Genomic DNA, 57,671 nt, shown 5'->3' on the forward strand with positions numbered 1-57,671 from the left:
AGAAGGCTGGTTACGGAAACTGCGGCATGACAAGAAGCTGGTTATCGTGGCGGCTGCCCAGGCCCAGAAAGCGGCAAGCTACATCCTCAACGAGGCCCCTTGAGATGTCCTCGTTAGAGTAGGCGGGCCGGTCCGCAATCAAGCCCCGGCTGACCCGGTTGCGAACTGTAGAAAGCACCGGAACATTCACGGTAGTTGCCATTGTTTAGTCGTGCACGGTCACGAGTTGCTTCAGGTAAAGATCGAATAGGGGATCGACTACGTGGTAACGGCCATCTTCATCGCTTTTTTCTATGTAATCGAGGGCAATCAAGTTCTTCAGGGCGGGCTGGGTGCTGCCCGGCGAAGACAGATTGTGGCGCTTCAAATACGTTGTCGATAGAGGACTTGTAACAGGTTCTGCAGAGAGGGCATGGAGAACCTGCTTCCACACAGGATACAATCCCTCCAGTTTCGCCTGATAGAAGGGCTTCTCCTCCTGAAGAACATTCCGGAGGGCCTTTTCGTAATCGCTGCTTTTTACGGTACCGCCGCTCAGCTCGTAGATGGAATAGGGTATCCTCTGCAGATAATAAGGATAGCCCCGCACCCTGTCGTATATGCGTCCTGCGATCTGTGGTGAGCATGTCTTGTTTCCTGCCCTGAACTGATCGATAATGAAGGCAACGGCTTCCTTCCTGGGAAGCGGACCGAGAGCATAATTAATAGCACTCTTGTAGAAGGGCCGCTTCTCGTCATTGAAGATATCGAGGAGAATCCTCCGCCTGCTGCCCACAAAGAAATAGCTCACGTTCCTTTGCGTCTGAATCTGTGAGCGCAGCATGCCCTCTATTTGTTTTGATTCACGCAGCTCGGTTATCTCCTGAAACTCGTCAAGAACGATGTGGAACCCCGGGCCATGCTCTTTGACAAATCTGCCGAAGAGCGAGAAGGTCTCTTCAAGGAGCTTAAGGCCGTTTAGCTGAGTTGTGGGCTCCGCGGTGATGGTAATGCCCATCTCCGGGTCTGGCTTGATAACGGGCCTCCATATGCTGATAAACTTCATGGCTTTCTTGAAGAGGGTCTCGTTATGGTGACAGTAAGAGTAAGAATAGGTGGCGAACCTGGTGGCGACATCTTCCAGAGAATCGATACCGAAAAAATCCACATAGACGGTGATCATTCCGTTCTCGTGCAACGCTTCCTGAACGCGCTTGACCAGGGAGGTCTTGCCAAAGCGGCGGGGGGAATAAAGAACGACATTGGCGAAGTTGCGCGCATGAGAGGAAAGCTCCTTCATCTCATTCTTCCTATCGCAGAATGGCCCGTCAATTGGTATCTCTTTCAACGAAAAAGGGTTTCTGATGTAGTTCATATAGACTCTATAGTATAGAGTCCTTCTCGTAGAGTCAAGTCTTTTTTCTGCAACAGCCATAGGATGGGCTTTCCTATCCCATCGGACCATTTTCCCCCTTCCTCAAAAGAAGCGTAACCATCAAACGGTTCTCTCCCGGTCCGCCCACCCTTTAGCGGCTGTCCGCATGCCGCCGCAGACGATAGACGTAGCCACCTTTCCCGAGGACCGAACCCTGTGACAATTAAGTATACAGAAGAGATTTCCAGGGTTTCTGCTTGGACGGTCATGCCTTCTCTGCGACAGCTTTACCTTTTTTATGTTTCGGCAGATCCACATCCAATTTCTTCAGCTGTCCTTCGAGGAATTGCAGCATTTCCTCTTTTCTCGGCAGTTCGAGCTGATACTTAGAAACGAACAATTGATTATCCGCATGCCGGCCAATGCGTATTCAACAAGAGCGTGATCCCTCTTCGTACAGAGAAGGATACCGACCGGCGGATTGTCACCTCCACTCATCATGTTCTTCCTGTACCAGCTCACATAGGTATTAAGCTGACCGATGCTCTCATGAGTAAATGCTTCCATTTTGAGTTCCACCAGGACATGGCATTTCAGGATGCGGTGATAGAAGACAAGATCAACAAAGCCGTGTGTGCCTCCAATCAAGATACGCTGCTGCCGCGCCTCAAAACAGAATCCATGGCCAAGCTCCAGCAGGAAGTCCTGAAGCTTATCGAGCAGGGTGTCCTCTAGATGAGATTCGCCCATTATCTCCTTTGGTTTGAGATCGAGGAACTCGAAGATATAGGGATCTCGAATCGTGAGGCGCGGTTCGGCTGGCTAGACAGTGTATAGCTTTTTTCGGGATAGGTCGGTTAGAACGGACGCACCTTCTTGAGGTGCGGAAGACTAACCGAAGAAGAAGCAAAAAAATTATAACGTGTCTTGTGTTCCCCTGCCAATGATGGCGACGTACTGGCGGAAAGCGTACTTTCTGTACCTCTTCTTTCCGGTGATCTCAGTCAAGATCCCTGCTGCTTCAAACTTTTTCACGAGTTCGCTGGCAGTCTCTTTCGAAACCCTCAGCCCCTCAATGATATCGTTTACGCTGATCACTGGCTTTGCAAACAGGAGATCAACGAGTTTAACCCCGTATATGCTGGCTATGGCTCGCGAGTACAATTCCTCATGCAGCTTCTCTTTAAGACCCATTATCTCGCGCGCAGTAGCTGCAGCCTCAGCAGATGTCACGTACACCCCTTTTAGGAAAAATTTAATCCACTCTTCCCAAGCCCCTTCCGTTCGGATTTTTTCCAGGAGATCGTAGTAGTCCGACCTATATTTCTTCAGGTAACAGCTTATATACAAAAGGGTCTTGGAAAGAATCTCCTTCCAGACCAGGTAAAAGGTGATGAGCAGTCGGCCTATCCTGCCGCTGCCATCAAGGAACGGGTGTATCGTTTCGAATTGGGCGTGGATGAGCGATATCTTCACGAGAGGAGGTATTGTGTCTTTGGCATAGAAAAACTTTTCGAGATCGCCCATGCTCTCAGTGACTAGGCTGGGAGGCGGCGGAATAAACGCGGCTTCATTAAGGGTTGCTCCCGACAGCCCTATCCAGTTTTGAGAGCGTCTGAATTCACCCGGAGCCCGATGCGATCCGCGGGTCCCTTCGATCAATAGCTTATGAACGTCTTTTATGAGTCTTAAAGACATGGGAAACTCTTTGAGCCTTTCGATGCCATAGTTCATGGCGTTGATGTAGTTGATGACTTCCAGAACTCCTACCATGTCTCCTTTCGGTGCAAGATCGGCCTCGAACTCCAGAACGCCTTCGAGAGAGGCCTGGGTACCCTCTATCTGCGAGCTGAGAAGGGCTTCTTTTTTCACATACATCCCGATGAACAGATCAGGATTCGGGAGAACTGTGGCGATGCCGTCTAGCCTAGCAAGTGCCCGATCGGCCTGAGACAGCAAGGTTTGAAGCTCATCATCATAGCGGAGAGGAGGCTCTGGCGGCAGAGGATTTGGGATAAATGCTTTGTAGCCCGCCGCTTGAGTGATGAATTTTCCTGCTCGGTTCTTCACAAGTCAACTCTGCCTGACTTATACCTGAAAATTCCAGCTAAGTCAAGATAAGTTGACTTAGAAATTAGATTACAGGCGTAAGTCAACCGAAGCGAGCGTTGGCCGAAGTGTGCCGCGTCCCTTGGTTGTAGGACAAAACCGAAATTTACAGTGTGGCAAATTTGTGTCAGAAAGCAGCAAAAAGGGCCGGAACAGATAGAAAATACCGTAAAGGATAGAAGGCTTATTTTAACTTCAACAACAATAACTTAGGTGTAAATCCAAGCGAGAGCTCCCGTTTCTTAAAAACCTACTTTTCAAATCCTAAGTCCAGTGCGTCTGCCAATTCCGCCACTCTCGCGTGCCTTTATTTTATGCGGTTCTACAGAGGGTGTCAATTCCTGCGAGGGGTACGGACGCTTCGCGCCGAAACGCGAAGAATCTGCTTCGCAGGGATCGCACCCTGACATCGTCGCACTGAATGCCGGAAGGTCCCCGAGAGTCGGTCTTGTCCGGGAGCGCACGCAAGTCATTGACAAAGAGACGGCCGGCCGTCATAGTATTGAGCAGCTTCTGTAACATTCAACACAATGGACTGTCGGGGTCTTCCGTGACGAGAAAGCTCTCGCCCGCTCTGTTGCTCTTCATCCTTACGGGCATCAACCTCTTCAACTATTTGGATCGTTATGTGCTCAGCGCGGTCAGAAGCCCTATGGCCGATGACTTTGGCCTGAGCTATGGTGAGTCGGGCCGCCTCTTCACTGCGTTCATGCTCGGCTATTTTCTCACCTCACCCGTTTTTGGTTACCTGGGCGACCGCGCTTCACGCAAGGTCCTCATCTGCATCGGCATTTTTGTTTGGAGCGTCGGCACCGTGCTCACCGGCTTTGCGCAAAGTTTCGCGCTGCTGCTCTGTTTCAGGGCGATGGTGGGCGTGGGTGAAGCGAGTTACGCGACTCTCAGCCCCAGCCTCATCGCGGACAGCTTTGGTCCGGAAAAGCGAAACAATGCGCTCACCCTATTCTACACCGCCATACCGGTGGGGTCCGCTCTTGGCTACATCCTGGGCGGTGAGATAGCGTCCCACTGGGGCTGGCGCCAGGCCTTCTACTGGGCCGGGGCACCAGGCCTTCTACTCGCGCTTGTGCTCCTGCCGTTTCGTGAGGCCAAGCGGGGCGAGTCGGAAGGCCGCGAAGTGGCAAAGCCGCGCACGGAAGACCTGGTTCGCCTTTTCATTACCGCGGACTACAATATTGTTGTCTGGGGCTACGTCGCGTACACCTTTGCCCTCGGAGCGTTTGCGTTTTGGGGACCCACCTTCTTTGAGCGCGTGCACAGGCTCCCAACTGCGCAGGCTGATAATTTCTTCGGCGGGATGATCGTCGTGGCCGGCGTGGCGGGAAGTCTCATCGGCGGTTTTCTCGCCACAGCATGGAAGAGAAGCAACCGGGCGGGATATGCCTTGCTGCTCTGCACTTCGGTCTTTGCGGCAGTCCCGTTATCCTTCCTCGCGCTGGTCGTGCAGACGACACCTGCGGCCATGACGCTTTTGTCGTGTGCCATCTTTCTTTTGTTCTTCTGCACCGGTCCGGTCAACACGCTCATCCTGGAGACCGTCCCTGCCAACGTACGCTCGAGCGCGATGGCAGTCTCCATCTTCATGATCCATCTGTTCGGCGATATGTATTCGCCTGAAGCGGTGGGCAGGTTGGCAGACCACCTGGGTAACGACTTGCGAAAAGCGATCCTGATTCTCCCTGCGGCCCTCCTCATCGCAGCTCTTCTGTGGATGTTGCTGGCTCTGAGAATCACAAAGGCCGGCCGTACCGTGTAGAAGATTCCTCGAAGGGAATGGCGATCCACGGACTGCGCATTGTACCCATCCTTCTCCTGGTTCAAGCAGCGCAGACAATGCGGCGGTCGGCTTGATGGAAGAGCGGTTTTTCGCTTGACTCAACATATTCTCTTACTTTAACCTGTAGCTTCATAGCAAGGGGGGGGAGCTTCTTTTGACACTCTTGTCGCAAGCCCTGCAGTACGCCATTTCTGGCCTGACCGGCGGAAGTATTTATGCGATTATCGGTGTTTGCTGGAGCCTCGTCTACCTGGTAACCACAGTTCTCAATTTCACCACCGGCGAATTCGTCATGCTCGGCGGCATGCTCACCTGGGGCTTGCACAAGGCAGGCGTCGGCCTTGCCTTTGCCGCGTTCATTGCCACTACCTGCACGATCGTAATTGCCATCATACTTGAGCGTGTGGTGATCAGGCCCGTAAGATTTCCGACAGAGATGACGTACATGATGCTCACTATCGCCTCCGGCTCAGTCATCAAAGGCGTGATCCTTCTTGTGTGGGGGTCGGAGACGCGAAGCATAGAGCCGTTTTTCGGTGCAACAGTCGTCCATTTTTTTGGTGCCACTATAACGCCTCAGGTGATTGCCATCTTCTGTCTCCTTATTGTGGTGAACGCGAGTCTCGCCCTCTTTCTCAGCCGCACGCTTTTCGGAAAGGCGCTGAGGGCGTCCGCCGTCAACATGATCGGCGCTCGCCTCATGGGCATCGACATCAGCATGGTGCGCCTCTTCTGCTTCGGTCTTGCCGGCTTCCTCGGGGCTTTAACCGGCATTTTCATCGCCCCGGTCACATTCACGGGTTATGAAATAGGGATGCTCACCGGATTGAAGGGGCTTGTGGCTGCGATCGTTGGCGGGTGGACTATGACAGGAACAGTAATTGCCGGGCTGGCGTTGGGACTGGTGGAAGGGCTGTGCGCCGGCTTCATTTCCGCCGGGCTGAAGGATGTGTTCGCTCTCCTGATCATGATCATCTTCCTTATCTGCGAGACGATAAGCATTGCACCGCGCCGGAGGAAAAAAACATCGTGAAACGAGCGGCCATTCCGTGGATCGCCATCGCATTGATTATCGCCGGCCTGCCCCTTGTCACATCAAGCAACTACCTGGTCGGCACCATGTGCTTCGTTGCCATTTACGGGACGCTGGCCGTGGGCATGGGCATACTGCTTGAGCTTGCCGGAATTTTTTCTCTGGCACACCCCACGTTTTTTGGCCTGGGAGCCTATTCAGGGGCTGTGATAGCAGTCAAACACGTTGCGCCGCCGTGGGCTGGCACCATCATCGGGACTGTACTGGTAACCGCGGTTTCTTACCTCATCGGCGCCCCGCTGCTGCGCCTGAAAGGCTTTTACCTGGCATGCGCGACATTCGGCCTGCTCGTCATCGTTGAAATCTCACTGGGACAGTTTGGGAGCCTCACCGGTGGCCATGAGGGTCTCGTCGGCATTCCTCCGCTTTCGATCGCCGGCTACGTGTTTGAAAGCGACGTTCAATTCTACTATCTCTCGTGGGCATTCTGTCTCGGGCAGCTCTGGTTCCTCTCCAATGTCATGAACGGCCGCGTGGGAAGAGCCATACGCTCCTTCCACGACAGCGAAACAGCGAGCAGGAGCATGGGCGTCAATATATCCCGGTACAAGCTTCAGATTTTCATGCTGACCTCTGCCATCGCAGCCATAGCGGGAAGCATTTACTGCTTTTATCTTCGCTTCACGCAACCCGGCATTTTCGGCTTTCCCCTTCTCGTTGATCTGATGACCATGCTGATCATAGGAGGTGGAAAGACCATCTGGGGTCCTCTTCTCGGCAGCTTCGTCATTACATGGCTCCGTGAACTGATCCACGGGTATCTCGGTAATATTCTGCCGAGAATGACGGGAGAGGTCGATGCTGTCTTCTTCGGATTTCTCATCATCATAATACTCATCTTCATGCCCGGAGGCCTTACCGGTTGGATATTCAAGCTGGAGAGTTGGCTCAGGGAAAGGTTTTTCAAAAGCGCACATGCCTCAGGCCAGCCAACAGGAGGGATATGACCAACCCCCCAATTCTTGAAGTCAACCTGCTCACCAGGCATTTCGGCGGCATCCGCGCGCTGAACGACGTCTCGCTTACGCTGGAGCAGGGAAGCATAACGTCGATGATAGGCCCGAACGGCGCGGGAAAAACCACCTTCGTCAATGTAGTCACCGGCGTCCATCCTCCCAATAATGGTTCTGCGAAATTCGCGGGACACGACACCACGGGTATGGCGCCTCATCAGATCGCTGCCCTTGGCATAGGCCGAACATTCCAGCTGGAAGAGCTCTTTGTTGGCATGAGTGCGCTGGAGAATGCAATGGTCGGGTGCCATACCAAGAGCCGCTGTGGTATATTCGCAACAGGGTTCAGGCTTCCCTTCGCCAGAGATGAGGAGAGAAAGATCAGGGATGAGGCGGTGGACAATCTCAGTCTGGTAGGCCTCGCCGGCAAAGCATCCTACCCGGTGACAAAATTGCCGCTGGGCGAGCGAAAGCTTGTCGGCATAGCCCGTGCGCTCGGCATGAAACCGCGGCTTCTGCTGCTGGACGAGCCGGCCGGAGGATTGGCTGCCCATGAGGTCGAGCGGCTTACGACGTTGATCTATGCTCTGGTCGAACGGGACATCACCATATTCATCATCGAACATAATATGCCGTTCGTCATGTCTCTGTCTGAACGGGTCATCGTACTCAATGAGGGGTACAAAATCGCAGACGGCGCTCCCGCAGATATAAGAGGTAACGAGCAGGTGATCAAAGCGTATCTCGGTGAAGAGGATTCACACTGATGGAACTATCGACGCCAGAATGCCGGGTTCCGGAACGAAGAGATCCTGCGGACCTTCAGTTGAAGATCGGTGGGCTCTGCACTGCCTACGGCGAGGCACAGGTTCTGAGGGACGTCGATCTGTCTGTGTACGCGAACGAGGTGGTGGCGATACTCGGAAGCAACGGCGCCGGAAAAACCACGCTCCTGCGTGCTCTCACGGGGCTCGTGCAGCCTACGCGGGGCGGTATTGTGTTCAGGGGAGATGCTATGGAAGGCTTGCCGCCGCATGCGATCATCAGGAAGGGCGTTGCCAGTGTTCCCGAAGGGCGGCAACTCTTTGGCACCATGACTGTGTGGGACAATCTTCTCCTTGGCTCATACTCTGTGAGAGGCGAGGTGCGGAGAGAGACCGTAGAATCCAGACTGGATATGATCTTTCTCCTTTTTCCTATCCTCAAAGAACGTCTCACGCAGAGGGCGGATACAATGTCGGGAGGTCAGCAGCAGATGCTGGCTATCGGGCGTGCGCTCATGGCAAATCCGAAACTTCTCGCCCTTGATGAGCCGTCGCTCGGCCTTTCGCCCAAGCTTGTCGGTGAGATGATGCAGGTGCTGAAGCGGATCTGCAGCGAATGGGGCCTCTCTCTTCTTCTGGTTGAGCAGAACGCCCGGGCTGCGCTCAAGATAGCGGATCATGTGTACGTGCTGGAGCGCGGAGAGGTGGTGCTCCACGGAACCTGCGGCGAAGTAGTGGAAAGTGAGCAGATACGCCGGGCCTATCTGGGAGGGTAGGAGCAAGACCGCTGCGCTCGGACGAGGCGAAGTCCCCAAAGGGGGGAAGACCGCCCTTCGGGCTTGGAAGATGGAAGAGAAGGACATAAGCTCTAAACAAAAACAAAGGAATAAGGGGGAAGCATGAGATGTGCACTCTGGATTGTTTTGTTTGTTGTGTTGACAGGAGCAATGCTGGTGGCCGCTCAGTGCGGCGCAGCGGAATTGGCGCCTTATCCGATAGGCGTCAATCTTGAGTTGACCGGCAGAGTATCGAGCCTCGGCATTCCGGTAAAGAGAGGCTTCGAGATTGCTTCCGACGCCGTCAACGCTGCCGGGGGCGTCAATGGACGCAAACTGAAGGCGGTCTATTATGATAATGAGAGCGATCCTGCAAAGGCCGTCATTCTCACGAAGAGGCTGATAGACGTTGACAACGTGATTGCGTGTACGGGTTATGCGCTTTCAGGTAATGCCATGGCAGCGGTTCAGACTGTTGAGAGCGGCAACACAATTATGATCGCCGGCACAGCCACTGACAAGCTCTGGATACCGACAAAGAAGTGGGTCTTCAATATTGTGCCACGCCAGAGGGAAGCATCGATCCCTGTGCTCCTTGATACGCTCCTGCAGAGGGGCTCGAAAAAGATTGCCTACATTTACATTGACACGACGTATGGACAGACAGGCAGGGAAACCTTCGACGTCGTGGCCAAAGAAATGAAAGTGTCCCCTGCCATCATCGAGAAGTACGCGGCAGGAAGCACTGATGTGGGTCCTCAGATTACCCATATCAAAGCATCAGGTGCGGATGGTATCCTGATGTCCGGGAATGTCGCCGATAGCGTCATGGTAATCAAGAATGCGCGAGATCAGGGATTCACCGGCCCCATCGTGTGCGATTATGCCATCGTCGGTCCTGAATTCATCGAACTCGGGGGCAAGTACGTTGAGGGCATTGTCACCACATCGCTCAAAGCGCTTATTGCACCGGAGCTTCCGGCGAATGACCCTCAGAAAAAGATTGCCATGGATCTTTACTCGAAGTACACCCAACAGTACGGAACCTTCAGCCTCTATTCAGGCCATTCCTGGGACATGGTGTACCTGATCGCGGAGGCTCTGAAGAAGGTCGATCCGAATCTCGATCCGTCAAAAAAATCAGATGTGCCGAAGATACGGGAACAGCTCCGGGACAATCTTGAGAAGGTCAAAGGGTTTGTCGGTCAGAACGGTACATTCAATTTTGCGGCTGATAATCACAACGGTCTCGGGCCCAAGTGCTACGTCCCGGTCGCGGTGCAGAACGGCAAATGGACACTCTATAAAACAAAATGAAAGGCATCGGTCGACAGCACCATCAAACGGAATTACAAAGGGGAGGTAACGATGAAAAAGAGTAATGCAGGAATGTGTGTGATTATCTCTATTCTCATGTGCAGTTTTGTTATCATCGCTGCCGGCGTGAGTCATGCACAGAAAGCAGCGGTCTACCCGGTGGGCGCGGTCTTTGACCTGACCGGCATAATCTCCAGCATTGGAGGTCCTGAAAAGCGGGGGCTCGAAATAGCAGTGGAAGCGGTCAACGCAGCAGGAGGCGTAAACGGCAGGCAGCTCAAAATGACAGTGTACGATTCGGAAAGTAACGCAACCAAGGGTGTGACCGAGACCAAGCGCTTGATGGACGTGGACAAAGTTATCGCCGGTCTCGGCTATTCTTCCACGGGCGTGAGCATGGCAGCCATACAAACCGTGGAATCAGGTAAGATGGTGATGCTCAGTGCAGGAGCTTCAGAGAAGATCTGGATTCCTACCAATAAATGGGTTTACAACGTTGTACCGCGCCAGAGAGAGGCGTCAATCCCCACACTCCTTGACGTATTGCAAAAACGGGGAGCGAAGAAGATCGCCTACATCCACATCGACAATACCTTCGGCCAGACAGGCAGGGAAGTCTTCGACTGGGCGGTTAAAGAGATGAAAATCACACCTGCCATTGTCGAGAAATATGCAGTGAGCAGTACCGATGTCGGCCCGCAGATCACCCATATCAAAGCTGCCGGTGCTGATGGCCTGCTCATCACCGGGCAGATGGCAGACACGGTTATGGTCATCAAGAATGCCCGCGACATGGGCTTCACCGGGCCCATCGTTGCAGACTATTCCATCGTCGGACCGGAGTTCATTGACCTGGCAGGAAAATACGGTGAGGGGATCGTAACAACATCGATCAAGACCCTTGTAGCGCCTGATCTTCCTGATAATGATCCTCAGAAAAAGGTAACGATGGATCTCTACACCAGGTACACCAAGCAGTACGGCGCCTTCAGCCTCTACGCGGGTCACGGGTGGGACGAAGTCTATCTGCTCGTCACGGCCTTGAAGAAGGTTGACCCGAAGCTCGATCCAGGGAAGGATGCGGATCTCGTTAAGATACGCGCTCAGATCCGGGACAATCTGGAAACGATAAAAGGTTTTGTGGGACAGAATGGTATTTTTAACTACTCGCCTGACAACCACAACGGGCTTGGGCCTAACTGTTATGTGCCTGTCGTTGTAGAGGGAGGTAAGTGGAGGCTCTACAAAGGGAAGTAGCTTTTTTAGCTGGCCAGCTTGCAAGCTTGTTAGCTTGCCGGCATGCAACGAAAAATCAATAGGGGTGCATCATGGCTAAGACTGCCGAGGAGCTTTACCAGGAGCGTGAAAAGAGAGTCATGGACGCAATTGCGTTGAGGAAACCGGATAGAGTGCCTATCATGGTGCTCTTCGGTTTCTTTCCTGCGCGATACGCGGGCTACTCGATTGAAGAAGTTATGTACGATCCAGACAAACTCTACAACGCCCAGATGAAGGCGCTGCTCGATTTTCAACCTGATATGGATCAGGCGCCCTTCGCAATCCGTTTCCTGGGCCCAATTCTGAGCGCTCTCGATTTTCGGCAATTGAAGTGGCCAGGCCGCGGTATCAGCGGGAATAACACCTATCAGTTCGTCGAAGGAGAATACATGTCGGCGGACGAGTACGACCATTTTCTTCTCGACCCGTCTGATTTCATGGTGCGGAAGTACTGGCCGCGCGTCTGCGGCAAGCTCAAGGGACTGGAGAAGTTGGGCCCGTTACACGGGATCATCACCTACTACATGGGATTCAACACAGGACTCGCGCCTTACAGTCTCGCCGAAGTAACTGAGGCTTTTGCAGCCATGCAGAAGGCGGGAGAGGAGTCAATGCGCCTGCTCACCTACTCGCGCCGTTTCGTGACCGAAGCGAAGGAGAAAGGATTCCCGATGCAGACCGGCGCCTTCACGCAGGCGCCCTTTGACACGCTGGGTGATTTCTTCAGGGGCACAAAAGGTCTTATGCTCGACATGTACCGGAGGCCCGAGCAGGTGATCAGGGCGTGTGAGAAACTCCTGCCCATAATGCTTGAGACAGCGCTCAATGCTGTCAAGGTTTCTGGTAATCCGCGCGTCTTCATCCCGATCCACAAAGGGCTCGACGGATTCATGTCACTGGACCAGTTCAAAAAGTTTTTCTGGCCCACGCTTCAGGAACTGATGCAGTCGTTGATCAAGGAAGGCTGTTATCCATTTCCCCTGTGGGAAGGAGACTGCACTTCTCGTCTGCCGGTCATCAAGGACATTCCTGCAGGGAAAGCGTGTTACGCCTTCGAGGCAACAGACATGGTGAAAGCTAGAGAAATCCTGGGGGGGCGGGTATGCATCCGAGGCAATCTTCCGCTTTCTCTGCTGATAGCCGGAACAGCGGACGACGTGCGCAAGCAGGTGAAACACCTGATTGACACGGTCGGCAGGGACGGGGGCTACATCATGGATGCGTCAACAGGGCTTGATGACGCAAAACCGGAGAACGTGAAGGCCATGTTTGAAGCCACGAGGGAATACGGCGTCTACTGAAACCAATCTTCCATAATTGTCGAAGAATCGCGTACATATTCGACCATCTTGTCGGGTTTCGCCGCACGGCATTCGAACAGTTTAATGATTGTAAGTACTTGAGAGCTGATATACCGGGTATGATTATTGCTCTCTTACAGGTATGACCAGGGATACCAAAAAGCTCTTTTTCATAACAGCGCTTTGCTTTGCTCTCTCCGTGACCCAAGCGTACGCGAAAGGTGGCGGCCATGGCGGCGGGGGTCGCGGAGGCGGAGGAGGCGGACATTCCTCCGGCTTCTCGGGCCACGGTTTTGCCTCGGGTTTCTCCGGGCACGGGTTTGCCACCGGTTTCACAGGACGTGGCGCACAGGCCACGGGGTTCTCGGGACAGGGCGGGTTCGCAACGGGTTTCTCCGGACGCACGTCGACCGGCGGGTTCCAGACACACAGCGGGCTCTCGGGCAGCCGAACCTATTCGGGCGCACCCTCGAACGTTAGCAGAGGGCCGGCCACCGGCGGATACAACCAGTACGCGGCCTACAGTGGATCGAGAACTTCTGCCGCAAGCTATAGCGGTGGTTATGTTGGAGGCCATTACTATGGAGGACACTACTACCCCGGAGGGTATTACGGCGCCCACCGCATGTACTACTACAGAGGCTACGCGCCCTACGGCGCGACCTTTGGCTTCTTCCTCGGCGGGGTTGTGGTCGGCGGCGTCTACAGCCCGTACTGGTGGCCCTACTACTCTGTTCCGGTTCCTCCTGACTACTATGACCCCTACTACCAATTCCCCTCTTCTCCCCCTCCATACGTAATGGAGGTTCCTCCTCCCGAGACCACCACAGCATACCCTGAGCAGCAGGGCTACGCTGCGGCGCCGAACCAGTGCTACGCACCCAAGATGGACGAAAGCGGCACTATCATCAACGAAAACGGCAATCCTGTCCCTGATTTTTCCAAGCCTGTACCCTGCCCTCCCCAGCAATAACAAAAACAGCGTTGTGCATCTTAAAAAGGAACTGCACTTTTTTGCATCTTGTGTAATACTATTTGTGTGAGCAGGCAGCAAACCGCGGGGAAACCGGTCCTCAAGACTGGCAAGCCACCGAACCGCAAAGAACGTCGGAAAGAACTGCAGGCAACAGTGCACAGGCCTGATACTGTCGTTCCGCAATCAACATCGAGCCTCTCTGCAAAAACAATCTTCACATCTCCTCTGTTCTGGGTAGTCCTTGTGGTAGCGATTGGAAGCCTCATGTTTATGGACTATCCCAGAGTGTCAATTCATCCTGGAAAAAGCGTGCGGCCGGGTCAACCCTTCGAAATTCCCTTTGTGCTTAAGAATGAGGGCTACATGCCCATCGATGACATCCGTTATTCTTTATCGATGGAAAATATCCAATTCGGGCAGGGCAGCACCTTGCCCCGCGCATACTCCGGGGTAAATGGAACCAGCATATCGCGGCTCACCCGTGGGGAATCCTCCACAATCCTTTTGAATCCCTTCATCGATCTGTTGAAGCAGAGCTTTGGCATCGTTCTGCCTCCGAAGGCAGTAACGTCGGCTGAGATTTCCATAGACTTTTCGTATCGGCCATACCTGATACCTTACACCTTCAGCAAGCATCTCCGATTCACGACAAAACTGAACGACGCAGGCACAGACTACGTGTGGTCAGCGTCTGGCAATCAGAAATAACGCACAGGCTTTTTATCCTGCATCATTTAACGGCTCAACCAGGCAGGTAGGGAAATTCCTCCGTCCCTGTATGAGAATTTCATACAGGTTTTCGTGCGTCAACGTGCGCTCCTATAGTTGCTAGCAGCAGATCTCAGAATAGATACAACCTCTTATCGCCGTTGCGTCCGCTATGGACAGATGGAACAGAACTTGCTCCGCTTATCAGCGCTGGAATGCGACGAGACGATTTTGTCTTCAAGGAGTCATTATGCTAACCAGACAGTACGCGACGCTTCATGACCGTCTTTCCATCGAGATTAGGCCCCGGTGCCCCAAGTGCAAGAAGGAATTCATACTGAACCTGCAGAATTACCTTCCGGACAAACAGAGGGCGTGCTTTGCGTGCGGTACCGTGACACAATTCGATACAGAACTCGCCGAAAAGCTCCAAAAACAGATCGCAGAGCTTGAAGCCTCCATACAGGAAATTTTCGAAGCGTTTCGATCCGAGTAACATCGGGTAGTAAAACAGACCCCGCGTTGCCACCGACACCATTGCAATAGAAAAGATTCGGTATCAAGAAAAGTAACGGGTTGCGGCTGTCCGCAGCTCTACAGCATACGACATAAGGAGGTTCGGCGGAATGAGAAAGCTTCTGGCTTGCTATCTGGTGATTGTGATCTTTGTCATCGGGATGGTACCCCGCGCCGACGCGGCTTTTTCACCATCCGATCTGCTTACGCTCAGCCCTTCAACCAGGGCCGGCGATGCGGAGAAGATACGTACCGTGCTTGAAAACAAACTGGTCCGTCAAAGACTCCAGGACCTTGGTTACAGCACCGATGAGATCGCAGGCCGGCTTGCCGAGCTTTCTGATCAGGAGGTGCACTCAATAGCGCAGAAGCTGGACGACCTGAGGGTCGGCTCCGACGGCTTAGGCTTCGTCATCGCCATTCTCATCATTGTTGTCCTCGTGTTGCTTATTATTCACTTGACCGGGCACAGGGTGCTCGTCAAGTGACGATCGAGACTGCAGGAGAGTTGCCTCGGATAGAGAGGCTCTGACGTAAGGCTTGGAGAACAGGCGGGACACTGTGTCCTCTTGGCTGGGGACACAGAAAAATAAGGATACGAGAGGAGAAGGGGCAGCCAGATACGCCCCTTCTCTAAATTATTCTCAATTACAGCTTGAACAGCAGGTCCGCATAACTGGGTACCGGCCACATATCCTCGGGAACGAGCATTTCTAACGCGTCGATATCTGCGCGCAGGGCCTGTATTGCTGTGACCACATTATCCCGGTAGCTTTCTGCCTTCTTCACCGTATTCGTAATGCCCTGCGCCTTCGCGACCGCTGCTTCAAGCCTGCCCAACGTCCTGTAAGAGGACTCCAGCAGCGACCCTATCTTCTCCAGAAGATCCTCCTGTACCGACGCCATGGCCGATGCTGATTTGAAGCTTTCGGCGGAGTCGGCGAGGAAAGTTGCATATTCGATCACTGCAGGTATGAACTGCTTCTTCACCATGTCGATTGCTGCCAGTGCTTCTATATTGATCTGCTTCGCATAATGGTCAACATAGATGTCGTAACGCGAATGGAGTTCTTTGCGCGACAGGACTCCGTACTTATCAAACAGCTTGAGTGCCTTGTCCGTAACGAACGCTTTTAACGCGTCAACGGAGTTGGCTACGTTGGGAAGATTCCGCTTTTTCGCCTCTGCCATCCATTCTTCCGCATAGTTATTTCCATTGAAGATCACGCGGCTGTGCTTCTTGTAGATCTCTTTGATGATCGCCGCTGCTTCGGTGTTCTTGTTCTTGGCCTTCTCCAGCCTGGTGGCAATTTCGTCAAAGGCTTCTGCCGCGATGGTGTTCAACGCCACATTCGGCCCTGAAATCGACTGTGCCGAGCCGACGGTCCTGAACTCGAACTTGTTACCGGTGAATGCGAACGGCGAGGTCCTGTTGCGGTCGGTGTTGTCCTTGGGGATCGCGGGAAGAGTGTCCACGCCGACCTTAACGAACTGTCTGCCTCTTGAGGAAATTTTTTGGCCTTTTGAAATCTTATCCAGAATGTCGGTCAGATCCTCTCCCATGAAAATGGATATAATGGCCGGAGGCGCCTCGTTCGCTCCAAGGCGGTGATCGTTGCCCGCATGCGCACAGGTAGCGCGCAGGATATCCGCGTGCGTATCCACTGCCTTGATCAGTGCGCTCACAAACAGCAGAAATTGCACATTTTCTGCGGGCGTATGGCCTGGTTCCAGTAAATTGATGCCGTCGTCCGTTGAGAGCGACCAGTTGTTATGCTTTCCCGAACCATTGATGCCGGCATACGGTTTTTCGTGTAACAGGCAGACCAGGTCATGACGGAGCGCGACCTTCTGCATAGTCTCCATAACCAGCTGGTTGTGATCCGTGGCAACGTTGGTGGTGGCAAAAACCGGTGCCATTTCGTACTGCGCCGGTGCAACTTCGTTGTGCTGGGTCTTGGAAGTGATGCCCATCTTCCACAATTCGGTGTTGAGGTCCCGCATATAATCGGAGATCCTGTCTTTGATGGCGCCGAAGTACTGGTCCTCCAACTCCTGCCCCTTTGGCGCGGGCGCGCCGAAGATCGTCCGACCAGTGAGCATAAGATCGAGCCGCTCCAGATAAAATTTCTTGTCGACAAGAAAGTACTCCTGTTCCGGACCAACAGTAGACGTTACTCTCATGGAAGTGGTGTTGCCGAGAGCCCTGAGCACGCGTAGCGCCTGTTTTGACGCGGCTGCCATGGACCGCAGCAGTGGTGTTTTTTTGTCGAGCGCTTCGCCGTTGTAAGAGTAAAAGGCGGTGGGGATTGTAAAGGTGACATTGCCGCTTTCGTCGGTCTTGAGGAATGCGGGTGACGTGCAATCCCACGCGGTATATCCCCTGGCTTCGAACGTGGCGCGCAAACCGCCGCTGGGAAAAGAGGATGCGTCGGGCTCGCCCTGGATCAACTGCTTGCCGGAAAACTCCAGAATCACGCCTCCGTCGGCGGTTGGAGATATGAAGGAATCGTGCTTCTCGGCGGTTATCCCGGTGAGCGGCTGGAACCAATGGGTATAGTGGGTCGCCCCTTTCTCAATCGCCCAATCCTTCATGGCGTTCGCAACCACGTCGGCAACATCGGGGCGCAGCGGCGTGCCCTTTTCAATCGTTTCCTTCAGAGCCTTGTAAATCTCCTTGGGCAACCGCTCCTTCATCACCTTATCGTTAAAAACGTTGGAACCAAAGACTTCTGTCAACTCCATGATTTTCTCCTTTTCACATAAATATACTAATGCCTACGCACATGGCTTTAGCCTGTATGCATCACCCGTCAAATCTATGTGAACTTCTTTGTTCGATATCCTTGAATCCAGTGTGGACGCTGAAGGAAGACGCACGTCACTGTGCGCCCCATAGTCTAATGTATTTCAAAAACTTTTACAAGTGCGTAAAGCTGTCCTGCCCGTGGTGCAATTGAAAGCTCCGTCCAAGCCTGAATCAAGAATACATCGCAGCGGACTGACTAATCACGCCGAGGCGAGTTTCGATGGATAACGAGGCGATCCGAGGCTTGGGATGCGAAGGCGTACCTTGGGGTACGTCGAAGCAGCACAGGCCGAAGGGCAACGACGTTAGACGCGAAAGGCGCCCGGCGTCAGCAGGTTTAGTCTTCCCATTCTTCAAGCGATGCTTCGGCCATCTTCCCTGTCAGCACGGCCAGCTTCACCGCTCTTATGGTGCGGTACACCTCTGCAGGCTGCCGCTTCACACCATCAATCATCAGCAGATCCTCGTCGATCGAGATGCCGAAGAGCTGCTCATTTTCCTGCAGGTAGGGTAAGATAAGCTGCCAGTCTTCCTCCGAGAAATCACGGAACTCGCCGCCGTTGAGCTGTTCCGGCACGAGTGTGCGATGCGGGTCACGCACGAAAATAGCACCACCGGACGCAAGAGAGAAAAGGTTAGAACCCGGATAGGGCGTTGACAGCGCGGTTACATTCCCGTCGTCATCCATGGTCAAACCATTGAGCACCACAAAACCCCCACCGTTGTGCGGGTCACCGGCCATGAAAGATTCGGCCAGAAAGTCGAGCACTGTGCCGTTGATCACAACGCGTGGTTTGCCTGCAGCATTGATCAAAGGCCTTCCTGCGGCGTTCCCCAGCACATAGACTTCACCGCCTTTGGCGCCGTACATGAAAGTCTGCCCCACGTCGCCGTGCACCACCAGCTTTCCGCTCTTGAGAATCTGGCCGAGCTGGTCCTGGGCATTACCGTGGACGTGAATCTCAAGGCCGTCTATGCCGGAAGCGAGGTAGTCACCTGTAGCGCCGTAGGCGTCGATGCGCACACCTCGTGTATCCGGGCCGAGTGAACAACCGAGAAAACGCTGCCCCTTGTGACCGAACGCAATGAAGCGTTTCCAACCCAGTGCATAGGCATCCGTCACCAGACGCGAGTGGCAGTCGTCCCCCTCCGCGGCAAACGCTTTTACATCAACGACGAGTACTTCTTCACCACGCTTTGGCTTACGGAGCTTCTCTCGAGTGGCGTAATCTATTCTCACAAAATTGCTGGTCTTGCGCGCGTCGATAGCTGGAATCGCTCTGAAAATCTCATCAAGGCTTGTCATAATCATCTGGACAATAGACCGGCGCCGCTTGCAGCCGATTGGATATCGACGGTCAAGAAGATGTGTCAGAACCTCGATGACTGTTGCTCTGAACTTATCAGATGAGGCCATGGACGAAAGGTGTTGGAGCGCCACGCGTACCTGCTCATAGTCCCATGCGACAAACTTCTCGCTCAGAAATGCAAAGACCCACTGGGCATTACCTTTCTTCACCAGCTCTTCGATTTCCTGTCGCACGGCTGCATCAAGCGCGCACGAACTCAGACCGTTACGGAAGTCATAAGGCTCCCGTTCTTTCGGTACATCGATCACACGGCCGAACTTGTCCGTGCACGTCAGCGCGTTCCCGTTTCCTTTCGGGTCGACCGTGAAGATAAAGGCTCCGCCGTCTGTGTAGCTACCGCCACGGGCGTTCCAGTACTTGTCCGCGACCGTGCCGAACCGGGGATCTTCAGCTGCCAGACTGTCGAGCGTTGCGTCGATGGCCTGCTTCTCCGAGCAGATAAGTCCTATCTGGAAATCACCCTTCTGCAGCGCGAAGACCTGCGGCCTCAGCATCGCCGTATCGGTGATGCCTATCAGCTGAAACTTTTTCTCCTTCGGCAGCGTGCGGGCAATAATGAAGAACCACGGTCCGTCGGGCGAGCCATGGATCTGGGTTGCCTGAATCTGTCGGTAGATGCGCTGCCTGTCCGGAGGAAGGTGGTCAAAATCCATCTCCGCAGTGGGGGCGAGTGATTCAATGATGTACTCGAGGGGATAGCCGTAGACGCGGTTGAGCAGGTCGAACACCTGGATGGAAACCTCGGTATCCGTCAGGAAGAGAGGGAATATATTCCGTTGCCGCAGATATTCAGTCACCGAATAGTAGTTGGCAAAGTCGCCGTTGTGCACGAGTGCCTCATCCAAACCGATAAAAGGGTGTGCCCCGCCCGGATGCCAGACGCGCCCCTTGGTCGGATAGCGCTGGTGCGCGATCCAGATGTGGGCTTTGAAGCCCTCGAGCTTGTAGTACTGCGCCACCTGCTCGGCATATCCAACGATCTTCAGGATCATCATGTTGCGGCCGTGCGAAAGCACAAAGGCCCGCTTCTCGCCCAGTGAACTGTAGTAGGTGTAGTTGAGCTGAAAGCTGTTCTGGTAGATGAACTCTTCTTCTGTCTTTTCCGCTGAGAGCGCAAGGAGGCCGCGCTCCTTCTGGAATCGTTCGAGCGCTTCGGGCTTAACCCTGACGAAGTAGCGCTTCACCGCTGGCGGCTTCATCTCCAGACCAGGGACATCGCGGTAGTCGTCAACCGTATCGAGGAAACCCTCGTGGTCGACACGGAACTGAGGCCGGATGAACCTTGCTTCCATCTCGGGAAGAGCCGTCTCATCCAGAAGCGATATCTGAATGCAGAAATCCTCGTCCAGCACTTTCTGGCTCACGCCCAGTTGGGTAGGATCGAGCCCTGCCGCGGCTATGCCGCCGCCCTTTCCATTCCCGCGATTGTGCATCTGGACGGATGGTTCAAAGATGTGGCGACCGCTAACCGGGATGCTGCACGCAAAACCGGTAACACCGCAACCACCCTCCTCAGCCTCCTTCTGGCCAACCGGAGGCGCGTACGCCCTCAGGTGAGCGCGCGCACTAAGTATCGCCTTGATCTCCGACTCTTTCATGACCTCTTCCTTCTAGCCTTTATCCTTTTTCCTTTCGCCTCGTAACCCGTAACACTCTTGCACGTAGCCTGCAACCCGTAACCCGCAACGTGTATTTATCAGTCTAACTCTCCCCTCACTTCTTCCTTCTTCATATAATCGATATGGACCAGAGCATCCATGCGGCCCGTGAGTTCCGTGATGCTCTTCATACCCAATCGCGCGAGTATCTTCCTGAACTGCTCACACCAGGCGAGGTACATATTGATGATCCTCTGTGTACCCCACTCCACATCCATCAAACCAGTCAGCTCTTCATCGGTTGTTGCAATGCCCCTTGCGCAGCCGCGTCCTGACTCACAGTGGTGGCAACGCAGGCACTCCAGCGCCACCATATCTGCTGTGCCCAGGCAGACCCCGTCTGCTCCCAGCGCTATAATCTTTGCAGCGTCATACGCATTGCGAACACCGCCGGATGCGATAACGGTTATGCCGTCACGGATGCCTTCCGCCGCAAGGAACTTATGTACCTTCGGCACCGCATATTCGATAGGCATGGCGATGTTTTTCTTGGCGATATCGGGCGCCGCACCTGTTCCACCGTAACTTCCGTCCAGATGAATGATGTGCGCCCCCGCATAAAAGCTGCCGACAGCCACCATATCCACATCGGTCGGCGTAGAGACCTTGACCGAAACAAGGGTTCTCGGATTTATTGCCTTGATCCAGTCAACATGCTTCTTGTGATCCTCGACAGAGTAAACACTGTGGAAGGGGAAGGGTGAAAAAAGCGCGCTTCCGGTGACTGCTTCGCGCATCCTGGCGACAGCCGGCGTCACCTTGTCGCCGAGCAGGTGGCCGCCAAGGCCAGGTTTTGCGCCCTGCGCATACTTGAACTCGACAATGCGAACGCGCTGAATGGTCTCCTCCCTTACACCGAAAAGCCCTGTAGCCACTTGCGTAATGACGTGGTCGTCGTAAGGCTTGAGATCATCGGGATAGCCCCCTTCGCCTGTGCAGCAGAAGGTGTCCAGTGCGGTCGCAGCACGGACCCGCGAGAGCATCGTTACAATGCTTACCGAGCCGAAGGACATGCCGCCTAAGTAGAAAGGCACGGGAATAGTAACTCTTGGCCGCGCGTCATTCGAGCGATTCAGGTCGATGGCCAGAGAGATGTCTTTGTCCTTGATGGCCTTCGCCTTCGTACCGTTACCGTTAACGGGATAGAGCAGCCGCAATTTATCAAAACCTCCGCCCGAATCACCCGTCTTGTAGTTGATATCCTGGTGCGGCGTAAGGCCGGTCTCCGCCATATGCCACGTGCTGGCAAGCAGGTCAGCCGTCCAGCGCTTGTCGCCGAGCAGCTCAAATGAAGGATTACGCCGTATGCTAATGGCAGCCACTGGGCAGCGGCTCACGCAGTAAAATGAATTCTTCTCACACCCGGGTCCGAGGCAGAGATGCTCTTTCGGGGTTCTCGGCTTTTTGGAGCCCTTAGAATAAACGCCATAGGGACATATTTCGATGCAGAGGCCGCAGTTGTTGCAGGAAGTGTCGATGGAAAGGAGATACTTGCCCAGGGCATAGCGAAAACGTGACGGCGCTGGCTTTGCCTTCGGCAGCGTCGCGCTTTTCTTTCGTGGCTTGGTTGTTTTTGTTGCCTTCATGACCTACTGTCCTCTGCTTCCCAGGCTTGCGAATTCGCGTTCCAGATCCTCGAAGAACATGGCGCGCCCCATTTCACCGCGAAGTCTTCTCACTTCACGCAACCCCATGGCGCCCATGACCTCAAGCAACTGGTTGTGCCAGCCCGCCATAAGGTTTTTCACACGGCGGCTACCCCAGCCCGGATCTACTTCCCCGAGTTCCACCGGGCACGCAACCCCCTGTGCGCAACGACGACAAACGCGGCACTCCATGGCCACCAGGAGCGGTATATCGCAGCTGACCGCATCCGCTCCGCAGATGATGACTTTTGCCATGTGCTCCGCCATCGCGATGCCGCCTCCTGCAATGATCGTAATTTGATCTCTCAAACCCTTATCGACCAGGAATAGATGCGCCTCCTTCAAACGGTCCTTGATGAAGAGAGGCTCATCTGCTTCTTCCATGCCGAATTCATCGGCGACAATATGGATTATCTCCGCACCCTCGCGGGTCAGTTCTGCTATGCGAGCACCCGCGGTCGGCGTAAGCGGCATGCGAATGGCGACGAGGAGGTCCGGCTTCTGCTCCTTCAGTATCCGTTGCCATTCAAGAATGGCAGGGCTGTCCGGTATTTCTACGATCCGCACCCGCTCAAGCAAATGACCGTCCAGGCGACGGCTGCCTGCGTCGGGGCCGCGGTCCAAGAGCAGGATTGTATTCGGGAGAAAGCCCTCGTAGATCGGGAGCCACTCAGATTCCTTTATCACGACAAATGTCCCCAACTCGGTTGCTGCCCGCAACAAAGCTCTTAATATGCGTTTCCTCGGGGGCGAAAAGGGAAGCAGGTCAAATATGAAAGGAACCGGTATTTCGACAAGGGGAGGGATCGGGTGAGCAGGCTGGCCCTGGTCATCGAACTGCAAGGCCATCATCTTTCTGCCGAGGTCGACCGTGGTGCTGATATATTCCCTGCCGTGGATTCCGTCGCGAGTCGGTCTCACAATCTCCGACATATCAGTCCACATGGCGTCAAAACCGGGTCCGGCGAAGAGTCCGCCGTATCCCGCGCCAGACACAGGAATTTTGCCTGTTTCAGCCTGCGCCCAGAGATTCCCAAGAATCTCTGGCGTCCAGTAATGGTCGCCGATTGTGCGATAGGTCGGATTCACGCCCTTCTGGATCAGCCTGGCAGGGCAGTTCTGCACGCAGCGAAAGCAATCCTGGCAGGCGCTGTCCAGGGAATCGAGCATCTGGCGCTCGTCCAGCGAGCGCGTTCCGTACACATTGTAGACGCATTCCTTTTTCACACAGCGGGCGCACTTAAGGCATCCCTCTTCCCAGGCTATCACGCCGGATCGCGTTACAGCCCTGAACCTGTTAGGCACAGACGCGGTGTGTATCTGATATTTCGGCGGCATCGCGTGCTCCTTGCATTCATAAAACAGGACGCGGCAGGAGTTTCGCTCCTTCCACGATTTCTGCTACGGCCTCTTCCCATTCGATAGCCATGATGTGAACACCGTGAATCCCTTTGATCTCCCGCAGCTCAGCAATAGTTTCTACGCAGATTTTGAGACCCTCTTTTTTCTGATCTTTTGAGGGGACACCCTTGAGCCGGTCAATGATCTCCGCAGGAATATCTATACCGGCCACGTTGTTTGCCATGTATTCCGCCATCCTTACGGACTTGAGCGGTGTTACACCGCCAAGAATATAGACCTTCGAGTCGACACCGAGATCCCTTACCTGCTGCATCCACTCCTTGAAGTAAGGCAGGTTGTAGATGCACTGCGTCTGGATGAACTCGGCGCCCGCGCTAACTTTCTTCCCGAGCCGGCGTGCGCGGTATGAACGGGGGTCCGCAAAAGGATTCTCCACAGCCCCGATAAAGAGTTCCGGAGGCAGCGTCAGTTTGTCTCCGCCGAGGATGGTGCCCTCGTCCCTCATCTGGCGCACAAGGTGAATGAACTGGGTTGAGTCAATGTCAAAGACGCCTTTTGCCTCCGGCTGGTTGCCGAAAGACTGGTGATCGCCTGAGAGACAGAGAATGTTTCTGATGCCCAGTGCTGACGCGCCGAGCACGTCTGATTGCAGGGCGATCCGGTTCCTGTCACGCGTCACCATCTGGAGCACCGGGTCGAGTCCCTCCTCTCTGAGGATAGCGCATGAAGCAAGACTCGATAAACGCACCACACCTGTCTGGTTATCCGTTACATTGACGCTGTCCACACAGTTTTTGAGCAGGTTTCCCTTTTTGCGCACCGCTTCGGGATCCGCCCCCTTGGGTGGCCCGCACTCGGCAGTGACGGCGAACTGGCCTGCAGCCAGTATTTTTCTAAGTCGGCTCTCCGGTTTCAATTTCTCTGATCCTCCCGCACGATTTTCCTCGGGCCCTTGCCCTCTTTCTTCGACCAATTGGCAGGTGGTTGCACAGAGCCCAGTTTATCGAGACGATTGCTCTCTTCCAACCGCGTCACTATCAAGTGCCATGCGCACGGCGTCTCGGGATCAACCTCACAGTATCCTCCCTTTGAGCCGCCGCAAGGACCATTGAACAGGCTCTTCGCGCAGCGCGTTATCGGACAGACATCTGCGAACCTGTCCAGCTTGCAATCGCCACAGGCCCGGCAGTTCTCAACCCACAGGCCCGCCTCCCGTGTCTGGCCGATGAAGGTCGTGTTGAGCGCCGGAACGATGTGGATCTTCGGAAAAATCTCGGCGATTGCCTGCACACCGGCGCCGCAGCCCAGGGAAAGAATCGCGTCACACTGATCGATCAATGCGGTGAGCTGGTCGATGAATTCATAGACACACTGACGATCGAGCGTAATTTCGCGTATCTCCACACGCCGCCCCTCTTTCTTCGCGTCCATGCGCAGCGCTGATGCAAGAAGAGCAACTTCCTTCTCTCCTCCCGAGGCGCATTCGGCAACACACGTACCACAGCCAACGATCAATAATTTCTTGTAAGGGGAGATGCTTTCCTTAATTTCCGGAAGAGGCTTTCTTTCTGCAGTAATCATATACGACTCCTATGCTGCGCAACTACATACTCACATGTCGTGTCACGGAGTGTTGCGCGCTGCTTCTTTCGTCTCTCTGGCATTGAGCGGTGATTGAGTCAGCCCCTTTTCCCTGCTGATCAGCATGCGGGCTATGTCATCAATGGTGTTCGGAAAAGGTGAGGAGGCATGGATCAGTTCAAAACGCTCAGGCTCGAGACCGATCTCTTCTATGAGCTTGCGGGCAAATTCCACTCTCTTTTTTGCCCTCGTATTGCCTTCCTTATAGCGGCAGGCTCCTACAGGGCACGTAACAAGATAGACTTTATCTGCTCCGGCCTCAAGGGCGCGCATCAGATGAAGTGACTCTATCCTACCTGAACAGGGAAGGGTAAAGAATTTTATCCGCGAGCCAAGCTCCTTTTCAAGAGCCCGCCGGTTCACGTCCTGCTCAGGATCAAGCCGCTGACAGAAAAAAATGGCGAAGTTGAATTCCTTTTCCATAGGTATCCTAACGCACGGGAAAAAAGGGGCGCCCGATGGACGCCCCTGTCGTTTGCGTGCACGCCTTCGTGCCGAAGCGTTATCTTAACAAACCCGCAAATCCTTTGTCAAGCTCCTTATACTAAGGAACTCAGGGCTTCTCCCGGGACAAGAACTTTCCCTTTCTCGTCCCACCAGAGAGTCCGAAAACTTTCAGGCTTCCTGTCGAGAAAGAGCTGTGTCACCCGTTTTAGCCGGGTCGCTGATTCGGCCAGACGCCTGAAATTGCCGAAGATGGTCGCTGCCTGTTCGTCGAGGGCTCGCTTAACGATGGCGCCCTGGCGGAGAATATTGTGCACATCAACATCTTTCTCGCCCTTCATCCAATCTTCAATCATGTCCAGAGAAACTTCGATGTGGAACTGCAAACCGTAGGCGCAACTCCCCATCCTGAAAGCCTGATTCCGGACAATCACAGATGTTCCAAGCAGCACGCCACTATCGGGAATATCAAACGTATCTTCATGCCACTGAAAAACGGTCAGGGGGCTCTCTACCTGTTTGAAGAGCCTGTCCTGCCTCGCTTCTTTTGTTAATGTGACCGTGTACCATCCCAATTCCTTCTGGGCCGCTTTCATCACGCGGGCGCCGCAGGCTTTGGCCAGGAGTTGGGCACCGAGGCAGATACCCAGAAAGGGTATCTCAGCCCTGAGTACCTCCTTTATCAGCACATCTTCCTTTTTAAGAAAGGGGTAAGCCTCTTCTTCATATACGTTCATCGGCCCCCCGAGTGCAATGACTGCCGCGAAGCCATCCAGACGCTCCGGCAGCGATTCTCCACGGCCAAGCTCTACAGGCACGAGCCTCCAGCCTGCCTCTTCAAATGACTTTCCAAGCAGGCCGGGACCTTCCTGTTCCACATGCTTCACGATCAAGACAGACTTGTCCATGTTTGACTCCAATAAAGAACACGCGCCTCCCGGGCAGAACGCACTACCTCGTCGGCGTTAGCAGCCGGGAGCTGATCTCCTGCGTAACCCTACATGTCAAAGTACAGATGGAATTCGTAGGGATGCGGCCGCAAGCGGATCGGGTCTATCTCGTTCTCCCTCTTATATTCGACCCACACATCGATCACATCCTGTGTAAAGACGTTGCCCCTGAGCAGGAACTCATGATCCTTCTCCAGTGCACCGATTGCGGCTTCCAGGGAGCCGGGCACTGTTGGAATCTTTGCAAATTCTTCCGGATCCATGTGATAGGTGTCTACGTCAGTCGGTTTTCCAGGATCTATTTTGTTTATTATACCGTCAACACAGGCCATCATGATGGCAGGGAACGCGAGATAAGGGTTGCAGGTGCAGTCCGGCGGCCTGAATTCAAGCCGTTTAGCCTTCGGGTTGTCCGAATACATCGGAATTCTGACAGCGGCCGAGCGATTACGTGCCGAGTAGACCAGGTTGACCGGCGCTTCGTATCCCGGCACGAGTCTCTTGTATGAGTTTGTAGTCGGAGCACAGAAGGCAAGCAGGGCGGACGCGTGTTTCAGAAGGCCCCCAATCGCATATTTGCCCAGTTTGCTGATGCCCGCATATCCAGCTGCGTCGTAGAAGATATTGGTACCTTTATTCCAGAGTGAGATGTGGGTGTGCATACCTGAGCCGTTGTCACCAAAGAGAGGCTTGGGCATGAAAGTCGCCACCATATTATTCTTTTTAGACACGTTCTTCACGATATACTTGTACATGAGACACTGATCTGCCATTTTAACCAGAGGACCGAATTTCATGTCGATCTCACACTGCCCGGCAGTTGCAACTTCGTGGTGATGCACTTCGACCTTTATCCCCGCCTTGATCATAGTCAGGATAATTTTGCTCCTCAGGTCCTGGAGCGAGTCATGCGGCGGCACAGGGAAGTAACCCTCTTTGTAGCGAGGCTTATACCCGAGGTTCGGCTTTTCGTCGCGGCCCGAATTCCATTCGCCTTCGATGGAATCGATGAAGTAGTAGCCCGCATTCTCCGTCTGATCGAAGCGGATATCGTCAAAGATGAAAAACTCCTGCTCCGGACCGAAGAAACTCTGATCGGCAAAACCAGTTGTCTTCAGGAACTCTTCTGCTTTTTTTGCAACGTAGCGCGGGTCGCGGGTGTAGGGCTTCTTGGTAATCGGATCGTAAATGTCACACAAGACACTGAGCGTGGGCACCTCACAGACCGGATCGACCACAGCGGTAGTCGGGTCGGGCAGCAGGATCATGTCTGACTCGTTGATTTTCTGAAAACCCCTGATCGAGGACCCGTCAAAGCCGATCCCCTCTTCCCAGATGGACTGTACGGGATCATCGATCTCGGTCAATTCGGATGCTGGAATAGAAAAATGTTGCCACAGCCCGGGCAGATCATTGAACTTCAAGTCAACGATCTCGATCTTATTATCCTTTATCAGCTTCCCCACATTCTGTAGATCTTTTCCGGTTATGCCGCCATTCCAACGTATTGTCTTGTTCTTTTTTTCCGGGTTTTTGTCCATGGCTCCTCCTTAAAGTGTATGATCACACTGTAACGACCCTACGTATTTGTGTGAAGTCGCGCCTCTCCTCTTGTGGGGGCGGACAAGCGCGTGTTTCTACACTAGTCCTGTCTGAACGTCGCTGTTCGGAACGATAATAAGGAGTCCCTCGGAGTCGGTGAGGGGAAGCTGGTACGCCAATGTACCGAAATACAAACTATACTTACACAGAACATTCCTAAATTTCAAGTGATAAGAGTAAACATCGGGCCTAGCTCTCCGGGCATCTAGGGCTTTTCGTTCTAGTGCCCGCGGGCGAATGACCCGATGTCGCGATAGGCGCACTTCCTATCCTATGGCTGTGCCTCCCTTCTCTCCTGTCCTGATGCGGATACACTCTTCGAGCGGCAGTACGAAAACCTTACCGTCGCCGATCTCACCCGTTCTGCCTCCGTTCAGGATAGCATTGATGGTGGACTCCACAAAATTATCATTTACTGCGATGAGGAGTTGCACCTTGCGCAACAGATTGCCCATCTCTTTAACGCCCCGGTACACTTCGGTGATACCCATCTGGCGTCCGTGGCCAAGCACCTCGCTGACCGTGATGAGATTTACCTCTGCTTTGTAGAGTTCCTGCTTCACGGCCTCCAGCCTATCCGGTTTTATGATAGCAATAATCAGTTTCATACCCTTCCCCCTATTCAAGTATAGTGTAAGCGTGTTCATGGTGCTGTGTCAGGTCGAGTCCCATTATCTCGTCCTTCTCTTGTACCCTCATGCCCATGATCCAGTCAACAACCTTGTAAATAATCATGGTGCCAACAAAACTGTAGGCCAGCGTAATTGCCACTGCAAGCAACTGTATAAGGAACTGCTTAGGATTGCCGAAAAAGAGACCGTCAGCACCATCCGGGTTGATAAGCTTGCTCGCAAAAAGCCCTGTTGCCAGCGCTCCCCAGATGCCGCCGACACAGTGCACACCGAACGCGTCCAGAGAATCGTCGTATCCGAGCTTCGGCTTAACCACTGCTACGGCTATGAAGCAGATCACACTCACAAAGATGCCGATGATGATCGCCGACATCGGCCCCACAAAGCCGGCGGCGGGCGTAATGGCAACAAGCCCTCCGACCGCGCCGGTTGCGGTACCGAAGATGGTCGGTTTTCCGTTCGTGATCCACTCAATGACCGCCCACGTCAACCCGGCAGTTGCGGCGGCCGTATTAGTCACGACGAAGGCATTTACTGCCAGACCGTTCGCCGCCAGTGCGCTGCCCGCATTGAAGCCGAACCAGCCAAACCACAAAAGCGCTGTGCCGAGAACCGTATGGGGCAGATTGTGCGGAGGAACCGGGGCTTTGTCGTACCCCTTTCTCTTGCCTATAAAGAGCGCGGTTCCCAAGGCGGCGATGCCCGCATTGATGTGCACGACCGTACCGCCTGCAAAATCAAGCGCGCCAAGCTCCTTGAGCCAGCCGCCAACACCCCAGACCCAATGGGCAACAGGATCATAGATGAAGGTCGCCCAGAGCAAGGTGAAGAGGAGGAATGCCGAAAACTTCATTCTCTCCGCAAACGCCCCGATGATGAGGGCTGGCGTGATGACAGCGAACATTGCCTGAAAGATCATGAAGGCCGTGTGTGGTATGGTGGGAGCGTAGTCCTTGAACGCATCTGCACCGACTCCCGCAAGCCCCACCCATTGGAGGCCTCCCCAAAACCCTTTACCCGGTGCGAACGAAAGACTGTAGCCGAAGAGCACCCACTGGAGACTGAGGACACAGAGAATCGTAAAACATTGCATCAGTACACCCAGCACATTCTTTCGGCGTACCATGCCTCCGTAAAAAAAGGCCAGTCCCGGGGTCATGAGCATTACCAGGCCTGTAGAGATGAGAACCCATGCCGTATCACCTGCATTAATCATGATTGTTCCTCCTTCCCATTCCCTTGAAATAAAGAAGGCGTCGCTGTTCCAGCGTGGAACAGAGACGCCTTCGTCTCACCCCTTGCAATAAAAATGGCGCTCTCGTGAGAAAGCGCCATCGATGGCTTACACTTCTTCGTGCAGACCCAGTCTCTGGGTAACTCTATTTACAAGTAAACGCGCTGCCCTTTTGGTAACCATCCCGCCAACTCCCCACTGCCCACTAGTTTACGTCCGCTCAGCCCTCACGTTTGACTATAACTGCTCACTGCTTACTGCTCACTTATAGCCATCGCTATTCTAACAGGGTATACGCGTGTTCATGATGCTGGGTTAGGTCAAGCCCCATAATCTCCTCTCGATCAGGCACCCTGACCTTTACCAGCACGTTCACAAATTTCATGATAAGGTAGGTCACGACGAGGCTGTAGACCGTAACCACTGCCACAGCCGTGAACTGCACGAGGAGCTGGCGGGGATTGCCGTACAGTAATCCGTCGGCACCTGCGGGATTAATTGCCTTCGACGCGAAAAGCCCCACAGCAAGTGTACCAAGCATGCCACCAACACCGTGCACGCCAAAAGCGTCGAGGGAATCATCGTAACCAAGACGCGGCTTTATCTCGGCAACAGCAATGAAGCAGACAACGCTTGCCGCGCACCCTATCGCAGACGCGGCTCCTGCGGTGACGAAGCCGGATGCGGGAGTGATGGTCGCAAGACCTGCTATTGAGCCGGTAATGGTGCCGAATATAGTCGGTTTCCCATTAAAAACCCACTCAAGGAGTGCCCATGTGGCACCCGCGCTCGCTGCTGCGGTGTGTGTCACGAGAAAGGCGTGCACCGCCAATTCATTTGCGGCCAGTGCGCTGCCTGCATTGAAGCCGAACCAGCCGAACCACAGGAGCGCTGTGCCGAGAACCGTAAAGGGAAGGTTGTGGGGCGGCACAGGCTTATTTTCGTACCCCTTTCTCCTCCCGATCATGAGCGCGGTCACGAGAGCAGCGATACCTGCGTTGATGTGGACGACCGAGCCTCCTGCGAAATCGAGCACACCCAGCTCCTTCAACCAGCCTCCAGCACCCCAGACCCAGTGGCAAACCGGGTCATACACAAAGGTGGCCCAGAGTACCGTAAAAAGCAAGAACGCCGAAAATTTCATTCGTTCGGCAAAGGCACCGATGATGAGAGCAGGTGTAATGATAGCGAACATGGCCTGGAAAAGCATGAACAGCTCATGCGGAATCGTAGCTGCGTAATCTGCGTAAGGCTTGAAGCCGACACCGTTCAAACCGAACCAGCTCAAACTGCCGAAGAAGCCTTTTGATGGCGCAAATGAAAGGCTGTAGCCGAATAGAATCCATTGCAGCGACAATATGCACAGCACGGTAAAGCACTGCATCAGAATGCCAAGAATATTCTTTCGCCGCACCATGCCGCCGTAGAAAAAGGCAAGTCCCGGGGTCATGAGCATGACGAGCCCTGTACAGACGAGTACCCACGCGGTATCACCGGTATTGATCATGATTCTCCTCCTCCCGAAGTAGTGGAAAGAACTGCTTCGCGCCGCCCGTCATTCCCGTAACGAAAGACGCGTCATGCTGCAGCGTGGAATAAATAAAAAAAGGGCGTCCTCGTAAAGAACGCCCTTGGTCTCTCTACACGTCAACGTGTAGCTTGTTCGCTCCGCTGCACGAGCATGATACAGATTTTTTAATTTTTTTGCAAGAAAAACCTGCGTCGAGGCATGCTGTGAACCGCGCAGGTTTTTTCGAGGTGCGTAATACCGGACTTATAACGTAGGCCCGGGTTGATATTCCGGTCGCCAGGCGGGCTCTCAAGCAGAATCTAACGCACGCATACCGCGACAGCTACGGATCTGCAAAGCATCGCTGTTTGTTCTTGCCAGTCGGAAAAATCCGACCAGATGCTTTTACGCGTCGGAAAAATACGACTGCCCGCGCCGCAATCGCACAAAATGCTCGGAAATTCTGAACGCTGCTCGCGTCAAGCCCCTAATTTTGCTTCGGAAAAACGCATTCTCTCTCATTAACGAACTGTGGCATAGCTGATGCATCTAGAGGTTCTCAGGAAGTATTAAATAACACAACGGAGGTAGGGAAGAATGAAGAAGGCATTGATGTTCGTGTTCGCAGTAGTGATTGCGGTTGCATTCGCAGCCACCGGCTTCGCGCAGGCACCGGCAGCGGCACCTGAGAAACCGGCAGCACCGGAGAAGATGGAGAAGAAAGAGCCGGCTAAGGAGAAGAAGGCTCCGAAGAAGAAGGCTCCGAAGAAAGAGAAGAAGGCAGCTCCGAAGGAAGAGAAGAAAGAAGCTCCTGCGCCTGCGCCTGCGCCCGCTCCTGCGCCTGGCAAGTAAGCACGTTTACCGCAGTGCAAAAAAAGGGAGGGATCTATTCTCTCCCTTTTTTTGTGCCATCAGACATCGCATTCCGGTCCGCATCGGCGATGTCTCGCGTGCTGCAAAGAGGTTTCTCGAGTCTGTTCCACTCATACAATGTCGAGGCCCTCTAGCTAATGAGAACCGCTGCCTGACCGATAATTCTTAAAACCATGAGTGAAGAAACTATCCAGGTGCAGGTATGCCCTCACTGCAAGGGTCATCACAGATACAGGCTCCAGGTTGAAAGGGCCAAGACACTGATCACTGCCAGAAAAGGAAAAAAAGGCGAGCAGCCAAGTGTCATCAGGATCACCTCGCGTCTGATGTGCCCCTTGCATGAAAAAAACTATCAGGTCTCATTTGACCTTCAGGACACCTCGGCCGACAGGATCAGGGCTGTGAGCGTCCTTGGGCCGGCCAGAGAAGACTGATCAAAAAGCCTTGCAGCCTGCTGCCCGGCCGTGTTACCAATACTGAGTGGCGCATCGAAGGAACAGAGAAAAAATACTTGTCACCGGCCGCATTCCGGATGATGTGCTGCGTTCATTAAGGCAGCGCTTCGACGTCGAGGCAAACACTCAGGACAGACCGATGGAGAGAGAGCGCGTTCTGCGCGCACTGGCGGACAAGGACGGTCTGATTTCACTCGTCGGAGATATCATCAACAGCGAACTGCTCGACCGCACACCGCGGCTCCGGATGATAGCGCAAATGGCGGTTGGCTACGACAACGTGGATTTGGGAGCCGCCACTGCCAGGGGAATCCCGGTTTCGAACACGCCGGATGTGCTCACCGACGCCACCGCCGATCTAACCTTCGCCCTAGTCCTGGCACTGTCCCGGCGCATCGTGGAGCTCGATAAGCTGGTAAGGCGCGGTGAGTTCAAGTTCTGGGCACCCATGCTCTTTCTGGGGCGCGAGGTGAGTGGCAAAACTCTTGGCATAGTGGGCTTCGGCCGCATCGGGCAGGCCGTAGCAGAAAGGGCCAGAGGATTTCGCATGCGCATCCTTTATAACGACCTGCAGAAGATCGCCGGAGAGCGAGAGCAGGAATTGAACGCAGAATACGCAAACCTTGAGCGCCTCTTGAAAGAGGCGGACTTTGTCAGCCTTCACGTCTCCCTGAACGAGGAAACCCGCCATCTCATCAGCCAAAGCGAACTCGCCCTCATGAAGCCGACGGCCTGTCTGATTAATGCGGCACGGGGACCGGTTGTCGATGAGAAAGCGCTCGTAAAGGCTCTTCGGTCGAACATAATCGCAGGCGCCGGCCTCGACGTGTACGAAAACGAACCGGTACTCGAGAGCGGATTGATGGAACTGGAGAATGTAATACTCCTGCCGCACGTGGGAAGCGCAACGCTGGAAACGCGAACCAGGATGGCGTCGCTCGCCGCGGAAAACCTCTCCGCCGGACTGGAGGGCAAAGTCCCGCCCAATCTGCTCAACCCGGAAGTGCTCCAGCACCGCAGAACCTAGAAATTGATTTTTCTTGACACGGGCTACACGCGGTGCTACCAAAAATAAGGTTAATTGCACCGTTGTTCGAAACCGGGGGCAATTCTGCCTCGCAGGAGGAATGCATGGCGAACATGAAAGATCAGTATTATCTGCAGAGCGATAAGGAAAACAGGGTTATGTTCACGCTGCCCGACGAATGGGCCTGTGTTCATTTTGTGCGACCGAAAGAGAGGAGTAAGAACGCGCCTTCAGTAGAGCAGATGCTCAGGGAGGCGCTTGTCCGGATAGATGATGTGCCGCAGCTGAAAGAGTCGGCATCACCTTCCAAAAAAGTTGCCATCATCGTCGATGATCTTACTCGTCCGACGCCGGTTACCGAAATTCTGGGAATTCTCTTACCTTACCTTGACGAACGGGGCTATGCGCCGGCGAACGTGACCATAGTTGTCGCGCTCGGCACGCATCCTCGGCTGACTGAAGAACAGCTTGAAAAACGACTGAGCAAAGTGATACTTTCCTCGCGCCGGGTGGTTCAGCACAATGCCTGGCAGAGTGATCTTGTCCCTGTTCCCATTGCGGGCACCAACAGAGTGGTCAAGATCAATCCTGCCGTGGCTCAGGCTGATCTGAGAATCGGTATCAGTTCCATCCTGCCTCACCCGATGGCCGGTTTCGGAGGCGGTCCGAAAATAGTCTTTCCAGGAGTGTCCGATTTCGACTCCATCAAAGTGCACCATCCGAAGAATGTGCTCCATCCCAGAGCGGCGGTAGGTGTGACCAAAGGTAACCCCTTCCATGAAGAAATCGCTGAAGTGGCCGTTGCGGCAGGACTGCATCTTTCTGTAAACTGCGTGTACGATGCCAGCGGCTCCATCACCAGCATAACAGCCGGCAATCCGGCCAACGCCTTTGCGAGGGCCGTAGAGATCTGTTTCGCCGAATTGGGACATACATTCACCGATAAGGTGGATCTAACCATTGCATCGGTTTTTCCGCACATTCACGGCAACCAGCTCTTCAAGGGCCTTATGCCAGCCTCCATGGTCACCAGAGAGGGGGGTGGCGTACTACTCTTTGCGCCGCTCGCCGAGCCGATACCTCCGGAATTTCTCAACTCTCTCAATCGAATACGGGAGGCCTCCGGCAACAAACCTGCCGAGTACATTCGAACGTCGCTGGAAAAAGGAGAGGCTTTTCTTCCTGAAAAGCCCATGGACTACAACATGGCCATGACCAACGTGTTCATACGACCCGAAATGCGCGTAATACTTGTCTCGCAGGAAGTCTCCCAACAAGAGGCTACGGTGATGGGGATGGAGCACGCATCCTCTTTGGAAGAGGGGCTGGCCCGAATGAAGGGCGCTTTTCCCCGTGCCCGCGTGGCCATTTTTCCTGCGGGAGGACTCATAGTTCCGATAATGGCCTGAGTGCCGTGGGCACCCGGTTTTTGGAGCGGCCTTGAAATGTAAAGCGATCATTATCAGCGAAAAAGACAACGTGGCTACGGCTCTCGAATCGATAGAGGCCGGCACCACTCTTTCGATCGAGCATCAGGCTCGAACCGAGCGGATTACTCTTCCCTCGACCGTTCCGGCAGGCCACAAATTCGCGCTATGCGAGATCGGCGCGGGAGAGTATGTGGTCAAGTATGGCGAGCCAATAGGTATAGCAGTCGTACGGATCCTGCCCGGTGAACACGCACATGTCCACAATATCAGAAGCCACGAAAAGAAAGCGGAAGAAGGGTTATGACGTTCCAGGGATATCGCAGATCAGACGGAAAGGCCGGCACAAGAAACCATGTTCTTGTGATTCCCAGCGTGGGCTGCTCACAGCATGTTGCGGATGCGATCACGCGCAACCTTAAGGGCGCGGCCTATCTGCCCAATATCCTCGGCTGCGGCCAGATAGGTGCTGACCGCGAGCAAACCAAGAGAGTTCTCGTTGGGTTTGGCACTAACCCTAACGTTTTCGCAGTGCTGGTGGTCGGGCTGGGCTGCGAGAGCGTGCCCGCACGAGAGGTTGCAGAGGCGATCTCCGAAAGCGGTAAGAGGGTTGAGTTCATAGAGATTCAGTCGAGTGGCGGGCCACGAAAGACAACCGCATCAGGAAGACGATTCGTCAGGGCAATGCTCGCGGAGGCGGCACGGGCTGCGCGCGAGCCGATACCGCTCAATGAGCTGATCCTTGGGACGGAGTGCGGGGGGTCCGATTACACGTCGGGGCTTGCCTCCAACCCGGCGCTCGGTGTGGCGAGCGATCTTCTTATCGCTGCGGGAGGCACCGTGATCCTTTCCGAGACCCCGGAACTGATCGGCGCAGAGCATATTATCGCCAGACGGGCCAGAACGCTGGATGTCGGCAGAAAGGTGATCGAAGCCACTGCATGGTGGGAGAAACAGGCGATCGATTCGGGGCAGAATATCAGGGAGGCTAACCCTTCCCCCGGCAATATCGCAGGGGGCATCACAACCCTCGAAGAAAAGTCCCTCGGATGTATCTATAAGGCCGGCACAGCACCCCTGGAGGAAGCGATCCCCTATGCGTTCGCACCGACGAGGAAAGGGCTTGTTTTCATGGATACCCCTGCCCACGACATCGAGCAGCTCACGGGCATGGTGGCGGGCGGCGCGCAGATCGTTGTGTTCACCACGGGCCGCGGCACCCCCATAGGGTCTCCGATTGCGCCGGTGATCAAACTCACCGCGAACGGAGAATTATACCGGACTATGAGAGATGCGATTGATGTAGACGTAAGCCGCGTGCTCAAAGGCAGCGAGACACTTAAAGACGCAGGCCAGCGCATATTCGAACAGATCATCGCTGTCGCCTCAGGAAAGTCGACCAAAGCTGAACGTCTGGGCCAGAGAGACTTCTGCATTTTCACCATCGGTACACACATCTAGCGACTGCCGCGACCGAATCAGCGAATTTTCCTATCCCTGTCCTCTCGTGGTATAGTGTCCGGTCATGCCTTTGCCCGAGGAGCGGGGGTAGCCGAAGCGTCTTCCCTGTGTTAGAATAAAGCAGAGAGGATCGAGGGAAGATCGTATGGGCTTAGATTTCAACGAAAAAGGGTACGTTATCAGGGTCTCCGAAAGTGCGGCCATTCAGATGTGCCTTCACGGGCTGGAGGCCTATACCATTTACCGCAAGGCGGGCAGGCGGCACAAGGAGGCAATGACAGAGACCTTCGGTCTCGTGTGGGGCCACGAGGTTACACAGGCCGACGGGAGAACCCTCTATAGCGTGGACCTGGTTTCAATGGACATATCGGCTGAGTTTGGCAAATCCTTCTGCCGCCCTTACCCTGAAGCCTTTACCCTGAAAAAGGATATAGTGACTTCCTTTTGGCCGCAGTATGAGTTCCTCGGTGATTTTCACACCCACCCTTTCAAGACCATCGAAGATGTCGTCGCCTCCAAAGGCTTCTCGCTGAGCAAAGAGGATAAGACCTACGTTCAGGAGGCCTCCGACACGTGGGCAAGGCACAATTACCGGGCGTGCCTCGTCCTCACCATCTCCAGGCTGAAACGCCGCTCAGACTTTGTCTCCCTCAACGGGAACGTGTTGACCTTCACGATGGGTAATTACCGGCTCTGGCTCCACGCTCATGTTACGCAGAGGGAGAACGATTCGCTGATTTTTTCCGATACGGCAGACATTGAACTCTATTGCCCGTCTTTCAACGGCCCCGATGAATACACCAAGTTCGGCCGGCTGAAGAAGAAAACGCGGCTGCATTATGAACCCGGCGAGCACTAAGCACGAAGACGCCCGGGGAGCCAGGTGCAATTACCAAATACAATTTTTTATTCAGCTATTTGAATCTGAAAATACTCAATTGTAATACGATATTACTTTTTGGTTAATTATTAGGGGGCAGAGAGAATACTGCCCCACCCCCGTACACACTGCCTTATCACCTGTGCCAGTAATAGCCTCGTCCGCCGTAGTAACCCCCTCGGTACCCGTAACCACCATAATAACGAGGTCCCCAGTAATAGCGCGGCCCGTAGTAGGGATACGCATACACAGGAGCCGGGTACGCATAAGCGGGTGCGGGCGCGGGATAGCCGTATGCAGGCGGCGGTGCCGGATACGGACGGGAGATAGCAGCGCCGAAGAGCATACCTCCGAGAAAAGCTCCGGGCACATACCAGCCGTAGTACGACCCGCCGTGGGCGTAGCCAGATCCGGGGCAGGCCAACCATACTACCCCCGCGAAACACAGCGTAATCAAGACAACCTTTTTCATATCATCCTCCTCACTGATACACTATATCGCACACTGAGCAATAATCGTACCGAATTCCTCTAGCACAAGTTATTGTAATTATTTGACTCTATTCCAGGCTCCTTGGCATGACCGACAAATATGTCGAGACATGGCGGCGCCACTCGACAATTAAGACCCACAACCCCGGTGACTAGAATAGTACGCGTTGACCGCACGTTACAGATAACGTTTGCCCCGTAATGCCGCTCGCCTTGTCGGATGCGAGGAAGACGGCTGCGGCAGCTACTTCTTCTTCCTCGGCTGCCCTCCTCAAGGAAAAGGGTTCAACCAGCTTATTCCAAAGCTCATCGACGTTCTCGCCGGTCACGTTCGATTTAGCCTTCAGCACGTTGATGATGCGCTCGCCCTTGACAGGGCCGGGCGTTACGCAATTCACGCGGATATTATACCTGCCAACTTCCACCGAAAGAGACTCTGTCAGCGCGATCATGCCTGCTTTGGAGCAGGAGTAAGGCGTCCTCATGGGAGAGCCTGATTTTCCGTCCCCGGTCCTGCCGCGTTCTGATCCGATATTGACGATGGCTCCCGCATTTCTGGGTATCATGTGCCGGAGCACGTGCTTACATGCGAGCAAGCTTCCTGTTAAGTTAATTGCCAAAGTCTCGTTCCAGTCTGCGAGCTCCATATCGACCACGTTGGCCGTGGGACCCATTATACCGGCATTATTGACCAGTATATCAATCCTCCCGAACGTGCTCAGGGTCTGGGCAACCATCCGCTCCACCTGCTGCTCGTCGCTCACGTCAGTCTCTATCGTGTGAGCCTGCCCACCCTTCTCCCTGATCATCCGCGCCACGTCCTCAAGAACAGACGGGGTACGCCCCGAAACTACCACCGCTGCCCCCTCTTCTGCAAAGCCGAGCGCGATAGCCCTGCCGATACCCTTCCCGCCGCCGGTAATGATCGCCACTTTATCCTTCAACACCATGCCATCCCTCCTCTGCAGTTGTCACTTCGAGACACGCTATCATACCCGGTTCGATCTGTAAACAGATAAGGTCATCCGGACCGGAAAGAGGTGTGCACTTCGCGCGAAATCTCTCTCCTTCAGTGGCAGAAGAACGCAGGAATGTGTATAATGAAAAACCTCGATGAGCACAAGTCCAGAATTCCCGGAATTCAAACCGGTCGAGCTCGGCGATCGTGACCTGATTCACGACAGGCTGTGGAACTATCAGCCAACAAATTCAGAGCTGACCTTCACCAACCTCTTCATATGGAGAAATCATTACAATTTTCTCTGGTCCTTGTACGAGGACTGGCTCATTGTTCTCGGGTCCGATCCCAATGGAGAGCCCTACGTGCTTACGCCTATAGGACCGCCGAACCGGCATGCCGTTGTGGTCAAGCTCCTGAACTGGCTTCACGAGGCCAGGGGCGTCCACAGAGCTGCCATTGAGAGGGCCGATCAACGGCTCGTCGCAGAGCTGCAGGGAAATCCCGACTTTGTCATTGAGCCCCTACGCGATCATTTTGACTATGTGTACCGGACCGAAGACCTGATCCAGTTGCAGGGAGGTAACTACAGGGCCAAGAGAAACCATATCAATTATTTTCTCCGCTCCTACGGTTTTACTTACGAGGCCCTCAACGGCGTCCACAAGAACGCATGCCTGGACCTGATGGATGTCTGGTGCGACGTGCGCCGCTGCGAGGACGACCTGAGCCTGTCAAGCGAGTGGGAGGCCATCAGGGAAGCCTTAGCCAATTTTGAGGGACTGAATGTGGCAGGCGCGGTCATTCTCATACATGGCAAGGTCGAGGCTTTCACGATCGGCGAGCTTCTTAACAAGGAGAGCGTGGTGGTTCATATCGAAAAGGCTAACATGGATATTCGCGGTCTGTATGCGATGATTAACCAGCAGTTCTGCGAAAAGCAATGGCAGAACGTACCCTGGGTGAACAGGGAGCAGGATCTGGGAGAGCCCGGCCTGAGAGAGGCCAAGTTGTCATACAACCCGGATCATTTCGTGGAAAAATTCCGTATCCGCCTTTCTCGATCGTCCTGAACCTTACGTGGCTGCAACCTGTTCTTCCGACAGGCGGAGCACGATCCGGCTTATCCCTTCCGGCAGGGCCTTTCGTTTAAATCCCAGTTTCTTTGCTAAGGCAAGCATCCGGTCGTTGTCTGTGAGCACAATCGCCTCAACCTCTTCAAGCCCCTTTTCGTAGGCTATACCTATCACAAGATTGAGCAGTTTCTGCCCGAGGCCTCTGCCCTGAAATCTATCGTGCACCATCACTGCAAACTCTCCACTACTGAAGTCAGGCTGTATAATAAGCCGTACGGTGCCGATGATTCTTTTTTGGTCTCTGGGCATTACGACAATCGCCACCTCCCTCTCGTAGTCTATATTACAAAACCTGACCAGCGTATCGTGCGTCCAGTTCTTGATGGGGCTGAAGAATCGCTGCTTCAACGAAGTTGCGGAAACCGTGGTGAGCATCTCGTGCACTAACGGCTCATCCTCAGGTCTGATGGATCGTGCGACAAGTTCGGTTCCATCCCGTAGTGTCCATTGCGTGTTATAGCGGCTCGGGTAAGGAGTGATTACCAGATGCGGATACAGCGAAGTTCCGGAAGTTGGAACTGCTGCCACACTGATATCTGCAGCCACCACAAAAATGCTGCCCTCAGAAACAACCATCGGATCTATGTGGAGGGACGTAACTTCCGGGAAGTCAACTATCAGGTTTGAGATGCTCACGAGTATCTGTTCTAATTGCTTCATGTCTGCGGGTCGTCTTCCGCGATAGCCCTGTAACATTTCGTATGCCTTTGTTTCTTCAATGAGCCTATGGGCAAGCGTCTGATTCAAAGGAGGCAGGGCAACAGAGTAATCATGAAAAAGCTCGTAGCCCAAACCCGCTGTTCCGAAGAGCATGACAGCCCCGAAATCCTTGTGCCGCTCCGCTCGCACGATCAACTGATACTCGACATTAGCGGTCATTTTCTGAATCGTTATCGACGCGAGCCCTCCCTCCCCGTCATCCTCCACGTCTCGCAGCAGCGCATCGAACGCGGAGCGAAGACCATCTTCGGAAGCAACGCCCAGAACACGCCTCCCCCCGGCACGGGACGATGGACCGGGGCTGTGCTTCAGAATAACAGGATAACCCAGCTCTTCGGCTTTGCCGAGGGCCTGCTGCTTATCCGTCACCGTGTAAGATGGCAAAACAGGAATCGAATAATCCCGGAGGAGTTCGAAAGACTGTTCGGCCGTCAGCATTCCTGCCCCATCAGCAGTTTCCCTGCGCAGCAGCGCCTTAAAGCGATACTTGGGAGAGGATTCGGTGAGAGGAAGTTCCTCCGGGGTCTCATACAGGAGTTCAAGGTTTCTCTTATGGCGGTACATACGAAGATAGGCCTTGACGGCCTCTTCAGGAGTTCCGTAGGTCGGTATGTTGCTCGCTATGAGCAACTCAGCACCCTCTCTGCTCGAACGGCCGCCCATCATTGCGGCCAACATGGGCTTTGACACATTCTTGACCATGGCCGCCAGGGCTTCGGCCAGCGCCAGAGGCGTCACCAGGGCGCGGGGCAGGTGTATCACGAGCAGGGCATCGACACCGGCATCTTTAAGGCAACAGCGTATTGCCCTCTCGTACGGCTCGAGATCGGCGTCCACGGGCAGGACGACGGGATTTTCTTTGTTCCAGCCAGGCAAACTCTCATCCAACTCCCGCACACAATATTCCGAGAGTTGAGCCAGTTCTCCTCCCTGCTCCAGCAGCACGTCCTTTGCCATGAGCCCTACGGTAACACCATTGGTGATAATAGCGAGCCGGGGTCCTGCGGGCAGTCGGGCTGCGTCGAGCACCCGGGCTACATCGAACAAGTCGCCGGCTTCCTTTATCCTGAGGAGCCCTACCCGCCTGAAGGCTGCGTCGTAGACGAGGTCATCCATTTCCAGCGGGGGATCGGTCGGTTTGCGGGAGGCCTTATACCGCCCCGGTTTCAGAACAATGATCGGTTTTGCACGCGCGAAACCTCGTGCAGCGCTCATAAATTGTCGGGCATTCACCACCTGCTCCATATCGAGCACTATGCTTCTCGTTTCGTAATCTTCTCCCAGGAAGTCGATGAGATCGCCGAAGTCGAGATCAACCATCCTGCCGAGTGAAACAAAAAAACTGAACCCGATATGGGCATCCCGTGCCCATTCCATAACGGTGTCCCCGAGTTCACCGCTCTGTGAGATGAAAGCAATACCGCCCGGCTCAGGGTCTACGTTGATAAGGGATGCATTCAAGCCGATGGAAGGCCTGATGATGCCGAGAGACCCGGGACCCAGCAGCTTTATACCGAATCGGCGGCTGGCGGCCAGAAGCTCCCCTTCCAGCTCACGGCCTGTATCCCCCGTCTCCCCAAAACCGGTGGAGATAATCACAGCGCTCTTGATACCCGCCTCGCCACATTCACTGACAACAGCTGATACAAGTCCAGCCCGCACCGCAATGACCGCCAGATCAGCCTTTGCCGGGAGAAGACGCACCGAAGGGTAGCACTGTAGGCCCAAGGCCTCCTTTGCATTCGGGTTGACGGCGAGTATTTTTTGCCTGCCGGATTTCAGAAGATTTTCCAGGACACTGCGACCGGCCGTCGACTCCCTTTCGGTTGCTCCCACGAGAGCAACGACTTTCGGGTCGAACATCGCGCTTAGGCCCTGCATCTCGTACCCTCAGGAGCTGCCCAGCTTTTTACCCGCATGCTTCTCGATCGATTCGATCTTCTGGGTGAGGCCGCTCTTCCTACCCTTGCGAACGTCCAGCTTCGCAGACACGTAAACCCTCTTGCAGTCCGGCTCGAGTCGTTTGTAGGCCTCGCTCATGATGCGCAAAGCCTCCTCCATGGTCTCCGTTTCAATTATCGTACCCATCGGCGTGAGGCGATAGGAGACTCCGCTCCCGTCTATAAACGTGAGAATGCGGCTGACATATGCACTGACGCTTTCCCCTTTATCCGTGGGAAACATGCTGAATTCCATCAATACCGACATGTGAACCTCCTTGTGAGATATCAATGCGACCCGGCAAAATGCTCTATGGCCGCAAAATATATCCGCTTGCCCTGAACCGTAAACTTCATTTTCGCGAGGCGCGCCAAATCGAGGCCGAATTTTTGCTGAAACGTTTTCTCCCTCGCGTTGCTTCCTGTCTCGGCTGCTTCAATAAACCACTCTCCGCCCATGCTCAACATCACGTGGTCAATGGAATCAGGGCTCGTGGTCCGGGCGACGAAAATGAGATCTCCCGGACGCGGAGACTCATCCGGGCTGTTCTCACGAGGCCCGTCAGATGTCACGTGCGCTGCAAGCCATTGATCCTGTGCATCTCTCGGGATATCGATGTTGTGCACCCGATAGATAAGGTTTGTAAGGCCCGAGCAGTCGATGCCGGTGACAGTCTCGGTGAGATCAGCCATGAACATGCTTCTGCCGCCCCAGAGATAGGGTACCCCGATAAATAGAGAGGCAGTCTGTACAATGTTGCTGCGGAGCCTAGAGATCGATGCGTTCTGGAGTGTCGTCGTCACATCTTCCTTGCGCACCCAGGCGTACTTAGTTCCTCCGATCGCCGCTTTGCCGTATAGGCCCGCCTGCGCATCAGGCTCATCCACAAGCACCAGCCGTGTGCCCAACGAAAGGAAGAGCACGGGCGCAGCCCCCTCGGTTGGCTCGGCCACAAGACGGGCAACAGCCCTCTTCACGACCGCATTATACCGCGGTGCTTCTGCAACAAAGGAGACACACTCTTTCCGAACCCAGCCGGGGTAGCCCTGCCATCCCTTGCCTGCACTCTTCAGCTGTTCTCGCGCCTCCACAGAAAACCAGCCGGGCTGCTCGCTCCTGTAAAGGAGTGTCTCATTGAAGAGCAGTTGCGTCTCCTGAAGCTCATCGCGGAGGTGCGCCCTGCGCGCCTCTTTTGGCTCCCGCCTCAGATTTGCCACAGGCACGGTGACGACCAGGAGTCTCTCTTGTGCGGCCCCATCAACCATCTATCCACCGGCTTTCAATTAGATTCTACATCACTTGATGATGCCACCGCTGTACATCAGCCCTGCGGGCTGTTTCTCAAAGGTTCATCAGCCGCCGGGAGATCATCGGTTGTCCGACTGATCCTGCACATCCGGAGATTTTTCTTCACCAGAGCCCCTTACCTGAGACTGGGATGGCTCGGGAACTGCTTCCTTTTCAGAAGGCTCATTGAGTTCTTCATACTCTGGTATCGCAATACCCCTCTTCACCATCACCGCGTAGATGAGAGAGGCCCGTTTTTCCACGTACGCTGATGCTCCCTTCACCTTGTACTTCAGTGGATTGGGAAGCACTGCTGCGAGACGCGAAGCCTCCTCTGCCGAGAGAGCTTCCGCAGACTTTCCGTAGTAGTAAAGTGAAGCAGCCTCTATGCCGAAAATCCCCTCGCCCCACTCTACCACGTTGAGGTAGAGTTCCAGAATCCTCCTCTTCGACAGATTTCTCTCGACCCTGAATGTTATGATCGCCTCTTCAAGTTTCCGTACCGGATTCTTGGTAGGCGTGAGATACAGATTCTTCACGAGCTGTTGACTCACGGTGCTCCCGCCGACCTTGAACTTCCCCGCCTTCAGATCCTTCTCAATGGCCTTCTGTATGGCATCGAAGTCGAAACCTTCATGAGACCAGAATTTGTCGTCTTCGGCGATGAGAACAGCTTTAACAAGATAGGGGGAGATTCGCCCGAGGGGAATCCATTTCTTCTGGATTACAACCTTCTTGCCTTTCCGTTTCCACTCCCGTTCCCGATATTCGATGAAGGATGTTTTACGGGGGTTCTCGCGCTTCAGCCGGGACACGTCAGGATAGACCGCATAATAGCCGACGAAACCCACCAGCGCCAACAGCACAAGCACAAATAGGATCTTGATCAACCTGAAGAGTCGATGTTTTTTCTTCTTCCTGGCCATGTGGCTCGCGGCACTGCTCTCTCTTGCAATGTATCAGAAGAGCCCGCTACACATGCTACCATACAACATCCGGCCGCTGCCAACCGCTGTCTATGCGGCAATTATGCGTCCCGGCTGGGTCATTCACTCTCCCATCGCGTGTGAAAAATCCCTTTTGCATCGATGCGCTCATACGTGTGCGCGCCGAAATAATCCCGCTGCGCCTGGATCAAATTGGCAGGAAGCCACGCGCTCCGGTACCCATCAAAATAGCTGAGCGAAACAGCCAGCGCGGGCACTGCTATGCCGGAATCGACCGCGCGCTTCACGACTTCCCTGAGCGCTTCCTGCCGATCAACGACAACGCGCATAAGGTCAGGGTCCGCAAGCAGGTTGGGGAGCGCCGGTTGATTATAATATGCCGCACGGATGTCTTCGAGCAGGCCGGCCCGTATGATGCATCCCGCTCGCCAGATTCGTGCCACATCCTCCAACTTGAGCCCGTATCCGTACGCCTGAGACGCACGAAACAAGAGCGCCATTCCCTGCGCATATGTGATAACCATAGCCGCGTAGAAAGCCTGCTTGAGCTGTCTCAAAAATGGGGCGCGACCCGCCGGCATCTCCGGTACGGGGCCGGTGATCACACGGCTTGCCGCTTCCCGTTCCGTCTTGTACGTGGAGAGGTCACGCATGACAACTGCCATGTCCAGGGTCGGTACGGGCACCTGTAGCTCCATCGCATCCTGCGAAGCCCACTTGCCTGTGCCTTTCTGCCTGGCTTCGTCAAGAATAACATCCACGAGCCGCTTGCCTGTTCCCCGGTCGTCACTTTTACAGAAGATGTCAGCGGTGATCTCCAGCAAGTAACCGCTGAGTTCGGAGCGGTTCCATGTGTCGTAGACCGTGTGCAATTCGTTGTCGGAAAGGGCGAGCCCGCGCTTCATGAGGTCGTACGTTTCAGCTATCAGTTCCAGGAGACCGTATTCGATTCCATTATGGACCATCTTCACGTAATGGCCTGCGGACCCGCTGCCCAGATAGGCAACACAGGGTTCACCGTTCGCTTTGGCGGCGACAGCCTCCAGCAGGGGTCTGACCCGCGCGTAGGCTTCGGGTATGCCTCCAGCCATGATGCTCGGACCACGGCGGGCACCCTGCTCTCCACCGGAAATACCAACGCCCATGTAGAGAACAGATCTATCAGCAAGAGCTTTGGTGCGGAGGTCCGTGTCTTTGAAGTGGGAGTTTCCTCCGTCGATAAGCAGGTCTCCCGGTGAAAGAAGGGGAAGAAGGTCCTTTATCACGGCATCCACTGGGGTACCCGCAGGGACCAGCAGTATCACTGCCCTGGGAGCGCGCAAAAGAGAGGCCAATTCGGCAAGGTTCTCGGCACCCCGGATGTCGCGATGTTCGGCTTCCTTCCGGAGAGCCTTTACTTTTGTGAGATCCGCATCATAACCGGCTACCGAATAGCCATTATCAGCCATGTTCAGCAGAAGATTACGGCCCATCACGCCGAGGCCTACCATCCCTATCTCATAGTTTGCCCGACTATTCACGGTACACCTCCTCTAGATGAGGTCGTCTACTCCGGAAGTGACAGCCCAAACGTAGCCAGGGCTTCCTTCGTCGAGGCATAGTCGCGGTGAACGATGCCCTGGATACCAACACACTGGGCTGCCTCCACGAACATATCCCTGTCCTCGATATAGACTATTTCGTCGCCAGACGCCTGGGCGATGTCCATGGCCATGCTGTAGATATCGTAATCGGGCTTCCTCGCGCGAACAAAACATGATGACACGAAGCAATCAATAAAGGTTCGCAATTCGAAACGCTTGATACGATACTCGGTAAGCTCACGCCCTTCGTTACTGACGGAAACGATTTTCAGGCCATGAACCTGCTTGAGTCGGCGCACGAGATCGATCATGTCGGGATGAGCGTGTGACTGGGCGTACATGAACATCACAAATGACTGCCGCGTGAAAGAGCGCTCTTTGTGAAATACGGTCCGGCTCAGGTAGTCCTCCAGGCTCACCTTCCCCACCTCATAGGTGTGAAAGGTCAGGTGGTGGCGCTCATCCATGTCGGCAAAATCGATGCTGAACTTCTCCGCTGCGCGCCTGCGTGCGTCGCGATCCCAGCCATTGGTCAGCAGTACCCCTCCCAGGTCAACAAAGAGCGTGGTTATCTTCTGGTCAGCCATTCCGTTACCTCCTCTTAGAAACAATGTCTAAATCCCAATTATCGAAATCCTAAACAATATCAAATCTTCAATGATCTGAACTTATAGACAGGCGCCCTTGCGTCCGTGTTTTGGGAATTGGACACTTGATATTGTTTAGACATTGGATATTCGATATTGGAAATTGGGCGCTTGCTCATAATTTCGCCACGCTTATCCCGTGCCGAGTCTTATCGCCTGGATCATGTCGAGCACCGGCGTCGGATAAACGCCGAGCCAGACAAGCACAACAAGTAACGCGACCAACACGGCGGAACCGGTCAGCATCGTCGCCGGGAAACCCGCGCCCGGTTCTGCCTCGCCGACACACATCGTCGCGATAACGCGCAGATAGTAGAAGAGACTGATCGCACTATTTACCAGCAATGTAATCACCAGCAGCCAGAGGGCGGAACCGGTTGCCGCTGTAACAATATAGAACTTGCCAATAAACCCTGCCGTGAGCGGCATGCCCGCAAGGGACAGAAGCATTGCGGTTAGCGCAATAGCCAATCCAGGCCGCCGCCCGAAGAGGCCGCGATACTTCTCGATGAGTTCCGCATCATTCGATTTTGTTGAAAGCAATGTAATTACCCCGAATGCGCCCAGCGTCATCACGAAGTAGGAGACAAGGTAGAAGGCGACCGCACTGACTCTTGAAGGACCGCTCGAAAGAAAAGCCACCAACACATACCCCATGTGAGCTATCGACGAATAAGCAAGCAGTCTCTTGATATTCGTCTGGAAGAGCGCCAGCAGGTTACCCACGAACATGGAAATGATAGCGATAACCGTGAGAATCAGAAACAGAGCTTCGTGCGGAAGAAGCTGCCCATCCGCAAAATAACGGAGGAGCAGTGCGAAGATCGCTCCTTTTGATGCTGTGGCGATGTAGGCTGATATAGGTGCCGGTGACCCCTGGTACACATCGGGCGTCCACATATGAAAGGGCACGAACGAAATCTTGAATCCCACGCCAACCAAAATCATGACCGTGGCTACGAGCGAAACAAGATCGGTTCCGGCCGTTCTAGAAATTTTTGAGGTAATCTCGGCAAAGCTCATTGTTCCGCACTGCGCGTACACCAGAGCCATGCCAAAAAGGAGAAAGCAGGCAGAGGCAGCGGCCAGAACGAGGTATTTGAGGCCGGCCTCGATCGCCGGAGTACGCCTGTCGTAGCCGATCAGCGCATAAAGAGAGACGCTCAAGATCTCGAGTCCGAGAAAAAAAGATGCAAAATGGATCGAGGCAACAAGAATGACGGCGCCGATCGTGGAAATGAGCAGGAGCATGTAGTACTCGGCCGGATCTTCCCGCTTGTCCTTCATATAGTCGTACGAGAGCAGGGTAACCACTAATGCGGAAAAAAGTATGAGACCGGAAAAGAAAACTGCATAGGCATCGACAAGAAGGAGCGAAGTCACGCGTGCGGGTGAATAGGTTGACGCGGCGCCAAGGCTGAATAGAGCCACCACAATTGCCGCCACTGTCAGAAAGAACGTCAGCCGGTGACTGCGATAGAAGGCTGCGGCCAGGATCGTCGCTACCGAACCTGCACTCAATACTATAAGAGGCAGTATCGGCATCAATGGAATGGTCGCGGCAATAGTCACGGCGTGAAAGACCTCTCAGTGGTGATTTCAATCTGCTGCAGCCGGTCGATGCCCTGCATTGCGGTATCAATAAAAGGTCTCGGGAAAAGACCCAGCCAGAGAATCCCAAGGATCATCGCTGCCATGGCGCCCATCTCTCTCAGTGAAAGATCATTCATCTTCCAGTTCATCTCATTCGGACCGTACAGGACTCGTTGCACCATCCACAAGGCATACACGGTTGACAGGATAAAACCGCCGGCACCTATCCCAGCAAGCGCTTTGCTCACCGGGTATGTTCCGATGAGCACGAGAAACTCACCCACGAAATTCCCGAGACCGGGCAGGCCCAAAGACGCCACACCAAAGAAAAGCATGGCTCCGCCCATGCGCGGGGCAACACGCCACAAACCGCCCATTTGCCTCGTGTCCCGGGTTTCGATCCTCTCCTGCAGCCATCCGACCAGCATGAATAGGGCGCCGGTAGAGATCCCGTGACTGAGGATCTGGATAATCACGCCCTGGAGTGCCAGTTCCCTCCAGGCGAATATCCCGAGAAGCACGAATCCCATGTGGCTCACACTTGTGTACGCTACAAGTCGTTTGAGATCCTTCTGCGCAAAGGCAAGCATGGCCCCGTAGAGAATGCCGATTGCACCTGCCAGCATTGCCCACGGCGCAACGTGCACCATGGCCTGAGGGAAGAGTGGTATTGCAAATCTCAGCATTCCATAAGCGCCCGTCTTCAGCAGAAGCCCGGCGAGGATCACGCTCCCTCCTGTAGGTGCTTCAGTGTGCGCATCGGGGAGCCACGCGTGGAACGGAAAGGCAGGCAGCTTGACAAGGAAGGCGGCCAGGAAGGCGAGCATAAGCACCACTGCCATATTCGGGCTCATGTCTGTGCCGAGCAGCCGGTTATAATCGAACGTATAGACGCCTGTATGCCTGCCATGCACATAGTAAATGCCGAGAATCCCGAATAGCATCAGAAGGCCACCCATCTGGGTGAAGATAAAGAACTTGATAGAAGCATACATTCTGTTTTCGTGTCCCCAGAGTGCAATCAGGAAGTACATGGGTATGAGCATCATTTCCCAGAAGAAATAAAAAAGGAAGAGATCGAGCGCCAGGAAGACGCCCAGTATACCTGCAACTGTCCAGGCGAGGGTCAAGTGGAAAAGACCCACCCGCTCGCGTATCTCCTTCCAGGAGGCGATTGTTGCCATGATGCCGAGAAAACAGGAGAGCGCCACCAGAAGGAGGCTTATTCCGTCGAGCGCCAGATGAAAATCTATGTCGAGGCTCGGTATCCACGGCGCCTGCACTTCAAGAAGCCACCCGCTCCTCGCAGAAAGATCAATCTCCCCGGGGTGCTCCAGCCAGACAGAAAGCGCCAACATGAGGTCAATGCAAAAGGCAATGAGCGTGAGCCATCGCGGCCACCGGTTGCTCGCACGCCCGGAGAGCCATGCCAGCGTTCCCGCAATTGCAGGTATGAGAATCAGCCAGACGAGCATCATCCGATCACCAATATTCCTATGACCGCCAGCGCGCCAAAGGAGATGGCGGCGGCGTACCAGCGTACATTGCCTGTTTGCGTCAGAGCCAGCACCATGGAAGAAACGGTACTGACCCATGCCACTCCATCATAGCCCCGATCGATCGCATCGTTCCTGTTCCAATCGGCCAGCCTGACGAAAGGCCTCACTATGAGCCGATCATACAACCAGTCAAAGCCCCATCCGCTGATCAGATACGCGTGAATGATGTATCCGATGGCCGTCTCGCTGACATGTCCGACCCATTTCGCTCTCCACGTGTAGAGTATGCACGCCAGACAAATGCCGGCCACCGAAATGAGAGGAACCGCAATCTCTGCAATCGTTCCTGAGTCTACCGCTCTCAGAGCCGGGAGCGCACCCTCCATGAAATCCGAAAAGAGCGTCAGATCGCCCAGCGCACGTGGGGTCTCCAGGAATCCCACTGCGATCGAGAGGATGGAAAGAATCGCAAGAGGAATCTTCATCGAGATGTCAGCGCGCTCGCTGAATGCGCTCTTTTCTTTTCCGAAAAAGACCAGGAAGACCATCCGAAATGCGTAGAGCGACGTCAGAAAAGCGCCCACCACACCTGCCAGCCAGAACCAACCCCCATTCGGAGCCGACCAGGCCTCCATAAGAATCAAGTCTTTGCTGTAAAAGCCTGCGGTAACCAGCGGGAGCGCCGACAGGGAAGCAGCCCCCACAAGAAAAGCCACGAAGGCGCCGGGCGCCACCCGCCGTAATCCCCCCATTCTGAACATGTTATGCTCCTCATCCAATCCCTGAATAACAACCCCGGCGGCCAGAAAGAGAAGCGCCTTGAAACAGGCATGCGTCGCGAGGTGGAAGACAGCGGCCGACCAGGCACCGACACCGAGGGCCATAAACATATAGCCCACCTGACTCATGGTAGAGTACGCGAGAGTTCGCTTGATATCACTCTGCACGAGGGCGCTCGCGCCGGCGATGAGAAGCGTTATCGCCCCTATCACTGCGACAGCGAAGAGTACGGCCGGCGCCAGGACAAACAACAGATGCATCCTTGCTATAAGGTACACACCTGCAGTGACCATGGTCGCGGCATGGATGAGGGCACTCACCGGTGTGGGTCCGGCCATAGCGTCCGGAAGCCACGTCTGCAGCGGCAACTGGGCCGACTTGCCCAGTGCCCCTCCCAGGAGCAGGGCACAACAAGCTACTGCGATGCCGGAGCCCACGGCCCACTGCATTTCAGCCCTTGCCATTATCTCCTGCAGCTCTAGGGTACCAAGACTCACGAATATAAGAAAAACGGCCACAGCCATTGATGCGTCGCCCACGCGAGTGACGATAAACGCCTTTATAGCTGCCCTTCCGTTGGCGGGATCATCATACCAGAAGCCTATCAGCAGATAGCTGCAGAGGCCCACAGCCTCCCAGCCGAGGTAGAGAAGGAGCAGGTTGTCGGCCATAACAAGGATGAGCATCGAACCGACAAAAAGATTCATGTAGGCAAAAAAGCGACTATAGCCCTCGCTGCGGATCATGAATCCCGCCGAATAGAGCAAGATAAGAAAACCAACGACAGTCACGACAAGTATCATGATCAATGAAAGCGCATCGAGATATAACGCTATTGCGGGTGTAAAACGGCCCGCGGAAATCCATGTCCAGAGCGTTTGCACGTACATGCTCTCGGCTGAGAACCAGATGAATTCGATACCGACAAGCAGCGCAACCGCTGCGGAGAGCCCGACGGAAATTACCCCGATGCTCGCAGCAATAGCTCGCGAAAGTCTGCCGCCGACAACTGCGAGCAGAAGGAATCCGGCATAAGGCAAAGCAGGTATCAGCCAGAGCAATTCAACCATATCAGTCTCTCAAACCACTTGCAGCATCTACATCAAGGGTCCTGAACTTGTGGTACAGTTGCAATACTAGGGCGAGCCCGACGGATACTTCCGCGGCAGCCATTGACAGCACAAATATAAACATGACCTGCCCGTCAGGTTGACCCCACCGTGCGCCGGCTGCAACGAAAGCCAATCCCGACGCATTCAGCATTACTTCGAGTGAAAGCAGCATGAAAATGATGTTGCGTCGCGCAAGGAGACCGACCAGACCAACAACAAAGAGAAGTCCGGCAAGGATGAGCCCCTGTTCTACGGGTATCTGCTCCATAACACTTTTTCCTCTCGGTTGTGGACGTGTTCCTCGGGATAGAGGCCGCCTCGGCCCAGGTGAAACGCGCCGATGAGCCCTGCAAGAAGCAGCATTGAGGCCATTTCGACTCCCAGGAGATACGGACCGAAGAGTGCAATACCCACGTCTTTTGGACTAACCTCGGCCGCACCGCTGACCGCCGCCGTTCCCCGGGTAACCACCCAGACCAACTCCGCACCCAGAATAGAGGTGAGTAATGAAGGGCCGATCCATGTGTGAGGACGTATCCAGCGCCTCTCCTGGGCCGTCGCAAGCGGTCCCAGATTGAGCATCATAATGACGAAGACAAAAAGGACCATGATCGCTCCGGCATATACGATCACCTCGAGCGCCGCAGCAAAATGTGCCCCGAACATGAGAAAGATAAGGGCTAATGCCAGCAGAGAAACGATAAAATAAAGCAGAGCGTGTACCGCATTGAGCCGGGTAATCGCAAGAAGCGTGGCCACAAGCGCCACCCCCGCTGCTATGTAGAAAGCTACCATCATAGCTTCTCCTTCCCTGCTTACGTGATCAACTGCTCAACAACTCAACTGCCCTCACGGCAACAGCGTCCTCACATCAACGGGCGGCTCCTCCTGCTTCCCTTGACCCTTGTCTTTGCCTTTGATTGCAAGGCCTGCCACCCGGTAATAGTTGTAGTCAGGGTATTTGCCGGGTCCACTTATCAGTAGATGCTCTTTTTCATACACGAGATTCTGCCGCTCGTATTCTCCCATCTCATAGTCGCCAGTAAGCTGAATCGCGTAGGTCGGACAAGCTTCTTCGCAGAAGCCGCAGAAAATACAGCGTGAAAAATTTATGCGGAAGAATGCGGGATAACGCCTGCCGTCAGCATCTTCGGTAGCCTGCAACGAAATACAGTCAACGGGGCAGGCTGCCGCGCAGAGATAGCAGGCGACACAACGCTCTTCTCCATCGGGGTCCCTTGATAGGATGATGCGCCCTCTCCACCGCGGAGGCATCACGTGCTTCTCGTCAGGATATAGAATGGTCTCCCGCCTGCGCAGGAGGTGCCAGAAGACAATCCACACGCTTCGCACAATACCAAACGCCCCGCTCGCCCACTCCGAAACTGCGGTGCGCTTTATCTTTCTTCCTCTATTCATGACCCGTGACCCATGCCCCTTGAACCTGTTGTTATCATCCCTTCACCGCCAGTATCACCGCTCCTGTCACCAGGAGATTCACAAGCGACAAGGGCAGCATGACTTTCCACGCGTAATGCATCAGCTGATCATAGCGCGGCCTGGGTAAAGACGCCCTGATCAGGATAAAGCCGCTGATAAACACGCAAAGCTTGGCGACAAACCAGATGATAGGCGGCAAGAAATGGCCTATAAGTGCCGGTCCACGCCACCCGCCAAAGAAAAGAATCACTATAAACGTTGAGATCAGGGTTATAGCGAGATACTCGCCGATGAAGAACATACCGAATTTCATCGCGGAGTATTCCGTATGGTAGCCCGCGACAAGCTCATTCTCAGCCTCGGGCAGATCAAAGGGCATGCGATGTACTTCCGCCACGCCCGCTGTGACAAAGATTACCAGCCCCGCGAATTGCGGAACACAGAACCAGATGTTTTTCTGAGCCTCTACAATGTCGCTGAGATTAAAGGAACCTGCGAGCATCACCACACCCATGAGGGAAAGCCCCATAAACGCTTCATAACTGATCATCTGCGCCGCCCCGCGCAGCCCTCCTAGAAGGGAATACTTGCTCCCTGAAGCCCACCCGGCGAGCGCTATGCTGTAGACTCCGAGAGCGGCCATGGCGAGGAAAAAGAGAAGGCCGATGTTGAGGTTTATAATTTGTATCCCGGGCGCAAACGGCACAACCGCGAAAGCAGTCAAGACAGTGAAAACGATGAGACCCGGCGCAACGACAAAAACCGGCTTGTCTGCGAAGGGCGGTATCCAGTCTTCTTTGAACAACATCTTAATAGCATCCGCTGACACCTGGAGCAGGCCGAACGGTCCTGCCCTGTTGGGCCCGTACCTGTCCTGCCAGAGCGCAAGCATTCTCCGCTCCACAAACGTGAGGCCGGCCGCGATCCCGAGCAGCGCTATCAGAACCACGAATATGATGACCAGGCGTATGATCACTCCCGTCAAGCTCCTATCCTCCGTATCTTTCCCCATGCGGGAAGGAGGGTCATCTCCACTCCGGGCAACCCTACGGGCAGGAGTGCTACTCCGTGAGGCACATCAGATCTGATACTGCCAGGCAGCTCGTACCGGGCACTGCCGATCGTAAGCTCCAGCCGCTCACCTTCCCCCGTCCCCAGATTTGACGCATCCTCCTGGCTCATAGCTATACAGGCAGCCGGAATTCGCCGGGTTATGGCCGGCGAGAATGCGCTGAGTTCTTCAGAGCCGAAAATATGGTGGGAGGCTACGACCAGCCATTCGCCAGGCCTGCGCCCATCAGATTGAGGCACCTCTTCAAAATAGCGGTGGCCCTTCTCAGACCCGTCCCTCTTCTGAACCAGGCGCCGGCCCGGATCACCACCACGCAAGGGACCGCCTACCTCACTTTGAAATTTATTCACGGATTGTACCGAGTTCCAGCCCGGTGCCCAAAAACGGGATATGAGCGCAGATGGAGGCACACCGCTGTACCCTTCCATGGAAAAGGCGAGAGGCGAATCCGTGTCATCGGGTTGCTTGGGCTCATTGATAGTGACGTTCGCATTCATCGCTGTGCGGCCGCTGTAACGGTGCGGCTGGCGGGGAATTTTCTGACCCACTACGCGAAAAGAGGCATCAGGTGCTGCAGCGGCAACATCCTCAAAACCAGGTAGTGATGTTTGAAGCGCGGAAATAATGCTGTCCGCATCGTTCCACACAGGCGCGCTGCGCCCGGCAACCTCCATAGCCGTTGTCAGCCAGCGCCAGCTTTCCAGAATTCCCTGCGGGGCCGGAAAAACCCTGAAGGAGCGCTGCGCCCTCCCCTCGTTGTTGACGAGGCTCCCGTCGGCCTCGGCAAAGGTTGCGGCCGGGAGCACCATATCAGCGTGCCCCATCGTCCGCGTAACCAGTTGGTCGAGCACAATCACGCGTTTGCACCCCTCAAGAAACCGCTTCACGTGGATATTCTCTGCTCTGCGAAAGAGGTCATTCTCAAGAATGACCACGGCGTCAACTTCTCCTCTTTGCGCCCTGTCAAAAGCTGCCTGAAGCGGGTGCCCGCCCATCATGGCGAGCCCCAGGGAATTGCATTCGGGTGTGGTGAAAAAAAGCTCGGCGGCCGATCCTTTTGTGCGAAGCGCTCGTGCGACATTCGCTGCGGAGCGAATGATCGGCAAGCTTCCGCAACCCGGCCCGGATACGACCAGCGGCCTTTTCGCGGTCTGCATCATAGCGCCAATTAATTCCGCCAGGGAATGCTGCATTTCACTCAGACCGGGAACTTCAGGAGCTTGCGGGTCAACACAGCAGGCCACGGCGCTTCCCAATCTTGCGATCTCATCCGGTGTACCACGGAATACCTTCGTGGCAATGCCATCAAGAGCGGTTTTATAGGTTGTTGCTATGAATAACGGTCCCAGCTCGCTTTGCACTGCATTACGCACGCCTTTGTCATCCCACAGCGGTATCTTCATCTTAACGGCAATCTCGAGCGGTGTCTGTCGCACAGACTGTCTGAGCGCAAGATCAAGCATCGGTGCCGTGTTCGTCACATCCTCTCCCAAGAGAAAGACTGCATCAGCCTTCGCGGCCGAGCTGAGCGAAGCTATGCCGGCGGGCCAATTCTTCAGCATTTCCACCTGGGCAGAGAGCAACTGCTGTTCGGTAGCGGAAAGCCCCGCATAAAAATGTGCCGGGCCGACGAGTTCCCTCAAGGCGAAGTTTGCCTCAAGAGAAGCCCTCGGTGACCCGATTCCGATCACGCAGGCACCGGAGGAGAAAACGCCTCTCAGGACGTCCATCACTTTCTTGGGCATCACAGACTGAAGTGCAGCATTGCGGGATTCGCGTAGCAAGGGTTCCCTGATTCTCTGCTCACTGTTGACGAATTCATAACCGAAGCGGCCGCGATCGCACAGAAAATAGCCGTTCACTTCACCATTGTACCTGTTGCGGATTCTTCTCAGGGTTCCGTAGCGCTCGCCCGGCAACGTGTTACAGCCGATACCGCAGTGCCTGCAGATAGACGGCGCAGTCTGCAAATCCCATGAACGTGCGAAATGGTGCTTTAACGTCTTGTCTGTAAAGACACCTGTCGGGCACACCTCGACGAGATTGCCGCTGAAGGGGCTCTCGAGAACTCCGTCCTTGTGGCGTCCGAAATAGACCGAATCGTGGCTTGCAAAGACACCAAAATCTCGCGCCATGGCATAGTCGTTGTAGAAGCGCGTGCATCGATAGCACTGAATGCAGCGATTCATTTCATGGTTGACAAACGGACCCAGATCCTGGTTTCGGTGCGTTCTTTTCTTGAAGCGGCTCTTTCGATAGACATGGCCTGTCATGAGGGTCATGTCCTGCAAGTGGCATTCACCTCCCTCGTCACAGACAGGGCAATCGTGGGGATGGTTCAGCATCAGCCACTCGATGATGCTCGCGCGGAATTTTTTGGCATCCGGGTCGTCGATAGAGAGCCGGGTGCCATTGTCTGCCGCTGTCATACAGGACATGACGATCCTGCCCCGGGTGTCCCGCTCATCCCTAAAAACTTTTACCGCACACTGGCGGCAAGCCCCCACTGATTTCAAGGCCGGGTGCCAGCAGAAGTAGGGTAT

51 protein-coding genes (1 of these 51 running past the window's edge) are annotated in these 57,671 nt (G+C 54.5%); 20 read left to right on the forward strand and 31 right to left on the reverse strand.

From position 1 onward, the window contains the following. Window positions 1-205: 205 nt before the first annotated feature. From VMT71_05015 to VMT71_05025, 3 genes are all read right to left on the reverse strand, one after another. Window positions 206-1,354: an ATP-binding protein gene (locus VMT71_05015; protein HVN23308.1), complete on the reverse strand. Its 1,149-nt coding sequence runs from the start codon at window positions 1,352-1,354 to the stop codon at window positions 206-208. 327 nt (window positions 1,355-1,681) lie between these two features. Continuing rightward, entirely contained in the window at window positions 1,682-2,155 is a 474-nt protein-coding gene (locus tag VMT71_05020; protein ID HVN23309.1) for a PDDEXK nuclease domain-containing protein, read from the reverse strand. A 114-nt stretch (window positions 2,156-2,269) separates the two neighbouring features. Next, window positions 2,270-3,424 (reverse strand): Fic family protein, encoded by a 1,155-nt coding sequence (locus tag VMT71_05025; GenBank protein HVN23310.1) that lies wholly within the window; start codon window positions 3,422-3,424, stop codon window positions 2,270-2,272. Window positions 3,425-4,013: 589 nt separating this feature from the next. Here VMT71_05025 and VMT71_05030 point away from each other — a divergent pair. From VMT71_05030 to VMT71_05085, 12 genes are all read left to right on the forward strand, one after another. Beyond that, window positions 4,014-5,237 (forward strand): MFS transporter, encoded by a 1,224-nt coding sequence (locus VMT71_05030; GenBank protein ID HVN23311.1) that lies wholly within the window; start codon window positions 4,014-4,016, stop codon window positions 5,235-5,237. Between the two features lie 175 nt (window positions 5,238-5,412). After that, the gene (locus tag VMT71_05035; protein HVN23312.1) at window positions 5,413-6,291 is read left to right on the forward strand and encodes a branched-chain amino acid ABC transporter permease; all 879 of its coding nucleotides are present in this window, start codon (window positions 5,413-5,415) and stop codon (window positions 6,289-6,291) included. Further along, a complete protein-coding gene (locus tag VMT71_05040; protein HVN23313.1) occupies window positions 6,288-7,298 on the forward strand; it encodes a branched-chain amino acid ABC transporter permease in 1,011 nt (336 codons plus the stop codon). The genes VMT71_05035 and VMT71_05040 overlap by 4 nt, the downstream gene beginning before the upstream one ends. Further along, a complete protein-coding gene (locus tag VMT71_05045) occupies window positions 7,295-8,071 on the forward strand; it encodes an ABC transporter ATP-binding protein (protein HVN23314.1) in 777 nt (258 codons plus the stop codon). The genes VMT71_05040 and VMT71_05045 overlap by 4 nt, the downstream gene beginning before the upstream one ends. Then, window positions 8,071-8,844 (forward strand): ABC transporter ATP-binding protein, encoded by a 774-nt coding sequence (locus VMT71_05050; GenBank protein HVN23315.1) that lies wholly within the window; start codon window positions 8,071-8,073, stop codon window positions 8,842-8,844. The genes VMT71_05045 and VMT71_05050 overlap by 1 nt, the downstream gene beginning before the upstream one ends. Window positions 8,845-8,967: 123 nt before the next feature. After that, window positions 8,968-10,161 (forward strand): ABC transporter substrate-binding protein, encoded by a 1,194-nt coding sequence (locus VMT71_05055; GenBank protein ID HVN23316.1) that lies wholly within the window; start codon window positions 8,968-8,970, stop codon window positions 10,159-10,161. A gap of 51 nt (window positions 10,162-10,212) precedes the next feature. Then, entirely contained in the window at window positions 10,213-11,418 is a 1,206-nt protein-coding gene (locus tag VMT71_05060; protein ID HVN23317.1) for an ABC transporter substrate-binding protein, read from the forward strand. Between the two features lie 71 nt (window positions 11,419-11,489). Next, on the forward strand, window positions 11,490-12,740 hold the full coding sequence (locus VMT71_05065; protein ID HVN23318.1) for a uroporphyrinogen decarboxylase family protein: 1,251 nt from the start codon (window positions 11,490-11,492) through the stop codon (window positions 12,738-12,740). A gap of 142 nt (window positions 12,741-12,882) precedes the next feature. Further along, complete coding sequence (locus tag VMT71_05070; GenBank protein HVN23319.1) at window positions 12,883-13,713, forward strand: hypothetical protein; 831 nt, start codon at window positions 12,883-12,885, stop codon at window positions 13,711-13,713. 66 nt (window positions 13,714-13,779) lie between these two features. Next, window positions 13,780-14,424, forward strand: a complete 645-nt coding sequence (locus VMT71_05075; GenBank protein HVN23320.1) for a hypothetical protein — start codon at window positions 13,780-13,782, stop codon at window positions 14,422-14,424. 250 nt (window positions 14,425-14,674) lie between these two features. After that, the gene (locus tag VMT71_05080) at window positions 14,675-14,920 is read left to right on the forward strand and encodes a hypothetical protein (protein ID HVN23321.1); all 246 of its coding nucleotides are present in this window, start codon (window positions 14,675-14,677) and stop codon (window positions 14,918-14,920) included. Between the two features lie 130 nt (window positions 14,921-15,050). Next, window positions 15,051-15,428 (forward strand): PA2779 family protein, encoded by a 378-nt coding sequence (locus VMT71_05085; GenBank protein ID HVN23322.1) that lies wholly within the window; start codon window positions 15,051-15,053, stop codon window positions 15,426-15,428. A gap of 160 nt (window positions 15,429-15,588) precedes the next feature. Here the strand turns inward: VMT71_05085 and VMT71_05090 are convergent, their stop codons facing one another. The 12 genes from VMT71_05090 to VMT71_05145 form a co-directional block, all read right to left on the reverse strand. After that, window positions 15,589-17,685 carry a glutamine synthetase III gene (locus tag VMT71_05090; protein HVN23323.1) on the reverse strand — a complete coding sequence of 699 codons (2,097 nt, stop codon included), beginning with the start codon at window positions 17,683-17,685 and terminating at the stop codon, window positions 15,589-15,591. 401 nt (window positions 17,686-18,086) lie between these two features. Beyond that, on the reverse strand, window positions 18,087-20,717 hold the full coding sequence (locus VMT71_05095; GenBank protein HVN23324.1) for a hypothetical protein: 2,631 nt from the start codon (window positions 20,715-20,717) through the stop codon (window positions 18,087-18,089). Between the two features lie 98 nt (window positions 20,718-20,815). Continuing rightward, complete coding sequence (locus tag VMT71_05100) at window positions 20,816-22,363, reverse strand: glutamate synthase-related protein (protein HVN23325.1); 1,548 nt, start codon at window positions 22,361-22,363, stop codon at window positions 20,816-20,818. A gap of 3 nt (window positions 22,364-22,366) precedes the next feature. After that, window positions 22,367-23,761 (reverse strand): glutamate synthase-related protein, encoded by a 1,395-nt coding sequence (locus VMT71_05105; protein ID HVN23326.1) that lies wholly within the window; start codon window positions 23,759-23,761, stop codon window positions 22,367-22,369. A gap of 16 nt (window positions 23,762-23,777) precedes the next feature. After that, complete coding sequence (locus VMT71_05110) at window positions 23,778-24,701, reverse strand: methylenetetrahydrofolate reductase (GenBank protein HVN23327.1); 924 nt, start codon at window positions 24,699-24,701, stop codon at window positions 23,778-23,780. Next, window positions 24,698-25,366: a methylenetetrahydrofolate reductase C-terminal domain-containing protein gene (locus VMT71_05115; protein ID HVN23328.1), complete on the reverse strand. Its 669-nt coding sequence runs from the start codon at window positions 25,364-25,366 to the stop codon at window positions 24,698-24,700. Before VMT71_05115 ends, VMT71_05110 begins: the two co-directional genes overlap by 4 nt. Window positions 25,367-25,408: 42 nt before the next feature. Then, a complete protein-coding gene (locus VMT71_05120) occupies window positions 25,409-25,849 on the reverse strand; it encodes a hydrogenase iron-sulfur subunit (GenBank protein HVN23329.1) in 441 nt (146 codons plus the stop codon). A 116-nt stretch (window positions 25,850-25,965) separates the two neighbouring features. Beyond that, the gene (locus VMT71_05125; GenBank protein HVN23330.1) at window positions 25,966-26,778 is read right to left on the reverse strand and encodes a type 1 glutamine amidotransferase; all 813 of its coding nucleotides are present in this window, start codon (window positions 26,776-26,778) and stop codon (window positions 25,966-25,968) included. An 89-nt stretch (window positions 26,779-26,867) separates the two neighbouring features. Then, window positions 26,868-28,361, reverse strand: a complete 1,494-nt coding sequence (gene glnA, locus VMT71_05130) for a type I glutamate--ammonia ligase (protein HVN23331.1) — start codon at window positions 28,359-28,361, stop codon at window positions 26,868-26,870. A 327-nt stretch (window positions 28,362-28,688) separates the two neighbouring features. After that, window positions 28,689-29,030, reverse strand: a complete 342-nt coding sequence (locus VMT71_05135) for a P-II family nitrogen regulator (GenBank protein HVN23332.1) — start codon at window positions 29,028-29,030, stop codon at window positions 28,689-28,691. 10 nt (window positions 29,031-29,040) lie between these two features. Then, a complete protein-coding gene (locus tag VMT71_05140; protein ID HVN23333.1) occupies window positions 29,041-30,270 on the reverse strand; it encodes an ammonium transporter in 1,230 nt (409 codons plus the stop codon). A 295-nt stretch (window positions 30,271-30,565) separates the two neighbouring features. Beyond that, on the reverse strand, window positions 30,566-31,795 hold the full coding sequence (locus VMT71_05145; protein HVN23334.1) for an ammonium transporter: 1,230 nt from the start codon (window positions 31,793-31,795) through the stop codon (window positions 30,566-30,568). Between the two features lie 600 nt (window positions 31,796-32,395). Here VMT71_05145 and VMT71_05150 point away from each other — a divergent pair. From VMT71_05150 to VMT71_05180, 7 genes are all read left to right on the forward strand, one after another. Then, complete coding sequence (locus tag VMT71_05150) at window positions 32,396-32,650, forward strand: hypothetical protein (protein HVN23335.1); 255 nt, start codon at window positions 32,396-32,398, stop codon at window positions 32,648-32,650. Window positions 32,651-32,844: 194 nt separating this feature from the next. Then, entirely contained in the window at window positions 32,845-33,105 is a 261-nt protein-coding gene (locus VMT71_05155) for a hypothetical protein (protein ID HVN23336.1), read from the forward strand. A 46-nt stretch (window positions 33,106-33,151) separates the two neighbouring features. Beyond that, a complete protein-coding gene (locus tag VMT71_05160; GenBank protein ID HVN23337.1) occupies window positions 33,152-34,153 on the forward strand; it encodes a D-glycerate dehydrogenase in 1,002 nt (333 codons plus the stop codon). 104 nt (window positions 34,154-34,257) lie between these two features. Beyond that, a complete protein-coding gene (locus VMT71_05165) occupies window positions 34,258-35,562 on the forward strand; it encodes a lactate racemase domain-containing protein (GenBank protein HVN23338.1) in 1,305 nt (434 codons plus the stop codon). 31 nt (window positions 35,563-35,593) lie between these two features. Further along, on the forward strand, window positions 35,594-35,887 hold the full coding sequence (locus VMT71_05170) for a UxaA family hydrolase (protein HVN23339.1): 294 nt from the start codon (window positions 35,594-35,596) through the stop codon (window positions 35,885-35,887). Next, window positions 35,884-37,041 carry a UxaA family hydrolase gene (locus tag VMT71_05175; GenBank protein ID HVN23340.1) on the forward strand — a complete coding sequence of 386 codons (1,158 nt, stop codon included), beginning with the start codon at window positions 35,884-35,886 and terminating at the stop codon, window positions 37,039-37,041. The genes VMT71_05170 and VMT71_05175 overlap by 4 nt, the downstream gene beginning before the upstream one ends. A gap of 145 nt (window positions 37,042-37,186) precedes the next feature. Beyond that, window positions 37,187-37,900: a hypothetical protein gene (locus VMT71_05180; GenBank protein HVN23341.1), complete on the forward strand. Its 714-nt coding sequence runs from the start codon at window positions 37,187-37,189 to the stop codon at window positions 37,898-37,900. A 157-nt stretch (window positions 37,901-38,057) separates the two neighbouring features. Here the strand turns inward: VMT71_05180 and VMT71_05185 are convergent, their stop codons facing one another. Both VMT71_05185 and VMT71_05190 read right to left on the reverse strand, forming a co-directional pair. Then, window positions 38,058-38,393: a hypothetical protein gene (locus VMT71_05185; GenBank protein HVN23342.1), complete on the reverse strand. Its 336-nt coding sequence runs from the start codon at window positions 38,391-38,393 to the stop codon at window positions 38,058-38,060. Window positions 38,394-38,565: 172 nt separating this feature from the next. Then, complete coding sequence (locus VMT71_05190; protein ID HVN23343.1) at window positions 38,566-39,363, reverse strand: SDR family NAD(P)-dependent oxidoreductase; 798 nt, start codon at window positions 39,361-39,363, stop codon at window positions 38,566-38,568. A gap of 163 nt (window positions 39,364-39,526) precedes the next feature. On the opposite strand from VMT71_05190, the gene VMT71_05195 reads away from it, so the two are divergent. Then, complete coding sequence (locus tag VMT71_05195) at window positions 39,527-40,444, forward strand: phosphatidylglycerol lysyltransferase domain-containing protein (GenBank protein ID HVN23344.1); 918 nt, start codon at window positions 39,527-39,529, stop codon at window positions 40,442-40,444. A 3-nt stretch (window positions 40,445-40,447) separates the two neighbouring features. On the opposite strand, the gene VMT71_05200 is transcribed toward VMT71_05195, so the two are convergent. From VMT71_05200 to nuoG, 14 genes are all read right to left on the reverse strand, one after another. Beyond that, entirely contained in the window at window positions 40,448-43,108 is a 2,661-nt protein-coding gene (locus VMT71_05200; GenBank protein HVN23345.1) for a bifunctional acetate--CoA ligase family protein/GNAT family N-acetyltransferase, read from the reverse strand. 9 nt (window positions 43,109-43,117) lie between these two features. Continuing rightward, window positions 43,118-43,435 (reverse strand): MTH1187 family thiamine-binding protein, encoded by a 318-nt coding sequence (locus VMT71_05205; protein ID HVN23346.1) that lies wholly within the window; start codon window positions 43,433-43,435, stop codon window positions 43,118-43,120. A 20-nt stretch (window positions 43,436-43,455) separates the two neighbouring features. Continuing rightward, on the reverse strand, window positions 43,456-44,433 hold the full coding sequence (locus tag VMT71_05210; protein ID HVN23347.1) for a C40 family peptidase: 978 nt from the start codon (window positions 44,431-44,433) through the stop codon (window positions 43,456-43,458). A gap of 102 nt (window positions 44,434-44,535) precedes the next feature. Next, window positions 44,536-45,381: a monofunctional biosynthetic peptidoglycan transglycosylase gene (mtgA, locus tag VMT71_05215; GenBank protein ID HVN23348.1), complete on the reverse strand. Its 846-nt coding sequence runs from the start codon at window positions 45,379-45,381 to the stop codon at window positions 44,536-44,538. Between the two features lie 119 nt (window positions 45,382-45,500). Continuing rightward, window positions 45,501-46,922 (reverse strand): NADP-dependent phosphogluconate dehydrogenase, encoded by a 1,422-nt coding sequence (gene gndA, locus VMT71_05220; GenBank protein HVN23349.1) that lies wholly within the window; start codon window positions 46,920-46,922, stop codon window positions 45,501-45,503. A 26-nt stretch (window positions 46,923-46,948) separates the two neighbouring features. Further along, window positions 46,949-47,572: an HAD family hydrolase gene (locus VMT71_05225; GenBank protein ID HVN23350.1), complete on the reverse strand. Its 624-nt coding sequence runs from the start codon at window positions 47,570-47,572 to the stop codon at window positions 46,949-46,951. 192 nt (window positions 47,573-47,764) lie between these two features. Further along, a complete protein-coding gene (locus VMT71_05230; protein ID HVN23351.1) occupies window positions 47,765-49,204 on the reverse strand; it encodes an NADH-quinone oxidoreductase subunit N in 1,440 nt (479 codons plus the stop codon). Then, on the reverse strand, window positions 49,201-50,703 hold the full coding sequence (locus VMT71_05235) for an NADH-quinone oxidoreductase subunit M (GenBank protein ID HVN23352.1): 1,503 nt from the start codon (window positions 50,701-50,703) through the stop codon (window positions 49,201-49,203). The genes VMT71_05230 and VMT71_05235 overlap by 4 nt, the downstream gene beginning before the upstream one ends. Continuing rightward, window positions 50,700-52,574 carry an NADH-quinone oxidoreductase subunit L gene (gene nuoL / locus VMT71_05240; GenBank protein ID HVN23353.1) on the reverse strand — a complete coding sequence of 625 codons (1,875 nt, stop codon included), beginning with the start codon at window positions 52,572-52,574 and terminating at the stop codon, window positions 50,700-50,702. The genes VMT71_05235 and nuoL overlap by 4 nt, the downstream gene beginning before the upstream one ends. Window position 52,575: 1 nt before the next feature. Beyond that, window positions 52,576-52,884 carry an NADH-quinone oxidoreductase subunit NuoK gene (gene nuoK, locus VMT71_05245; GenBank protein HVN23354.1) on the reverse strand — a complete coding sequence of 103 codons (309 nt, stop codon included), beginning with the start codon at window positions 52,882-52,884 and terminating at the stop codon, window positions 52,576-52,578. Then, window positions 52,866-53,414: an NADH-quinone oxidoreductase subunit J gene (nuoJ, locus tag VMT71_05250; GenBank protein HVN23355.1), complete on the reverse strand. Its 549-nt coding sequence runs from the start codon at window positions 53,412-53,414 to the stop codon at window positions 52,866-52,868. Before nuoJ ends, nuoK begins: the two co-directional genes overlap by 19 nt. Window positions 53,415-53,465: 51 nt before the next feature. After that, window positions 53,466-54,035 carry an NADH-quinone oxidoreductase subunit NuoI gene (gene nuoI / locus VMT71_05255; GenBank protein HVN23356.1) on the reverse strand — a complete coding sequence of 190 codons (570 nt, stop codon included), beginning with the start codon at window positions 54,033-54,035 and terminating at the stop codon, window positions 53,466-53,468. A 34-nt stretch (window positions 54,036-54,069) separates the two neighbouring features. Then, the gene (nuoH, locus tag VMT71_05260; protein ID HVN23357.1) at window positions 54,070-55,032 is read right to left on the reverse strand and encodes an NADH-quinone oxidoreductase subunit NuoH; all 963 of its coding nucleotides are present in this window, start codon (window positions 55,030-55,032) and stop codon (window positions 54,070-54,072) included. A 5-nt stretch (window positions 55,033-55,037) separates the two neighbouring features. Next, a protein-coding gene (nuoG, locus tag VMT71_05265) for an NADH-quinone oxidoreductase subunit NuoG (protein ID HVN23358.1) crosses the window boundary here: on the reverse strand, window positions 55,038-57,671 show its 3' portion. It continues 87 nt past the right edge of the window; only the last 2,634 of its 2,721 coding nucleotides appear in the window; its start codon lies beyond the right edge, outside the window; its stop codon occupies window positions 55,038-55,040.

This window comes from Syntrophorhabdales bacterium (genome assembly GCA_035541455.1).
In the GTDB taxonomy this organism is placed as follows: Bacteria; Desulfobacterota; Syntrophorhabdia; order Syntrophorhabdales; family WCHB1-27; genus JADGQN01.

Bases quoted from the DNA above. Each gene is read 5' to 3' on its own strand.
- VMT71_05015 (HVN23308.1), bottom strand. From the start codon at position 1,354: ATGAACTACATCAGAAACCCTTTTTCGTTGAAAGAGATACCAATTGAC.
- VMT71_05045 (HVN23314.1), top strand. From the start codon at position 7,295: ATGACCAACCCCCCAATTCTTGAAGTCAACCTGCTCACCAGGCATTTC.
- VMT71_05050 (HVN23315.1), top strand. From the start codon at position 8,071: ATGGAACTATCGACGCCAGAATGCCGGGTTCCGGAACGAAGAGATCCT.
- VMT71_05055 (HVN23316.1), top strand. From the start codon at position 8,968: ATGAGATGTGCACTCTGGATTGTTTTGTTTGTTGTGTTGACAGGAGCA.
- VMT71_05060 (HVN23317.1), top strand. From the start codon at position 10,213: ATGAAAAAGAGTAATGCAGGAATGTGTGTGATTATCTCTATTCTCATG.
- VMT71_05065 (HVN23318.1), top strand. From the start codon at position 11,490: ATGGCTAAGACTGCCGAGGAGCTTTACCAGGAGCGTGAAAAGAGAGTC.
- VMT71_05070 (HVN23319.1), top strand. From the start codon at position 12,883: ATGACCAGGGATACCAAAAAGCTCTTTTTCATAACAGCGCTTTGCTTT.
- VMT71_05080 (HVN23321.1), top strand. From the start codon at position 14,675: ATGCTAACCAGACAGTACGCGACGCTTCATGACCGTCTTTCCATCGAG.
- VMT71_05085 (HVN23322.1), top strand. From the start codon at position 15,051: ATGAGAAAGCTTCTGGCTTGCTATCTGGTGATTGTGATCTTTGTCATC.
- VMT71_05090 (HVN23323.1), bottom strand. From the start codon at position 17,685: ATGGAGTTGACAGAAGTCTTTGGTTCCAACGTTTTTAACGATAAGGTG.
- VMT71_05095 (HVN23324.1), bottom strand. From the start codon at position 20,717: ATGAAAGAGTCGGAGATCAAGGCGATACTTAGTGCGCGCGCTCACCTG.
- VMT71_05100 (HVN23325.1), bottom strand. From the start codon at position 22,363: ATGAAGGCAACAAAAACAACCAAGCCACGAAAGAAAAGCGCGACGCTG.
- VMT71_05105 (HVN23326.1), bottom strand. From the start codon at position 23,761: ATGCCGCCGAAATATCAGATACACACCGCGTCTGTGCCTAACAGGTTC.
- VMT71_05115 (HVN23328.1), bottom strand. From the start codon at position 25,366: ATGATTACTGCAGAAAGAAAGCCTCTTCCGGAAATTAAGGAAAGCATC.
- VMT71_05120 (HVN23329.1), bottom strand. From the start codon at position 25,849: ATGGAAAAGGAATTCAACTTCGCCATTTTTTTCTGTCAGCGGCTTGAT.
- VMT71_05125 (HVN23330.1), bottom strand. From the start codon at position 26,778: ATGGACAAGTCTGTCTTGATCGTGAAGCATGTGGAACAGGAAGGTCCC.
- glnA (HVN23331.1), bottom strand. From the start codon at position 28,361: ATGGACAAAAACCCGGAAAAAAAGAACAAGACAATACGTTGGAATGGC.
- VMT71_05135 (HVN23332.1), bottom strand. From the start codon at position 29,030: ATGAAACTGATTATTGCTATCATAAAACCGGATAGGCTGGAGGCCGTG.
- VMT71_05140 (HVN23333.1), bottom strand. From the start codon at position 30,270: ATGATTAATGCAGGTGATACGGCATGGGTTCTCATCTCTACAGGCCTG.
- VMT71_05145 (HVN23334.1), bottom strand. From the start codon at position 31,795: ATGATCAATACCGGTGATACCGCGTGGGTACTCGTCTGTACAGGGCTC.
- VMT71_05150 (HVN23335.1), top strand. From the start codon at position 32,396: ATGAAGAAGGCATTGATGTTCGTGTTCGCAGTAGTGATTGCGGTTGCA.
- VMT71_05155 (HVN23336.1), top strand. From the start codon at position 32,845: ATGAGTGAAGAAACTATCCAGGTGCAGGTATGCCCTCACTGCAAGGGT.
- VMT71_05165 (HVN23338.1), top strand. From the start codon at position 34,258: ATGGCGAACATGAAAGATCAGTATTATCTGCAGAGCGATAAGGAAAAC.
- VMT71_05175 (HVN23340.1), top strand. From the start codon at position 35,884: ATGACGTTCCAGGGATATCGCAGATCAGACGGAAAGGCCGGCACAAGA.
- VMT71_05180 (HVN23341.1), top strand. From the start codon at position 37,187: ATGGGCTTAGATTTCAACGAAAAAGGGTACGTTATCAGGGTCTCCGAA.
- VMT71_05185 (HVN23342.1), bottom strand. From the start codon at position 38,393: ATGAAAAAGGTTGTCTTGATTACGCTGTGTTTCGCGGGGGTAGTATGG.
- VMT71_05190 (HVN23343.1), bottom strand. From the start codon at position 39,363: ATGGTGTTGAAGGATAAAGTGGCGATCATTACCGGCGGCGGGAAGGGT.
- VMT71_05195 (HVN23344.1), top strand. From the start codon at position 39,527: ATGAGCACAAGTCCAGAATTCCCGGAATTCAAACCGGTCGAGCTCGGC.
- VMT71_05200 (HVN23345.1), bottom strand. From the start codon at position 43,108: ATGCAGGGCCTAAGCGCGATGTTCGACCCGAAAGTCGTTGCTCTCGTG.
- VMT71_05205 (HVN23346.1), bottom strand. From the start codon at position 43,435: ATGTCGGTATTGATGGAATTCAGCATGTTTCCCACGGATAAAGGGGAA.
- VMT71_05210 (HVN23347.1), bottom strand. From the start codon at position 44,433: ATGGTTGATGGGGCCGCACAAGAGAGACTCCTGGTCGTCACCGTGCCT.
- mtgA (HVN23348.1), bottom strand. From the start codon at position 45,381: ATGGCCAGGAAGAAGAAAAAACATCGACTCTTCAGGTTGATCAAGATC.
- VMT71_05225 (HVN23350.1), bottom strand. From the start codon at position 47,572: ATGGCTGACCAGAAGATAACCACGCTCTTTGTTGACCTGGGAGGGGTA.
- VMT71_05235 (HVN23352.1), bottom strand. From the start codon at position 50,703: ATGATGCTCGTCTGGCTGATTCTCATACCTGCAATTGCGGGAACGCTG.
- nuoL (HVN23353.1), bottom strand. From the start codon at position 52,574: ATGGTTGAATTGCTCTGGCTGATACCTGCTTTGCCTTATGCCGGATTC.
- nuoK (HVN23354.1), bottom strand. From the start codon at position 52,884: ATGGAGCAGATACCCGTAGAACAGGGGCTCATCCTTGCCGGACTTCTC.
- nuoJ (HVN23355.1), bottom strand. From the start codon at position 53,414: ATGATGGTAGCTTTCTACATAGCAGCGGGGGTGGCGCTTGTGGCCACG.
- nuoI (HVN23356.1), bottom strand. From the start codon at position 54,035: ATGAATAGAGGAAGAAAGATAAAGCGCACCGCAGTTTCGGAGTGGGCG.